The organism is Chryseobacterium sp. 22543 (assembly GCF_052044565.1).
In the GTDB taxonomy this organism is placed as follows: Bacteria; Bacteroidota; Bacteroidia; order Flavobacteriales; family Weeksellaceae; genus Chryseobacterium.
Map to the genome: position 1 here is coordinate 574,868 of NZ_JBQENH010000001.1, position 57,671 is coordinate 632,538.

Below are 57,671 nucleotides of genomic sequence, written 5' to 3' on the forward strand. Positions count from 1 at the left end.
GATGTTGGCAATATTGTAGTTGTTCTTAGCTTCCAATAGCTGAAGTTCGATATTTGAAGTCTGAAGGTTTGCTTTTAATCTGTCATTTCTCGCAATCAAACCATTGTTTTCCATTTTAAGGAATGTTTCATCTCTTTTTTGAGAAGCAGCAAGGTTTTCTTCAAAAACTTTAATAGACTGATTGGCTTTAAATAAGTTGTTGTAAGCCTGGGCAACATTATAAGCAATCGCAATTTTGTCGTTCTCAGTGCTTAATTTCGAAGCTTCTACCAAATATTTCGCTGACTGAATACCATACTTGATTCTTCCTCCGCTGTAAATTGGAACACTAAGATTAGCTGAACCGTAAAGTACTTGATGTACTTCGGGACCTCCTGCTCCTGAAACACCCGGAAGTTTGATATCTACATTCGGTTTTATCGGAAGATACATATAGCTGCCTGATACTTTCAATTCCGGTAACTGTCTGTTTTTAGCTTCCAAAAGATCAGCTGTAGCCTCTTCGATCTTGGCTGCATCGATCTTGAGATTCTTGCTGTTCTGGATTCCCAACTGTACAGCTTCGTCAAGAGAAAGTGTTTTTTTCTCCTGAGCATTTGCATTTGCTATTCCTACGAATAGTGATAATGCAATCACTGAGTTATTTATTCTCTTCATAACCTAAAAGGTCTTTTAGTAAGTATTTAATATGTTTATTAAGTTCTGTATAGTATTTTGCATCAAAATTTTCCTCATCCTCTGTTTCATTCAGAAACTCTTTATACATTTCTTTTGCATTGAATGCATAAAATAAGGTTCCGCTTATAGTGGAATGAAGGAGATAAATAGGTGGATTTTTGGTGAAAATTCCATTTTTAAGACCGCTTTCCAATATTTGTGAATACATAGAAAGGAATCCCATTTTAGTTTGTTTCAAAAATTCTATAATCTGAGGATTCTTACTATACAGCTGTTCTCTCTGCATAATCCTGTAAAAGCATTTTTGAGTACGGATCTTGTTAGAAAACTGATCAATTACTTTTTCAATCTTCTGCCACTCGTTGATATCGGTTCTTCCCAAAAGGTCTTTTGAAAAAAACTGACCTTCATTCATTCTGTATTCTACTAATTTCTCATAAAGTTTTTCCTTAGAGCCAAAATAATACGAAATCATAGAAATATTTACATTAGCATCCTTTGCAATTTCACGGGTGGAAGTTCCTTCGAATCCCTTTTCTGCAAAAAGCTTTTCGGCTGCGAATAATATATTTTCTTCTTTTGAAATCATGTTAGTGTTCATTTTTCAGGGCGCAAATGTACACAAGTTTTAATACAAATCAAACGATTGATTGATTTTTTAATATAGATTTAATTTATTGTAAAGAAAAGACGTTTTCTATAATGGGCACTGAAACTGCTGGAAAGCCTGTTTTCAGACAAAAACAACCTCAGAAAGCTTAATAATAATGGAGTATTTAGAGAAATTTCAATGCAAAATGTGAATCTTTAACACAATGTTAATGTAAAATGTATTAAAAAAAAGGAAAAACAGAAACAAAAAACTCCGGCTGCTACCGGAGTTTTATTTATGTGCTTTTGTGAATATATCTTGATAATTTTATGCCGAGATCGGTCCAGACAATTTTAGGATTTCCGTTTCGGGTAAGGTGCAGATCCGCAGTATTGATTTCTTCCAGAATACTTTCAATATTGGCGCCACTGATAAATTTTGAAAACCCTGCCCAATTGAAGCCGTTCGCATTAATCTTTTTATACACCAGATTTTCGGACTGATAATTCTGAAGTAATGCCAGTCTGAAGATTTCAGAACAGTAGTTCAGCAAGTTTTTCTGTTTTTCCCTATTCCATCCTGCAATTTCCCTTGCCCAGAAAATAATGCTTTTTAAATATTCAGGTTTCTTTTTAACCATAAATGCATCTCTCACCCACTGTACAAAGAGCTTTTCGAATTCATTACTTTTATCTCCAGAATTCAACAGTTTTATGGCATCATTGAGATCTCCCTGCGCTTCATGAACAATCTCTTTCACTTTTTCTTCTGAAACAGAAAAGTTCTTTTTGAGATGGTTTTCAATATCTTCATCATGTATTCTCGGGATTTCTACAATCTGCGTTCTAGAAAGGATGGTAGGAAGAATATCATTGGTACTTTCCGCAGTAAGAAGGATGATTGTTTTAGCCGGTGGTTCTTCTAAAAATTTCAAAAACTTGTTGGAAGCGGCAATATTCATTTTATCAGCTCTCCAGACGATAAGGATTTTAGTTCCTCCTTCAAAACTTTTCAAAGAAAACTTCTGGTTCTGGTCATCAATTTCATCTGCGGAAATAAACAGCTGCTTATTTTCCGACTCTAAAAAAGCAGTCCAGTCATCATAGCTTGCATAAGGAGAAGCCATGATCATTTCTCTGAATTCATCAAATTTATTCTTACTTAAAGAATTTCTATTATCCGTAAAAACAGGAAAGCTGAAATGCAGATCCAGGTGATTGAGATGTTCTACTTTCGCTGCAGCATGTTCATTCTCACGATTTAGAATCTCTTTTGCATAGGCTAAAACCATAGGTAAAGTTCCGTATCCCTCTTTTCCTACAAAAAGTTGAGCATGGCTCACTCTGTTTTCGGCAATGCTTTCTCTAAGAAGTTTTTTCAGATTCGTCTGTCCGGCGATGTTCTCCCAATTCATGTTTCAAAGATAAAAAATCTTATCTCAATTTATAAAATTAAGTCTGCTTAAAATGTATAAAACTATAGATTACAAATTTCAAAAGAGATCACTCCTATCCTATTATAGGAAATATCAATAATAAGATTAGAATAAAACTTAAAATTAAATTTTACACAATTTAATTTTAAGCAATAAATTTACGGAGTGAAATTTTTCGTAAATTCATTATGATTTCACATCATTTTCAACTAGTAAAAATCATACACTAATGGATACAAACCTGGAACAAAAAATCAAAGGTATATTTCAACAGCAGAAAGCCTTTTTCAAAACCAATAAGACTAAAGATATTGAATTCAGAAAAGCGCAATTAAGAAAATTCCGTGAAATTTTTTTGCAGCATACGGATGATCTTTGTGAAGCCCTGTCTATTGATCTGGGAAAAAGCAGAAAGGAAGCAGAGTATGTGGAAATTCAAATTGTCATTAGTGAGCTGAATTATTTTCTGGAGAATATTGATGAATGGGCAAAACCAACTTCCGTCCCTTCAAAGCCACATCCATCAGGAGCTGAAGTGGTAAGCAAAGTAATGTATGAACCTTATGGTGTTACCTATATTATTGGCCCTTTCAACTATCCGGTTCAGCTTACATTCAGTCCGCTTATTGGCGCTTTGGTAGCCGGAAATACAGCGATTCTAAAACCTTCTGAAAATACACCTCATGTTGCCCAGGTTCTTGAAAATATTGTAAAAGAGTCTTTCGATGAATCTTATGTAGCAGTCATTCAGGGAGCTATTGAAGAGAATACTCTATTATTAAGCCTTCCTTTTGATTATATTTTCTTTACAGGAAGTCCGAATGTTGGAAAAATTGTGATGAAAGCAGCCGCAGAGCAATTAATACCTCTGGCATTGGAACTTGGGGGGAAATCGCCAACGATTGTTCACAAAGATGCAGATCTTGATAAGGCGGTAGCAAGAATATCTTACGGAAAGTGGATTAACTGTGGGCAAACGTGTGTTGCTCCGGACTATATTTACATCCATGAATCTATAAAGGGTGCATTTATTGAAAAGTTTAAAGCGCATTTAAATACTACTTATGAAGGTCAGTCATTAGGGAAAATCGGGAAAATTGTGAGCCAAAATCAAATTAAACATCTAGCCGGTTATTTGGAAGCAGCTCCTGAAAAAGTGATCTATGGGGGCAGCTATGATCTGGAAACCCGTCATTTTGAAGCTACTTTAATGGATAATATCACCTGGAATGATCAGGTAATGCAGCAGGAGATCTTCGGCCCTATTCTTCCTATCATGACATATAGTGATATTAATGAGGCTCTGGAAGAAATAAACAGCCGCCCAAAACCACTGGCATTATATGTTTTTACAGAAAACCAGGAATTTGCAGATAACGTTTTGCATCATACCACAAGCGGAGATGCGGAGATCAACAGTACAATTATCCATGTGGGTTCGCATTATTTACCTTTTGGGGGTGTAGGAACTTCAGGAATGGGAAAATATCATGGAAAGTTCAGCTTTGAAAGTTTTAGCCACAGCCGATCCGTGCTTCAGGTAAAATAATAAATAGAGATAATAAGTCCTATAAACTAAGGCTGTTCAATATAGAACAGCCTTTTTTATATAATAGAACTGATATTTTAACTGATGAAAATTTGCATTTTTCTTTGAAAGAAAGGCCCTTAACAAACTTTAACCACATATAATTTTTACAATTCATTAATATTTAAGATATTTGCGCATTGTTTTAAAAATAAAGAATGAAAAAAATCTTTGTAGTATCATTCATATCAGTTGGATATTTTCTAAATGCACAGAGTCTAAGCAACTCGCCTTATGCAACGTATGGAATTGGAGATGTGAAATATGATAATACGATCGAGACTACTTCTATGGGAGGTATATCAACTGCTTTTATAAGTGATTTCACTAGTAGTTTCAATTTTGCCAACCCGGCAAACAACGCCAATTTTGAACTTACGAGTATCAGACTGGAGGCTACCAATGAAAACAATTATTTCAAATCGAACTATAACGATATGAAATCTACAAAGCATTCTACGTATCTTTCCAATATTTCTCTTGCATTTCCACTATCTCCAAAAGTGAAAATGGGGATTTCATACCAGCCATACAGTTCTAAAAGTTACGATATCGTAAATGAACAATTAGCTGCAGACGGAACTCCAATGTATAAAAATAACTTTAAAGGCAGCGGAACATTGAATGCTGCACAGGTTGCTGTTTCTTATAAAATTAATCAGGAACTTTCTGTGGGAGCAAGAGCGAACCTTTATTTTGGAGACCTTAATGACCTTAATGAATTCCGTGCGTACAACCCTGCTACAGGTAGTTATGCTGGTGAATATGTTAACGGTTATCAAACTAAAAACAGAGTCAGAAACTTTAATTTTACGCTTGGTACAAGCTACCAGACTTTAAATACCCGTACTGATAAGAAATTCACAGTAGGAGCAACTGCTACTTTTGGTAACACAAGTAATATGACTACTGAATACGTCAACAGTACTTACAGATACTCTGATGCTCAGGAAACCAATAAGGTATATGAGACAATCATAGATCAGCAGGAAACAAAATCTAAAAACCTTCTTCCATTACAAGCATCCGTAGGGGTTGGATATGGAAGTGAAAACCATTGGTTCCTATCAGGACAGGTGGATTATAAAAAAGGAGAAGATATCTCTTATTTTGGTAAAACTTTCGACTTTCAGGATACGTACAGAGTTTCTGCCGGTGGATGGTACCTTCCTAACTATAATAACTTCAGAAACTACTTTTCAAGGGTAATCTACAGATATGGAGCTTTCTATGAAAGAGGAAACCTTAAACTGGAAGGAACAAGCATCAACAAATTCGGTATTTCTGCCGGGGTAATGCTTCCATTCAAAACAAGTAGTATCACAAGAATGAGTGGTCTGGAAATAGGTCTGGAAGTAGGTAAAAGAGGAACTCTTAAAAACAACCTGATCAATCAAAATTTTGTCAACCTGAAAATCGGCTTTAATTTTGCTGATAAATGGTTCCGAAAGACTCTTTATAACTAGAATGAATTTTTCAAAAAAAATATCATATAAAAATATAGCATGCCTTTTTAGTTGTGCTATATTTTTTATATTGACATCCTGTGAAGAGGATCTTACCAAAAGAAATGGAAGCCAAAGCAAAAATTTCCCTTCACAGATTATCAACAACGCCAATATTATACAGCGTGACTCCGGCTTTATCACTTTAAAAGCCAAAGCACCCATCATTGAAAAGTATGAGCTGATTGACAGCCCTTATGTAGTAGCCAGAAAAGGAATTGACATTGAGTTTTTTGATAAAAAGAAACCTAAAGTTCCGGGAAGGATTACAGCTAAATACGCCCGTATCTTTGAATATAAAAAATTCTACGAAGCCAAAGGTGACGTAAGGATAAAAACCAATGAAGGACAGAGATTTGCAATGCAGAGTATTTATTGGGATCAAAGAAAGAACAGAATCTATACTAAAGATACAGTATATGTTACCATGGAAGACGGCTCTACGCTGGTAGGCGCCAATGGAATGACTGCAAAGGATGACTTTTCAGAATATACTTTCTATAACAACTCAGGAGATTTCAGTTCAAAGAGAATTTCCGAGAATAAAAAATAATCCAAAAAAATAATGAAAGCTCTGGCTATTGGACTGATGTCCGGGACAAGTATGGACGGTTTGGATATCTGTCTTGCTGAATTTGAGAAACAAGACAAATGGACCTTTCAGATCCTGAAAGCCGAGACAATCCCCTATTCTGAGGATTGGGAAAACAAACTTCGAAACTCTATTCATCTTTCTGCTGAAGATTTACTGGAACTGCATTCAGAATATGGTTTTTACCTTGGCCGGCAGGTGAAAAAATTCATTCATAAGCATCAGCTCGAAAACATCAGCCTGATTGCATCTCACGGTCATACGATTTTCCATCAGCCTAAGCGAAAATTTACCCTTCAGATAGGAGACGGCAGAGCGATCAAACTGGAAACAGGATTACCCGTTATCTATGATTTCAGAAGCCAGGATGTGCTGATGAATGGAAACGGAGCTCCGTTGGTTCCTATAGGTGATGAATTACTTTTTTCAGAGTATAACGCCTGCTTAAACCTTGGCGGGTTTTCCAACATATCTTTACATTCAGACGGAAAAAGAATCGCTTTTGATATAGCTCCGGTTAATATTGTATTGAATCATTTAGCACAACAAATCAACAAAAGTTTTGATGAAAACGGAGCGCTTGCTCAAAAAGGAGAAATAAATGAAGCTTTGCTGAACGATCTTAATACTTTAGATTTCTACCAGCATTCACACCCAAAATCTTTGGGAATCGAATGGTGCAATAAACATATATTTCCGGCTCTTAAAAACATTGAAATCTTAGATGCCCTTGCCACTTTTACGGAACACACCGCACAGCAGATCGCCAATGTTATCAATAAAAATAATATAAAGGATATTCTTATCACCGGAGGAGGTGCTTACAACTCATTTTTAATTGAAAAAATAAGATCAAAAACACAAGCTGAAGTGATTATCCCTAAAAAAGAAATCATTGATTATAAGGAAGCCCTGATCTTCGCTTTCATGGGTGTTTTAAAAGTAAATAATGAAGTGAATGTACTGTCTTCTGCTACAGGAAGTTCCTATGACCACTGTTCAGGGGTCATTGCATAACAATTTTCATATCAAAATAAAAAAACCTTCAAAAATGAAGGTTTTTTTGTTATTTATAGGCTTCGATTTTATCGGTAAGCGTATTGATAAAGTTCTGTAAAGGTTTTTCCACCATCATTTTGATGAATGGATTGAATTTTCCCTCGAATAACATCTGAACTTCAGTCTGATTATCACTGATTGGGTTTAAAGTTGCTGTTAATGTGAAATCCAAGCTTGAACTTGCAGATTTTAAAACAGCTTTCTGATCATCTACTTCGTCTATTTTTAACGCGATTTCCGGCATTCCCTGTAATCCGAATTTAAATCCGTTATCTCTTGTTTCAAATTTTTGAAGACCATCCGGCATAAAATCTTTATAGTTTTCAGGTGATTTTAACAACTCGGTAAGTTCTTTAGATGATTTATTGACAATAATCTTTCGTCCTTCTAAATTCATTTTTTATTTTTGTATTTAAATTCTTAACTATTACAAATGTATAAAGTTTTTGTCAACGAAAAAAAATTATTGATATCTAAGCATCCGGAAGCTCTTGAAAAAAAGCTTGAGTATGAAAATTATACAACTTTAGAGATCGCTTTGGATCTTCTGGAGAATACTTCTGTGCAGGAACTTAACGTATATGGAGAGAATTTGGATGAAATATGGCAGGAATTCCAGAAGCTTTTCAGAATTATAGAAGCAGCAGGAGGCTTAGTTAATAATCCAGAAGGTAAAATCCTTTTCATTAAAAGACTTGGCAAATGGGATCTTCCGAAGGGTAAAATGGAAAAAGGAGAATCCAGAGAAGAGTCTGCAGTACGGGAAATAGAAGAAGAAACCGGTCTGAGTGATGTAGAACTTGTAAAATTCATCAATACCACTTACCATATCTATATAGAAAGAAATGGCGAGAAAATCCTTAAATGTACCCATTGGTTTAAAATGAACTTTGACGGAGAAGACACTTCCAAGCCGCAAATAGAAGAAGGCATTACTGAAGTGGCCTGGAAAACAACAGCAGAAATTGAGCATGAAGTTTTCCCAAGTACCTTCAAAAATATTATACTGATTGTACAAGAGTTCTGGGATTTAAAGAAATAAGTAGTAGGTCTGGAAGCTGGAAGAGTTAAGCTGGAAGTTACTATCCGGCAATCCACTTTTTCGGAGATCATTTAACAATGAAGTTTATAAAGTTGAATAAAAAAGAGAACACTCTTCGCTTACCTTCAGGATCTTCCCTCTCCCAGCCTCCAGCTTCCTTACTCTGTTAAATAAATTCGATCAGCTTCTCGAGAGCAATTCCCCTGGAGCCTTTCAGCAATATATTTTCAGAGTGAATTTTGTTCTGTTTTAAATATTCTATCAGGACTGTTGTATTTTCAAAAGCAAGATCTGAAGAATTAACCTCTTTAAAATGCTTTCCTACCGTGATAATTTCATTGAAGTTAAGTTCCTGAGCCAGTTTTAAGATGTTCTGATGTTCTTTCTCACTTTCATCACCCAATTCCAGCATATCCCCAATAATAATGGTTTTACTGCCCTCAAAACTGATGAAATTATTCAAAGAAGCGGTCATAGAGCTCGGGTTGGCATTATACGTATCCAGAACCAAAGTCCTACCCTCTTTTTTCACCACCTGAGATCTCATATTGGTAGGTGTGTACAATTCCAGCGCATGTTTTATTTTTTCAAAACTGATTCCGAAATGAAGCCCCAGGCATGCCGCTGCACAAAGATTGGTGAAATTATATTCTCCAGTCAGTTTTGAAACTGCTTTTACTCCCTGATAAGTCAATCCTACAAAATGTTCTGCAGAAAAAGATTCAAAATTGTAATCTGATGTCTCTTTTCCAAAAGTAATTTTAGGTAAATAATTTTCAGTTTTTTCTACCTGAATAGGATCATTTTCATTAACAAGAACAGTTCTGTTATCATTTTTAAGATAGTCATAAAGCTCAGACTTTCCTTTAATCACCCCTTCAAAACCTCCGAATCCTTCTAAATGGGCTTTTCCGAAATTGGTAATATATCCAAAATCGGGTTGAGCGATGGTACACAGGAATTCAATTTCTTTCTGATGATTAGCTCCCATTTCAATCACAGCCATTTCATGTTCCGGTTTAATGGAAAGAATTGTCAAAGGAACTCCTATATGGTTATTCAGATTTCCAAATGTATACTGTACATTATATTTTTCTGAGAGTACAGCATGAATCAATTCTTTAGTCGTCGTCTTCCCATTACTTCCTGTAAGCCCAATAAAAGGAATGGTAAGCTTGCTTCTATAATAAAGAGACAATTGCTGTAAAAACTCAAGGGTAGATGGAACATAGAAAATATTTTTATCTCTGTTTTCAAACTCCGGAAGTTCAACAATTACGGCCAAAGCTCCATCATCTATGGCTTTTTCCGCTAATGTAGCTGCATTGAAATTCTCACCGGAAAAGGCAAAGAAAATATCATTCTCTGCTATTTTTCTGCTATCGATGGTCACTTTTGCAGCCTGCAGAAATAAAGGATAAAACTGTTCTATATTCATGTGGAAATATATATTTTTTAAAAAGAGGTCATATGCAATCGCCAAATCTATATGAGTATTTTAGACTTTTTAACCAAAGCGATTTCATGGTTCAAAAATAAAAAAACCTTCCGAAAGTTCGGAAGGTTTTTTATAAGTATTTTTTGATAAATATTATCTTCTAGTTCTACCCTTATCGTTAGTTCTGGCATCCTGTGCAACACGGAATCCTACCCAACCATAAGCTCTGTTTTGATTTTTATATCTTCTTTGTCCCGGATCCAGCCAATATGCTGTATCCTGCCAAGAACCACCTTTTACAACTCTAACCTCGTTAGAAATTCCTGAAGTTCTGTCTTTGGTATCTTTTTGTAGTTTCACTCTACCAGCTCCATCTACAACAAAGCTTTGTTTAGGAGCATTGTACATATCGAACCCAGCAGCAGAATCAGAAGCTCTGTAATATTCTAAAGAAGATTGTCTGTCACCATCTCTGTAGTTTCTGTAATCAGCGATAGTTTGTCTTTCGAATTGTCCAGGAAGTCCTTTGTAAACTAATCTTCCGTCAGCCAAAGTATCATATTTGATAGTACCTTCGTCGATCATTTTATAAGTTCCGTCACCGTTTCTTACGATAGCCTGAGGCATGTTTCCTCTATAGTAGTTGAAATCACTGTAATCTTCATCGATGATTGGTCTGTACACATCCGCAGTCCATTCTGAAACGTTCCCGAACATACCGTATACACCAAGATCGTTAGATGGATACTTTCTTACGTCAGAAGTCTGTGCTGAACCGTCATTCTTCCATCCTGAAATCCCTGAATAGTCACCTTTACCCATTTTGAAGTTTTCAAGGAACATTCCTCTGTCTCTTCCTTTGGTACCTCTTAGTCTTTCGATTTCAGGTTTTTTTCCTAGGTATTGGTTATATTCTCTGGTTTTTGCCATACCAAGAGCTGCATATTCCCATTCAACTTCGGTAGGAAGTCTGAACTTCTGTACCATTGCAGAATTTGGAGCTCTGTTAGCTGCAAGCAATCTCTGGTTTGTAGTTTTCATACCAGTTTTTTGCTGCATCCTTTTTTCATTAATATATCCTTGCATTTCAGGATCATTCGATTTGAATTTATCCATGTTGAATGCAGTTCCTCCCTGGTTGTTGGATTCGTTGATATACAAATCTTTGGCAATAATACCAGACTGCATCAAAGCTTTTTCATTCGCTCTATCTGTCAGCCATTCACAGTATCTGTTTGCCTGAGTCCAGGAAACTCCTACCACCGGATAGTAATCAAATTCCGGAGAACGCAGATACGTTTCATTATAATCGTTTCTTGCTAATTTGTTGTCCCACAATAAGGTATCCGGTAATGCACCGTTATAGATTTCCTTAAAACTAGGATCACTTGGTGGGAATACATACTTCAACCATGTCAGGTATTCGCGGTATTCGTAGTTAGTAATTTCTGTTTCTCCGATAAAGAATGAACTTACCTGCATCCTGCGAGGCGTGTTATTCCAATCGTGCATAACATCATCTTTCACTAATCCCATTGTAAAAGTTCCACCTTCTACATATACCATTCCAGGCCACCCCTTCTGCTTTTGTTGCTTTCCTGCAAAAAACCAACCTTGTTTTTCGTTTGGTTTCCAACCCGTTTTACTGACAAATTTTTTGGTACCGCCACCTTTGCTGGTTCCTGATCCGCCACAGCTGGTTAATGCAAGTGTAGAACTTAATGCTATTAATGAAAACAACTTTAGTTTTTTCATAGTCGATATAAATATTTTCAAAGTACAAAGAAAAAATAAATTATTCAATAAATCAAGTAAACATTTGATTTTTTTGAAAAACGTTAACAATTTAATTTTATTGTATCGCAATTTAATTCTAAAATTTTCATTTATTTTGTAATTTAGCAATTTCAATAGTAAACATGAAACGAAAAATTACGCTTTTATCTTTAATCGCTTTTGCATCAACACTTTACGCCCAAAGAAACACCATAGAATGGAATGGATCGAAAATTCAGGATTTTGGCGACACAAAATTAAATCTTCCTAATTTTAAAAATGAGGGTTTTTCTTTCAGCCAAAATAATGTTTTTATAGTAACCAAGCAAAAAATCGGAGAAAAGCAGCTTAAAATTTCAGATCTTGTCTGGGAAAGCGTTCCTACTCAGGATTTATTTGAGTTGGATAAAGGAAGACTCCCTGATTATGATGTAGCAGATGTTTCTTATTATAATTTAGATGGAGACAGCTATGCCAGTATCAGTGTTGCTTTGTTTAAAAATGTAAAAGGCCGTGTTCAGAGATTATCTTCGTTTAATGTTTCAGAAGCCTCTTCATTTGTAAATACTACAGGAACTGTTAATAAGATAGGAACAACCGGCAACCCATTATCAAGTGGTAACTTTTATAAAATAAAAGTTGACAAATCCGGTGTATTCAAAATCACATCCCAGTTTTTAAAAGATAACGGAATCAATCCCGGCTCTGTAAATCCTAAAAATTTCAGAATTTATGGAAACGGAGGGGTACTGCTTCCTGAATATAATCAGGATGCAAGATATGGAGCTTTACAGGAAAATGCCATTCAGGTAGTAGGTGAAGATGACGGGGTATGGAACGATAATGATTATGCTCTTTTCTATGCTCAGGGTCCTGATGGATATAACCTTTACGACACTTCCAATGGAAATGGTTTTAAAAGAAAAGATACCCGGTTCAGCGAAAGAAGTAATAACGTTAAAAATATATATGAAGATTTTTCTTATTACTATATCAACTTTGACAAAGGTTCAGGGAAGAGAGTTCCAACTGTTGATGGAACCCTTCCTGCCCAGCTGATTACAAGATATGACAATTACCAGGTGATCAACAAGGATCAGAAAAACTTGTTGAAAGTAGGAAGAACCTGGGTGGAAGACACTCCTTTCAGCAATGAAAAAACAATAACACTTTCCACCAACTCGCCAATACAGGCCGGTGATGTTATACGATACAGAACTCAGGTGGTAGCTTATAATTCGCAACAGAATACGATTGATTTTAAGATCAATAATTTAAATCCGCATCCACTGCAAACGATTCCTACAGATACTTCATCTTATCAGTATACCTTCTACCCTGTAACCTATTCCGGAACGCTTACCAATCTTACCGGAAATCAGATTACAATGGTTTTGAATCCTGATATTTCTAAAAACCCTAACGGAACTTTCTATTTTGATTATGCAGAAGTTCAGTACAAAGAAAATCTTGCGTTCAATGGTTCACAGATGAACTTCAGGGATTATTCAATTGTAAGTGGAAGTAATACAGATTACGGATTCAGCATTACCAATGCGGCTAATATAGAACAGGTATGGGATGTAACGGATATTACCAATGCCAGCCGAAGAGTGAATAAAGCCGGAGCCGGCGCTTTCAACTTTGCTTATACAGCTGCTGATCAGAATTTCAATAATGAATTTGTGGCATTCCGTGCTGATGCGGCTTTCAGCCCACAGTTTGTAGGAAGAATTTCCAATCAAAATCTTTCTGCCTTACAAAATATAGATTACCTGATTCTGACGGTTCCTGAAATGATGGGCCAGGCACAGAGAATTGCCAACTATCACCAGACTGCTCATAATTATAATGTAGAAATTGTAGACGTTAACAAAATCTATGAAGAATATGGCAGCGGAAGTAAAGATCTTACGGCTATAAGAGATTTCGTCAGCAAACTCAATACTCCTCTTGGCAGACTTCAATACGTATTTATCCTGGGTGATGCTTCATTTGATTATAAAAACAGAGTTCCCAATAATACAAACGTTGTTGCCAGCTACCAGAGTGAACAGTCTTCAGATTACGTATCCTCATTTGTAACGGATGATTATATTGTAATGACCAAACCGCAGACCACATTGTTAATTGAAAATAATTTACCGGATCTGCCTGTGGGAAGAATTCCTGCTGCAAACGCAAGTGAAGCTGGAGATATGATCAATAAAACATTGGCTTATTACAACAAACTTCAGGGGCAGTCAACTCCTTTCGGAGACTGGCGTATGCGACTTGACTTTGTAGTGGATGATAATGATGAGGGAGGAGGTCCGTTTCATAATGTAATGAACAGTTCTCTGGCCGGCATATTTGAACAACCGGGACAGACGGAACTTAAAGAATATAATGTTAAAAAGTTATATATGGATGCCTTTACCGCTCAGAGTACCTCTGGGGGACGAAGATATCCACAGGTAAACCAGGCTATTTCCAATGCTATCGGAAACAGTTTATATCTGTTTTATTTCGGACATGGAGGAATCAATGGCTGGGCACAGGAAAGAGTATTAACAACTACTGAGGTTCAGAATGCCAATAACTTCTCTAATGTATACAGCAGATTCCCGTTCGTTTCTACCATCACATGTGAATTTACATTATGGGATGAGCCTGCAACCAATTCTGTAGGGGAACAGTTTATCAAAATGAAACAGGGAGGTGCATCAACAATGATTACTTCCAGCCGTGCTATTGGTGTAGATTACGGACGTGATTTCACGAATACATTTACCCAGAATATTTTTAAACTAACGAATGACGATTTCAATACGTTAGGAAATGCCCATTTACTGGCTAAAAAACAGAAGGGACCAAACAATAACCATTTAAAGGTAAACTTCCTGGGTGACCCTGCTATGAAATTAAGCAGACCTCAAAGACTTCTTACCATTGACAATATTGAAACTCCGGTTCCGGGACTGATCAGAGGATTGGATTTCGTGAAAATAAAAGGACACATCAATAATCCGAACGGAACATTGAACAATACCTTCAACGGGAAAGTCAGCATCAATATTTTTGATAAGAGATTAAATAAGAAAACATTAAATAATACCGGTGTTTTAACCCCGGTTTTAGATTATACAGAGGAGGGAAGTGCTATTGTAAAAGCTGCCGGAACTGCTGTAAACGGAGTATTCACTGCAGAATTCTATGTTCCTAAAGATATCAACTATGCGGTGGGACAGGGAAGAATTTTAGCCTATGCAGACAACAAGTCAACGGATGTTTTCAACAACCAGGCGGTGCAAGTAGGTGATATCAACCCTAATGGAATCAATGACAGCCAGCCTCCAAAAGTAAAACTGTATATGAATAACACCAACTTTGCAGATGGTGGAATTACCAACCAGAATCCTATGCTTCTTGCCTGTCTTACAGATGACACAGGAATCAACTCTACAGGTTCAGGGGTAGGTCACGATATTACCACGTACCTGGACGGGCAGATTATCAATACCGTTGTTTTAAATGATTTTTACTCTGCAGGAGAAGGAAACGGATGTTTAAATCCAAGTCTTGCTGACTACCAAAAAGGAAATGTAACCTATCCTTTCAGAAATTTAGCGATTGGACAACACCAACTGACATTTAAAGTTTGGGATATAAACAATAATTCTACATCTGCTACGTTAAATTTTGAAGTTAAAGATGAATCTGACCAACACCTGACGATCAACCGTCCGCTGAACTGGCCAAATCCATTTACAAATAAAACCTATATTCAGTTTGAACACAATTGTGATGATATTCTGGATGTGAACGTACAAATTTATACTATAACCGGAAGATTGGTAAGAACTTTATCGCAGCCGGTAGTCGCAGAACCTTTCCTACAGGGCTTTAGAACCCCTCGTCAGGCAATAGAATGGGACGGAAGAGATGATTTTGGGTCAACAGTAGCAAAAGGTACGTATATTTTTAAGATATTTGCAAAAAGTCAAAATCAAGAAAAATGCAAAGGAAGTGCTACAGCTGTAGAAAAAATGGTACTTTTGAAATAATTAAATAATACATAGACAATAATATTAACAAAAAACTGATAATATATAAAAGACAACATATGAATTTAACTACTAAACTGCTTTTAGGATTTGGTTTGAGTGCTGGTTTTTTAGGCTATTCGCAAGATTTAGGTAAAGTAAACCCAGTTCTTACCGGAGCTCCTTTCCTAAGAATTGCGCCTGATGCGAGATCAGGAGGTATGGGAGATCAAGGGGTGGTAACCTCTCCGGATGCATTTTCACAATTCTGGAATGCGGCTAAATATCCTTTCAGCAGAACAAGTTCTTCCGTAGGTCTTAACTATACGCCTTACATGGGGAAACTTACCAATGATGTATTCTTATTATATGCTTCGTTCCATAAGTTTTTGGGGCAGGAAGAGAGATCTACAATCTCTGCAAGTATCTATTATTTCAACATGGGACAGGTAGACCTGACTCAGTTGGTAGGTACAGAAATTGCATCAATGGGTACATCAAAACCAAACGAATTCTCAATTGACGTTGCTTATGCTTTGAAGCTTTCTGATTCATTCTCTGGTGCTGTTACCGGTAGATTTATCCGTTCAGACTTAGCCGGAGGATTCAACACAGACACTACACTTAAAGCAGCAAACAGTTTCGCAGTAGACGTTTCAGCATACTATACCTCACCAAGATTCTCCAGTATCGGAGGATATGATGGTAAAGTGAATGCAGGTTTAGCTATTCAGAATGTAGGTCCGAAACTGGATTATACAGGAAATGAAGAGTCAAGATCTTATCTTCCTACAATGGCAAGATTAGGAGTTGGGTATGACATGTACCTGGATGATATGAACAGAGTTGGAATTTCTGTAGAAGGTTCAAAACTTTTGGTTCCCGGATCTGAATATGCAGGAATTGATCCAAATACAAGACAGCCTATTTATCAAATCCCGAATGTAGGGCCAATGGCTGGTATTGGAAAATCTTTCAAAAATAAAAACAGTATCATGTACAGTGGTGCTTTAGAATATTCTTATGACAATGCATTTTCTGTAAGAGGAGGTTACTTCCATGAAAGTGAAGAGCAGGGAGCAAGACAGTTTGCTACAGCGGGTGTTGGTTTAAGATACCGTTCTTTCGGACTTGATCTTTCTTACCTGATCAACATGTCTAAAATCAACAGTGCATTGGATAACACGCTTCGTTTCGGTCTTACCTGGAACATCGGAGAAGAAACATCCAACAACGATCGTTAAAAAAAGCTACAGCTATATAAAAAAAGCCTCATACATTGTATTGAGGCTTTTTTATATCAATTGTGGAAGGGTCAATCCGCTTCACTTGTCAATTTCTTTTATACTACAATCATTCACCATTCACTTTGCGAAGCAAAATTTCACTATTGACCTTTAAATAATGTAATGGTATACTCAAGAAGTCTCCCATCTCCATAATCTCCATGTCCCGGAACTACAATTTTCACGTCGGGATATTCTTTTTTTACTTTTTCAATGGTATTTGACCACGCAGAGACATTTGCATCTCCTAAATATCCTTTGCCCGCCTCAAGCTCTTTCAACAAACAACCTCCAAACAGAATATGTTCACTTGGGAAATATCCAACAGTATTATCTCTTGTATGACCTTCTCCGAAATACTTAGCAATAACACCCTTATCACCCACTTTCAGAATCACAGAATCATTAAAACTGTTTTCAGGGACAACGAAATTGTTTTCTTTGGCTAGTTCGATTGTTTTAGCATTGGAATAAGAAGGAATATTCTTTTTATGAAAGGCCAGCAATCCTCCTAAACTATCATCATGAAAATGAGTGGGAATCACTGCATTGATTTTCGCATGAAGTTTTTCATTGATCCATTGTATCAGCTCATCTGAACCTGTATCATTAGTAGGTGTATCAAAAACAATAGTTTCATTATGGTCTTTTACAATCAATCCGTTACAGGGAACATTCCCGAAATCATTGGTCTGCTTAAAAGAAGTATGAATAAATGTGTTTTCTGAAATCTGGGTGATGATCAGAGTTTTTGATTCATAAATTTTCTTTGCCTTAAAACTGCTTTTCTTCTGTGAAATACAGCTTAACATGATAAAAGAAAACAAAATGGCTAATATATTTTTACTGATGATCTTCATAAAATGATAATTTAAGCTTGAGATAAGCTAAGGTAAGAATTCGTGGAACAAGATTTGTTAGCTGTTGTGTTAAAAATAACCAATTATGAGTTGTGAATCATTCATATGTTTCTTCTGTCAATTTATTTTTAAATAGTACTACAGCTCAATTAAAAAAATATAATATTTAAGTTTACAAAAGTCTTTCTTTTATGGCGATTTTCTTAAATTCAATAGCTATTTTTGTAGTATGAACTATTCGGCAGAGCTAAAAAAATTTGTAACCAGCCAGTATGTATATTCTGCTATCAGAATTACATTAGCTACTGTTCTGCCTTGTTTAGTCCTCGCCCACTTCGGGCTTTTGAAGGAATATTTTCTTTTCCCTCTAGGAACCAGCTTTGTAGCTCTTACAGATCAGCCCGGGCCTTTCATCAGAAGAAGGAATGCCCTTACTTTTGCAATCCTCTGTTTTGTTTTTGTCGCGCTCATCGCAAGTCTTGTGATGAATATCAAAATATTGGTAATCCTGGAAGTCATCGTATTTGGGATGTTTTTCTCCCTGATCGGAGTTTACGGTCAGAGATTGGCGGCAGTAGGTTCACTATCACTCGTTGTACTTGCCATTTTTATTGACGGTCATCTTACAGGAAGTAATATCTTTAAAAGTCTGCTGATCTTTGCTTCAGGCTGTATTTGGTTTTTGCTCATATTCCTTATTGTAACGACAATCCGTCCATATAAACTGGCAAGCCAGATGATTGGGGAAAATTATCTTCAGCTGGCCGAGTTTTTAAAGATTAAAGCTAATTATTATCAGAAAAATCCGGATTTTAATAAACTGACCACTCAGGTTATTGCAAAACAGATTGCAATAAAAAACTTACAGGAAGACACCAGAGAAACTGTTTTTAAAACAAGAACTATTGTCAATGAATCTACAACAACCAGTCGTTTATTGATGCTGATGTTTTTGAATTCCATGGACCTTCATGAGAAGCTGATGACTTCCGAAAGCGATTATCAGAAGCTTCAGCAGAGTTTTGAGGACAGTATGATCCTTGTTAATATCCATGATTATCTCAATCTTTTGGCAGAGGAGATCACCAATATCGGAATTGCCCTTCAAAGTGGTACCAGAGCAAAGCCGATGGTAAATCTGGAACAGGAATTAAAAAGTCTTAATTACAATTATTTCGAACTCAGAAATAAACAGCTTTCTCCTGATAATCTGGAAAATTTCATGATCCTGCGCCAGATCCTGATGCGTATCTATGAAATTACGAAAGAAATCAACGAGATCTATAAAGTATTTTCTCAGAATATAAAACTGGCAAAAAGTTTATCCACGGGATTAGACTTGAAAAAATTCATGCCTAATGAGCCCAAACTCAATGCTAAGGTTTTAAGAAATAATATTTCGTTATCCTCTTCCCATTTCCGCCATGCGATAAGAATTACAACGGCTTTGCTGCTGGGGTATATTTTCTCGATGTTTGATGTTCTGGGACTGGGACATACGTATTGGATATTAATTACCATTACAGCCATTTTAAAACCAGCTTACTCCATCACGAAACAGAGAAACCTGCTCCGTCTCTATGGCACAATTGCAGGGGCCAGCATTGCTTACGCCATTCTGCATTTTGTACATATTAACGGTGTTTTACTCGCTATTCTGCTTATCAGTATGATTATGTGTTTCAGTTTTCTGAAAGGACGTTATTTCTGGGCGGTATTATTCATGACAATTTATGTTTTCCTGAGTTTTAATTTTTTAAATCCAGGGAAAGTCAATATCATTTTTAAAGACAGAATATTTGATACAGCGATTGCGGGAATCATTGCTTTTGTAGTATCTTATATAGTACTGCCAGTTTGGGAACATACCCAAAACCTGGATCTGATGAAGAAGTCTGCAGCAGACAACCTTATCTATTTTCAGAGTGTGATTTCCAAATTCTTACAGGGAAATTTTGATCTTGAAGATTATAAGGTAAAGCGAAAAAATGCGATCATTTCTTTGGCCAACCTTTCTGACAATTTCCAGAGAATGATTTCGGATCCTAAAAATCAGCAGAAAAAACTGGAAGTTGTTCACCAGTTTGTGGCAACATCACACCTGATCACAGCATATACCGCTTCTCTTTCTCAATATTCCAAGAGTAATGAACAATATCCTGAAATAGATGCTGAAAGCTGGAGCCGGAAGATTGAAGCAGAAATGCAGCAAACTTCTGCCCTCCTCAACGGAAAAGACATCAACGAAACCTTGAAAATGGAAAGCCGCCTTGAGCCGGAAGATTCTTCCATTGAAGATATGCTTCTGAAAAGAAAAACCGAGATTGAGGAAAATGACATTGTAGACAGAAGAGATCCAGATAAAATATCCCATTTAACGGAGCTTAAAAACATCCATGATATTCTGGAACTGATCTATGATGTAGCAAAAGAACAGAGAAAAGTAATCGAGAAGTACAAAAACGAGACAGATCCTACTCCTCCACAATCGTAAAGCAGTAGTCATCGAAAAACTCTACCCTGGCCTTGAATTCATCTGAAAACTGGTCGTCATAGACACGGCAGCTTATTTTATGAAGATGCTTCAGCTCGAAGGGCTTCACCTCATAGTTTTTCTTTAAAGACCAATATTTTGAGTGGTGAATTTTATACATACTTTCTTTTACACTCCATATAATTGTATAAAAAGTATCTGCTTTATCTTCAGGAATAAAACCGCGCTCATTTTCATAGGTAAATTTATCGATCACCCTTAAAATCTTAGGATTGAACTTTTCTACATCAATCCCTATTTTATTTTTAGAAATGGCAATGGCAGCAAAGGGAAAAGAATGCGTAATGGAAATCTCTGCATCGTTGGGAGAAAGAAAAGGCTCTCTTTCTTTATATAAAATCTTAGAATTGGGCTTTAATCCTTTCAGGAGCTTGCGTACCATCAGGACTTCCAATAATTTTTTAGGATGATAATCTTTTACCTTCTCAGCATTTTCCGGTTCCAGAAGCTTATGGATATCCAATTCTTCACTTTCATCATACTTCCAAACAAGGATGGTGGCATTATCATCTGAAAAATCTCTGTAGAGTGGCATTCTTTTTTATATGAGACAAAAATACTAAAAAAAGCTTGAAGCTGGGAGCTGGAGAATGGAAGTTACTATTTGTTATAAAAATAATTTGTAAACCAGATAAAAGAAATTGTCGATAAAAAACAAACTCTTTGTTTCCTTAATATTTATAAACCTCCAGCTTCCCGCTCCCAACATCCAGCTTAATTATTTAGACTGATGATTCACATCATTTCTATGCTCTACAATTTCAAGATTTGCATCTACAAAATAGGCGCTTCCGAATCCGTTTACATAAGATCCCTTTACAGGCTGCAAGGCAATTAAAATAAAATCTCCCATTTCAGAAATGACATCCACTACTTTACCATGAGTCTCTTTAAGTTGGGCAACTACAGTATTCCATACTTCAGAATCTCTTTCAATCTGAGACGCTCCTGCTTCAATAGTCAGCCTTTCACGGGCATAGATCTGCTTCGTTGCTGATTCATCTTCAATAAACATGATGGATGTTTTTCTTCCGTCAGCAAGGTTTTTAGTATGTTTTGCCATGAAAGATACCAGGATATAAAATGTATGCTCTACTTGAGCAAAAGGAGCATAGCTTGAATTGGGATTCCCTTCTGCATCTACAGTAGCCAGAATAATACTTTTTGAAGCATTGATGAGTTCCTGTACTTTTGGAGCAACAGGTTTGATTTTCTTTTCTGTATGAGTATGGTTCATAATATATTTATTTATCAGTTAAAATTAATTATTTATATTAAGACTAAATAATATTAATTCATGTTTAATCTCATAAAACTGAACTTGATCTGCCGTTTTTATATCTTAATTATTAATCGTAATTTTGCCTTTCGTAATCAATTGAATTTAAAATTATTCATTACATATGAGTACTACAACACAATACGTTCCTTATAAAGTTAAGGATATCTCCCTTGCAGAATGGGGTAGAAAAGAAATTACCCTTGCAGAAGCAGAAATGCCTGGTTTGATGTCTATCCGTGAAGAATACGGACCATCTCAGCCACTGAAAGGAGCAAGAATCGCAGGATGTCTTCACATGACAATCCAGACGGCTGTGCTTATCGAGACATTGGTAGCTTTAGGAGCTGAAGTTACCTGGTCATCTTGTAATATTTTCTCTACACAGGATCACGCTGCTGCTGCTATTGCTGCTGCTGGAATTCCGGTGTATGCCTGGAAAGGTTTAAATGAAGAAGAATTTGACTGGTGTATTGAGCAGACTTTATTCTTTGGTGAAGACAGAAAGCCATTAAACATGATTTTGGATGATGGTGGAGATTTAACAAACATGGTTTTTGATAAATACCCTGAATTCACAAAAGATATCAAAGGTCTTTCTGAAGAAACCACTACAGGTGTTCACAGACTGTATGAAAGAATGAAGAACGGAACTTTAGTAATGCCTGCAATCAACGTAAACGATTCAGTAACTAAATCTAAATTCGACAACAAATACGGATGTAAAGAATCTGCTGTAGATGCAGTAAGAAGAGCTACAGACGTAATGTTGGCCGGAAAAAGAGTGGTAGTTTGCGGATACGGAGATGTTGGTAAAGGTACTGCAGCTTCATTCAGAGGAGCTGGTTCTATCGTTACTGTTACTGAAATTGACCCAATCTGTGCGCTTCAGGCTGCTATGGACGGGTATGAAGTAAAAAGATTAGACACTGTAGTAGACAACGCTGATATCATCATCACTACAACAGGTAACTTCAATATCGTAAGAGGAGAACACTTCCTTAAAATGAAAGATAAAGCTATCGTTTGTAACATTGGACACTTCGATAACGAAATCGATATGGCTTGGTTAAACAAAAACTATGGTCAGACTAAATCTGAAGTGAAACCTCAGGTTGATATTTATACTATTGAAGGAAAAGAAGTGATCATCCTTGCAGAAGGTAGATTGGTAAACTTAGGATGTGCTACTGGCCACCCAAGTTTCGTAATGTCTAACTCTTTCTCTAACCAGACTTTGGCTCAGATCGAATTATGGAACAACTCTGCAGCTTATGGTAATGAAGTATATATGCTTCCTAAGCACCTGGATGAAAAAGTAGCAGCTTTACACCTTAAGAAATTAAGCGTAGAACTTGAAACTCTTTCTCCTGAGCAGGCTGAATATATCGGTGTAGATGTAAAAGGGCCATTCAAGCCTGAATACTACAGATACTAAGATTTAAATAAAACATGATATGATCCCACTATTTCTAAGATAGTGGGATTTTTTATGGAGTGCCGCAGGGCAATTCCTTATTTTTGTCAGCTAAAAAAATAACATGAAAAACTACTTATTTCTGGGAATGATGAGCGCTGTTGTATTCCTTAACAGCTGCAGCGGCAATGATGATAATGAGGGAACCAATAATCCTTCCGAACCAAAAATGTTATTAAGTAAAATCACTACAGTTTACTATGATAATCCATCACAGCCTCAAACCAGCGTAGAAACCCTTGAATATAATAGTCAGGGACAGCTTATAAAAACTTCGTCTGCCTATGGAACTTCCACATTTGAATACAATAACGGGAAACCTGTAAAGATAAATCATTATAATACCAACCAGACACTGGAATACTATTCTGCTTTTAATTATAACGGAGATCAGCTGGCAAGCGTTAAAGCAATCTACAACACTCATCCGGATTACAACAGAACGATTACCTATAATTATAATACCAACGGACAGGTGATCTCTACATCTCTTTGCCAGTCGCCAGACTGTTCCAATCCCATCGTTGATACGTATGCTTATAATGGGAACAATATTTCATCAGAGATTTCAGAGGGTGGAGGATCCAGCACTAAAGTTGTGTATTCCTACGATGATAAACTGAACCCATATACCAATCTCAATAAGTATATTAGAATTATGATGGGCAGAGCTATTGTGATGAGCCCCAATAATTATCTGATAGAAAAGGTAAGCTACAAAAGTAACGGGACCTGGATACAAAACCAAACCAGAACCTCTACGATAGAATACAACAGCGCCGGTTTACCTACTCAGGTAGTCTCAAAAGAAGCCAACGGAAACCTTTCAGCTCAGTATAATTACGAATATATCACTCAATAATAACAGACTCTCCAATTTTGGGGAGTTTTTTTATGAGCTGATCCCGCTATCCGCTCATACTCCTCACACCAGCACTGTCACCCTGAGCGAAGCCTAAGGGTCTCAACGCAAGTTCCGGGGTAACCGCTTCTATCGGGGGCTAGGGGAAAATTTTGAATTATAGATTATGAGCTATGAATTTGGAGGTATTCTATACATATTCAATAAGAACGGACTATAATCCTGAGCTTAGACGAAGGGAATCCGTTTTTATAATAAAATCAACCGGCTTTAGCCAAAACTTAAAATCCATGAATATAACAATCCGTATTTTTCCCATATTTCCCCTCTGCTAGAGCTCTATTTATAAAAAATGAATATCTTAGCCCTCTTAAATAAAACATTAAACTATGAAAAAACAAAGAGTATCGAATGCATTCGTCGCTGCATCATGGGTAGCATTGGGAGCAGGAATGATTGGTTTCATCGTCGGTCTTGCAAGAGCTGAAATGCTGCTGAATGAAAAAGGATATTATTTTACTATTCTTCTTTATGGCCTATTTGCCGTTGTTTCTCTACAAAAAGCAGTACGTGACAGGTTAGAAAATATTCAGGTAACAGACATTTATTACGGGATCTGCTGGTTTGCTACATTATCATCTATTGTATTGCTGGCCATTGGACTTTGGAATGCCACTATTCTTCCGAGTGAAAAAGGTTTTTATGCCTTTGCCTTTCTGCTCGCTCTCTTCGGAGCCATCGCGGTCCAGAAAAATACACGTGACAATATGCTTCAGGAATAAAATAAAACTCTCCAAAACGGAGAGTTTTTTATTTGATCAAAATAAAAAATAATTAAAACATTAACGAATAATATTACTAATATTTTAAAATTTCCATATATTTATATCATAAAATAGAGATATAATTAAAAATATTCACTCATTTCTATTTTCACCTTAAAACTAATACCATAAACTATAATCATGATTTTAAAAAAAATCTCATTACTCATTTTCCTATTGTTGATACTCACAATAAAAGCACAAAATGAGTTCATCACCATTTGGAAACCCCAAAATGCACAGCTCATTAAATTTCCCGGCCGAGGAACTAACTTCCAGGTGTCATGGGAAGAGGTAGGATATCCGCAACATACCGGAACAATGCACAATGTAACCTCAACTACTGAATTTACTATCAACTTAGGAACACCATTAAATCCATCTTCTGCCCAGGCCAGCTACAGAATCAAAATTAGTGACGGAACCGGCAGCTTTGATCAGGTGAGGTTTTTTGATAATACAATAATTCCCACTTATAATGCCCCTGACCGAACGAAAATCACACAAATTACTCAATGGGGAAATATAAAATGGAAAAGCTTTGACAATGCTTTTGTATTCTGCGACTATATGGATGTGACAGCTACTGATGTACCAGACCTCAGCATGGTAACCAGTTTGCGTCAGATGTTTTATTTATGTACTTCATTACTCGGCAATCCTTCTTTCAATACATGGAACACCTCTACAATTACAGATATGTATTATATGTTTGGTGATGATTATCTCTTTAACCAACCATTGGGAAACTGGGATACTTCCAATGTTACAGATATGTCATATATGTTTGACAATACAGCATTCAACCAGCCTTTGGGAAAATGGAATACCGCAAAAGTTACCACCATGGAGCATATGTTCCATACTGCTCACAACTTCAATCAGGATATTCAAAACTGGAATACAGGAAATGTCACTAATATGAATGAAATGTTCCATGACACCGCTTTTAACCAAAATATTGGAAGATGGAATCTAAGTTCATTAACAACCGCTACCGGTATGTTTCTCAACTCTGCTATGAGCTGCCTGAATTATGATAAAACCCTTTACGGATGGAGTCAAAGCTCATCAACACCTGCTAATATTAATCTATCAAATGCATCACCATTGGTCTATTCTCATGCTGATGCTGTAGCTGCAAGAAATTATTTAATCAATAATAAAGGCTGGACGATATCCGGTGATGTTTACAATGGACTCTGCAATCAAACACTTTCAACTTCTGAAACGGCAACCATCAATACAGCTTCCATTTATCCCAATCCTGTAAAAGATCATATTTATCTGAAAAACATTCCGAAGCCGGAAAGTTATATTATAACTGATATGAGTGGAAGAACTGTTGCCAAAGACAATCTGAAACATGAAGAAATTACTGTCAGACTTTTGTCTCCGGGAAATTATATTCTGCAGGTCTTGACAGAGAATAAGATTCATTCATTTCCATTCATTAAACAATAACCTAATACCATAAAACGATAATCATGATTTTAAAAAAAATTCCAACACTCATTTTTCTTTTGCTGATATTCCTGGTAAAGGCACAAAATGAATTTATCACGGTATGGAAACCCAGTCTTACCCCGCCTTCCTATCCTTATGCAGGAATTCCTGTTAACTCAAATAATAATCAAATCTGGTTTCCAGGAAGAGGAACAAACTATCAAATCTATTGGGAAGAAATAGGCTATCCTTCACACAATGCGACCTTAACGAATGTAACTTCTGCTTATCAGACCCTGATCGATTTCGGAGTTCCGCACAACCCCAATCCATCAGATGCCACTTACCGGTTAAAAGTAAGTAACGGAAACGGAAATTTTCACCAGATAAGATTTGCTGACTGGGACATATTTAATGACAACGGAATTGTAGGGGATGTTCATAAAATACAATTGATAGAACAATGGGGAAATATTCAGTGGTCTTCTATGGAACAGGCATTTCAGGCATGCAAAATTTTAGATTTTACCGCCACAGACATTCCTGATCTGAAGGAGGTAACTGATTTGTCTTACATGTTTTCAGGTTGTTATGGCTTAGTGGGAAATCCTACTATAAATAACTGGAATACATCCAATGTAACTACATTACTTGGAACATTTACAGGATGTTTCGTTTTTAATCAGCCGGTTGGAAACTGGAACACTTCCAATGTAACCATAATGGCTATCACGTTCAATGTAGCTAAACTTTTCAATCAACCATTAGATAACTGGGATACTTCTAAAGTAACTTCTACTACGGCTATGTTTAATGGAGCCGCTGAATTCAACCGCCCTATTGGAAACTGGGATATGTCTAATAATCTTGATTCAGAGTTTATGTTTTCCGGGGCTACGAAATTTAATTATCCCCTTAAAGACTGGAATACTTCAAAAATCATAGAAATGAATCATATGTTTAATGGTGCAAAAGCTTTCAATCAGGATATATCTATGTGGAATACAAGCAGTGTCACCATTATGAATGGTATGTTTTATAATGCTGAGAATTTTAACAGCAATATTTCCAATTGGGATACCAGAAAAGTAGAATGGATGCAGGACATGTTCAACGGAGCAAAAAGCTTCAATCAGGATATAGGAAAATGGAATGTCAGTTTAGTAAAAAGTATGAACAGCATGTTCAACAATGCCATTGCTTTCAACCAGAACCTGGGAAAGTGGAATCTCAGTTCATTATTGTACGCTTCCAATATGTTCAAAAATTCTGCGTTGAACTGCCAGAATTATGACAGCACGCTGTATGGCTGGAGCCTGAATCCTTCAACACCAAATGACATTAGCCTAACCTCAGTTTCTCCTCTTACTTATTCCCATAATGCAGCAGTAACTGCGAGAAACAATCTGATTAACAATAAAGGCTGGGCAATCAGTGGAGATACATATAACGGAGAATGTCAATCCTTCCTTGGAACTTCTGATGTAAAGATAAAAGGTGAAATCAATATCTACCCAAATCCTGCCACAGACATTATTTATGTAAAAAAATCCAATGCTAAAGACTTTAAAATTATTGACGCGAGCGGAAGAATCGTTTCAAGTGGAGATCTGGCGAGTGAGCAGATCAATATTCAAGCTTTAATTCCAGGGAATTATATTTTACAGCTTTATTCAAAAGAGAATATCCGGAATTTAAAATTCATAAAGAAATAACACTGAACATGCTATTAAAAAAAATTTCAACACTCTTTTTTCTAATACTGATTTTCATGGTGAGAGCTCAGGATGAATTTATCACGATCTGGAAACCTGCTTCTACGGCATTACCTGCAGTAAATGTAGACGCTCCCTATCAGGCTAGTCCTCAGCAAATATGGTTTCCCGGAATTGGTGATAATTATGATATTTACTGGGAGGAAATAGGCTATCCCCAGCACAACGGCTCTCTTACCAATGTCACTTCTACGAAACAGGTCCTGATTGATTTTGGCATATCACTTTCAGACGGAAATGATGCAAAATACAGAGTAAAAGTAAGTAATGGAAATGGGGAATTCAAACAAATAAAATTCGGGTCACCACAGATGATGACACTTCCTGAGCAGTTATTTCCTATCTGGCAGATCAATGGAAGTACAGACAAATTACTGGAAATAGAACAATGGGGAAATATTTCATGGACAACAATGAACAGTGCATTCAGTTTGTGCAGGCTAATGATTCTTACCGCAACAGACAGTCCTGATCTTAATAATGTTGATGATGCTTCTTTTATGTTTTATGGTACAACCAGCTTTATGGGTGCCAGCTCCATGCAAAACTGGGAGACTTCGAAAATCAAAAATTTCAGTTTTATGTTTTCGCTTTTATTTGATGTTTCTCCGGTAACAATTACAGATCAGTTTAATCCACCCTATCTTGACAGTTGGAATATGTCTTCTGCTACAAACCTTAGCTATATGTTTGGAAACAGGACCGTTTTTAACCAAACTCTCAATAGCTGGGACGTTTCAAAAGTGACAGATATGAGCTGGATGTTTGGGCAGTGTTTAAGTTTCAATCAACGTCTGGACAACTGGGATACTTCTAGTCTTGAGGATATGCATTTTATGTTTCATGTGATCCCTGTTTTCAATCAGCAGCTCAATTGGAATACGTCTAAGGTTACCAATATGGCTCATGTTTTTCATGGTTGTTCAACCTTTAATCAACCTTTGGAAAACTGGGACATGACCAAGGTCACCAGAATAGACCAGATTCTCAACGGTGCTTCAAGTTATAATCAGCCCCTAGGGAACTGGAACTTAGCTTCTGTTACAAATGCTAATGCTGCATTAAATTTAGCTGCGCTCAATTGTGAAAATTACAGCAAAACACTTCTGGGATGGGCAGACAACCCCAATACGGCAAACAACGTTGCATTAGGTCCTGTAACAGGATTTAAATACGCTTCAAACGTGGCAGATAAAAGAGATATTCTTATCAATAAAGGCTGGATTATGACCGGTGATACAGTAGGAAACTGTTTACTGTCTTCATCTGATTTAAAACTGAATAAAAAACTTTCACTTTATCCTAATCCAGCAGTGGATGATATTCATATCGAAGGATTAAAGGACATGAAAAGCTATAAAATTTATGATGCAAGCGGAAGGCTTGTGAAAGAAGGAAATCCTAATAATGATATGATTAATGTAAGCTCTTTACCTAAAGGAAATTACATTTTACAGCTCATTCTAAAAGAAAAAACAATTTCTTCAAAATTCATTAAGAAATAAAAACAAAAAAGCCTCGCTGAAAAGTGAGGCTTTTATTTTGAGTTTAAAGATAAGCTATTTGTCAAAATGATTTGGATGCTGGGCTTTGATATCCTCTACCGTTCCTAATACTTTATCTTTTAGGGAATCTTGGTATTTCTGAAGTTTTGCTGCTACTTCTTCATTTCCGCTTCCTAAAATTTTTGCCGCTAAAATTCCTGCATTCAAAGCACCGTTTAAAGCTACAGTAGCTACCGGAATTCCGCCGGGCATCTGAAGAATAGATAAAACAGAATCCCATCCGTCTATTGAATTACTGGACAAGATCGGAACCCCAATTACCGGAAGTGTTGTACAGCTTGCCACCATTCCCGGAAGGTGTGCCGCCCCTCCGGCTCCGGCTACGATTACTTTCAACCCTCTTTCCTGAGCGGTTTTTGCATAATCGAACATTCTTTCCGGTGTTCTGTGTGCTGAAACTACAGTTAGTTCATAAGGGATATCCAGGCTTTTAAGAAAATTTGCAGCCTGCTCCATGATCGGCAGATCACTCTGACTGCCCATAATAATTCCTACCATCTTCAATTTTATTAGATCTTCAAAGATAAAAAAATAAAGCGGGAAGTTGGAAGAAGGAAGCAGGAAGTTCTTTTATCACAATCAAACAAAATCCAATCAATCATCAATTATTTCCCCTTTTCCCATCTGTATCATCAAAAATTAAAATAACTGTACCCATTCTTTTTTCTTCAAAACCTCTACATTTGTGTGTTACACTACTTATTTACATTGAAAGACTATAAACTTATTTTTGCTGTTCTTACCGTTGCAATGGTCTGGGGAACTACATTTTTGGCTATACGTGTAGCTGTGGAAACCATTCCTGCCTGGTTTGTAGCAGGAATCCGTCAGTTTTTGGCTTCTCTCATTATGCTTGTCGTTCTACTTTCGAGAAAGGAATTCAAATGGATTGGCTGGAAAAGCTTAGGATATCAGGTTGTTTTTTCTTCCCTGATGTTGGTTGTTGCTAATGGTATGACTACAGTCGCTGAGGAAACTGTTTCGAGCAGTCTTGCCTCACTGATCAGTGCCTGCTCTCCTATCCTTGTTTTTTTGGGAAGTGTAGCTGTGGGATTACAAAAGTTCAGTTTACGGGCTCTTAGTGGCGTCTTGTTATGTTTCAGCGGAATTCTTTTTATTTTTTGGGATGGACTGCAAGATCTTGCCAACCCTGATTACAGAATGGGGATGATTTTCCTCTTCTGTGCCATTGCAGGCTGGGCTTCCGGAACCATTTTCACCAAAAAATTAAATATCCAGAGCGGAAATATAACGTTGAATCTGTTCTATCAGTTCCTGTTTGCAGGGGTTGTTCAGATTATTTTTGCATTCCTGTTTTCTGAAAATTATAACTTTGGAAACTGGTCTGTAAAGAGTATTTCAGCCATGTTATACCTTTCTGTTTTTGGTTCAGTAGCCGCTTTTTTTGCCTTCCATTATGCACTGACAAAAATTTCGCCGGTACAGGTTTCTATTCTGGCCTATATCAATACCATCATTGCTATATTTTTAGGCTGGCTGATTATGGATGAGAAAGTGACTTTCAAGTTTATTCTTGCAGCTGTTATGATCATCTGTGGCGTTTTTATTATTAATTACAAACCGGAGATGTTCAGGAGGCAGAAAGTATCATAATATGTGAAAAATTTCCTCATTTTTTTATTTGCTGTATTGCATTTCTAACCATTAAATTCGATTAAAATTTATAGGTAAGTATCAGAATTTCTTTACATTTGTCAAAACACAACTTTATAACCATGAAGCAAAAACTATCCATCATTACTGTTTTACTTCTTCCTGCATTTTATCTTTCTCAAAAAGCAGAGCCCAGGGAAGATATCAAACTGAAAAGTTTTGATTACAAAATCTATATTCAAAACAAAAAAGACAAAGAAACGAATCAGGAATTATATCTGATTCCTAATAAAGGGGATACTATCAGAGAAAATGCTCTTGTTAAAAAAATATCAGGGGAAGAAACTCACAGAGGTATTTACAGAATTAACAACGCAGAAATTCATTTTGTAGATATTGATCTTACCACAGAAAAAATCAACCATAAAATCTATAGTCCCAATAAAAAAGGAGTGCTAACATTAGTCAAAGAAAATTCAAATCTGACCTCTTATCCCAAGGATCTTCCTCCAAAATTTAAAGACAATAAACCTCCGCATCCTGAATTCGAAGGTGGTGAAGCAGCATTGTATCAATGGATTGAAAAAAACATATATCCGGCCTTGGAAAAGAAATATAAGAAAAAAGAGAAAGGAAATTCTGTTCTTATTTTAGATATAGAGCCAAACGGAGTTCCAACTTTTGTGGAAATAAAAAATTTGAATATTTCTGATACCATCAAAAAACAACTCACCAATATCGTAAAAACATCTCCTGTCTGGAAGACCAATATACAAGGGTTTGACGTGTCGGGAATTGTCTTTATTCCTTTAGAATACTAAAGAACATCATCAGGGAGTATTTTCATATTCCCTCCATTTTTCCTATATTGTATACTCCAACCTATACAATATGCTGAAAAACACATTTTTTTTATTTCTGGTCGCCTCTTTTTTTCTTGTAAGCTGTGATTACAAAGAGAAGGAGAAAAACCTGACAGACAGGGAAAAACAATTATTAGAAAAAGAAAAAGTATTCGCGAAGAAAGAATCCGAATATCAGTCGCTCCTGAAAATGAGAGATAGTATTTTTGCTAAAAAAGATTCGGTAGTTATTACTTCTTCATGGCCCGCTGAAATTTCCGGTCCATGGAATGGAAAAGTAATCTGTACAGAGTCTAACTGCAGTGAGTATGCTGTGGGTGACCAGCGTACTGACATCTGGGAGTTTGATAACGATTCTACCCAGCCTATTACCAAAATCATCAATAACAATAATCTGGTAAGGCTATATACAGGCAAGTTTGAAAACAATGAGATCAGGTTGTCTTTCAAAACAGATTCTACTGCCAAAAAGAATGTAGAAATGAACGTTCTTCTTAATGATATTTCAGACAACAAGATCAAAGGTACAAGAACTATCACATCTGATGGCTGTACCGCTAAGTTCTCTGTTGAATTAGTCCGTTCCACAAAATAAACACTTATGATTTTACTGAGTATACACAACCTGAGTCTTCCTATAGAAGATCCGGTACTGAAGTTCCTGTTGGTACTGGTCATTATTTTGGCAGCGCCATTGCTTCTTAATAAAATTAAAGTTCCCCACCTTTTGGGGCTTATCATCGCCGGAGCTATCATTGGTCCGAACGGATTCAATGTATTGTCCAGAGACAGCAGTATTGTTGTAACGGGAACCACCGGACTACTCTATATTATGTTCCTGGCGGGTCTAGAAATTGATATGGGAGATTTTAAAAAGAACAAGTGGAAAAGTCTCACCTTTGGTATCTATACCTTCACCGTTCCTTTTGTACTGGGATATCTTGGAGGATATTATATTTTGCACTTTTCAATGCTGACTTCCATTCTGTTTGCCAGTCTTTTTTCATCCCATACTCTTATTGCCTATCCATTAGTAAGTAAATTGGGAATTGCCAAAAACAAGGCTGTTAATATCACCGTTGGAGGTACAATGATCACGGATATCCTGGCCTTATTGGTACTTGCCATAATTGTGGGAATGTCCCAGGGAGATGTAGGGACAGAATTTTGGGTTAAACTATCTGTTTCTTTCATTGTTTTTGCACTGATTGTACTCATTGTCTTTCCGATTATAGGACGTTGGTTTTTCAAAAGAGTAGATGATAAAATCTCACAGTATATTTTCGTATTGGTCATGATTTATCTGGCAGCGATGCTTGCGGAACTTGCGGGTGTGGAAGCCATTATCGGGGCATTCTTTGCAGGATTAGCCTTAAACAGACTTATTCCTCATACTTCTTCTTTGATGAACAGAGTTGAATTTGTAGGAAATGCCATCTTTATTCCGTTTTTCCTGATCAGTGTAGGAATGCTGATTGATTTTAAAGTGTTCTTTAAAAGCTGGGAAACACTGGAAGTTGCCGGAATTATGCTGGTAGCGTCCATAGGAGGAAAATATCTTTCTGCGGTAGCAACTCAAAAAACATTCAGACTGACCAAAGAGGAAGGAAAACTTATCTTTGGGTTAAGTTCTGCCTCTGCAGCTGCAACACTGGCTTCAGTAATGGTAGGATACAACATCATCCTTTCCGAAACCGAAACCGGAGAACCTGTAAGATTACTAAATGAACATGTACTGAACGGAAGTATCCTTCTGATCCTGATTTCATGTACCATCTCCTCTTTTATTTCTATGGCAAGTGCTCAGAAAATTGCTGAAAGTGATAATGAAGATACCGTTTCCGGAAATACGCATGAAGAAGAAAGCATTCTGTTGGCCATCAACCATGAGGCTACTGTTGAGCGAATGGTGAATCTTGGAATTCTGATTAAAGCACATTCCAATACAGAAGATCTGTTTGCCCTGAACGTCATCAATGAAGATAAAAATGAATCTTCAGTAAAAAATGCTGAGAAACTTCTCCATCAGGCAGCAGATGCAGCCGCAGCCGCAGATGTGAAACTGCAAGCCCTAAAAAGATATGACAATGATGTTGTCAATGGAGTAAATAATGTGATTAAAGAACAGAAAATCACAGACCTCATCATCGGATTGGAGGATGAAAAAGGATTCTCACCTTCTTTTGTCTATAATCTTTACAACGGTTACCTGCAGAATGATGATGTGAATGTGCTGGTATATCATGCTGCACAACCGCTTTCCACCATAAAGAAATATGCCGTCATGATTCCTGAGAATGCCGATAAGGATGCAGGATTCTTCCATGCATTGCTTAGGGTCTGGAATATTGCCAGAAATTCCGGAGCTACAGTTGTTTTTTATGCCCCTGAAAATATCATTGATATTCTACAGAAAATTATGAAAAAAGCCAGTATAGAAGCAGAATTTATCATTATGAGCACATGGCAGGATGGCGAAAGAACCGCTGCCCAGCTGAAAGATGATGAAGCGTTGATTATCCTGATGGCAAAACGAGGCATGAAATCCTATATTCCACGAATGAGACTGATCCCGGAACTTCTCAACAGAAATCTGAAAGACAACAATTATCTTTTGATTTTCCCTTTCTCAGAATATGATAAAAACAGTCCCGAAATACGTTCCGTAGGAAATCATGGGGATTTTGTAGAGATTGGAAATGTGATTCAGAAGATTTTTAAATAAAGCTTTTTAAAGCTGGAAGCTAAAAGAGGGATGCTGGAAGTTACCATAATCGAATAATAAGTTCTCTCTTTTAGTTTTCTTTAGTAAAATATCTCGGCCTTGATTGTAGATTCCATCACAACTATTATTTTAACAAAAAAAACATATAAACCATTGAAAGCAAACAAAGTATTCCTGTTAATAGCAATTCTAAGCATACAAATGTCTTTTGCTCAGTTTGCTAAAATTGTAGACAAAGATGGTTATGTAAATGTGAGGGAGAATGCAGATGCTAAAAGTAAGATTGTAGGAAAGGTCAATTCTGATGAAATTGTCTACGCTTATGAACCGGATGAGAAGAACAAAAACTGGCTGAATGTTTATTATAATGACAAAATAATAGGCTACATCCATAGTTCAAGAGTACAATTGATAGAATCTTACGAACCTGTTTCTCCTATAGTAAGGAATGAAAATAAAGCGGTTTTCAAATCTGGGAATATCAAGGTAGATATCATTTCAGGAAAGTTCAATTACAAGGAAAATAAAAAATTCTTTTCTTCATCTGATTATAACGGGCAAAAAATTGAGGATAAATATAAAGGGCAACCCATATGGGGAACAGACGGCACCATTCCTCAAACCTATTACCAATCTATTACGGTACAGATTGGAGATAAAAAAGTTCAGATTCCTAACCGGGAGATTGAAAATCTCTTTAATCCTAACAATGAATTTACGGAATGTCATTTTGACCGTAAAAACGATACGTTATATATCACAACTATTAATTCTGACGGAGCGGGAGGTTATGTTGCTCTTTTTAAAATTGTAAATGGAGAATATAAAGGAAAAATGATAACAATACCTTTTTAGAATCTATCAATTTCGTATTTTGGCTCAAAAAATAACCTATGAGACCAACTATCGGATTATTATTCTTTTTAGTTTCAATGATTATCTCTGCACAAAGCCTTACTCTTTCTGATAAGGAGCTCCGGCAGAAACTAGATTCCATCAAAGCAGAAGGAAACCTACTCTATTCATATGAAAGTGCATCATGGCATGCCGGAGATCTTGTAGGCAATAACAAAAATTTGGCTGAAAATACCGGAAGCTACATCACCTATCAAACCAACGATAATAATATAAAAACAGCTTTTCTTAATAAAAGCAGTAATCTGATCATCGCCGAATTTTCTTTTAAAAATAACCAAACAAAACCAATAGATGAAAGTTATAAGCAAAGAGAACTTAATGAAACTGAAAGCACATTAAAAAATATCCGATCAGCCATTATACCACAGTTATATGATCCAAAATATGAGGTAACGGTACCACAGGGATATAGTCTTAATATGATTATTATTCCGTTTAATGAAAACTATAAGGTATATTTAATACCAGGTACTGCACAGTCCGGAGTCATCCCCTTCGGAAATGATTATCTTTTTATTTCTGATAAAAAGGGTACTATTATTTCCAGTAAAAAATTTCATTCAAGGCTTATTCCGGCTTTTACGTCATTGGAAAACGGAGGTACTGTAACAATGGCTACCCATAGCCATTTAGTCACTAATCCTTTTATTTCTGCAACGGATATCTGTACTTTTAAACTCTATGCTCCGCTTACAAAACTGGAAGAATTTTCAGTTCTGTCAACAGCTTTAGGAAGCTATATCAAATACAATTATAAGAAAGACAGTATCGAGGTGGTTAAAAATCCTTGATAAATCAAAACAATTAAATCATCAATAGCATTAGATTTTAGTTTTTAAGTTTTGGCTAAAGCCAATTGAATTTATAATCATTTTATAAAAGGGCTAAAGCCCGCTCCTATTGAATAACCGTATAACAAAAAAGGGAGCTGTTTAAATTTTTAAACAGCTCCCTTTTAATTATTTTAAACGGATTACTCGGAAATTACTTTCATCATACCTTTTACAATAACAAGCTTTTCCATAAGTTCTTCTCTGGAGTCTGCAAGAACATTGATATGTCCCATTTTTCTTCCTGGCTTGGTTTCTGTTTTCCCATATAAATGGATGTAGGTTTCAGGTAACTTAAGAACGTCTTCCATTCCGTCATAGACTACTTTTCCAGCGTATCCTTCTGCTCCAACAAGATTCAGCATTCCGCTGTAAGTGATAGCATCAGTATCGGCTAAAGGTAAGTTTTTCACCACTCGGTACATCTGCTCAAATTGAGAATTGGTATTTCCTTCCTGGCTCTGATGTCCTGAATTGTGCAGTCTCGGAGCGGTTTCATTCACCCATATTTTTCCTTCTTTGTCAAGAAATAATTCGATAGCAAACAATCCCGGAGAGTTCACCGCATTTAGAAATTTCTCTGTTATGGAATCAATCTGATTCTGAACATCTTCTGTTAAAAGAACCGGACATACATTGAAGTCTAATAGATTTAATTTGGGATCAGCAACCATTTCCGTCACCGGGAAAATATTGGTTTCACCTTTTTCATTTCTTGCCACAATTACGGAAAGCTCTTTTTCAATATCTACCAGACTTTCAATGACAGAAGCTTCCGTCCATAAGTGTTGATAATCTTCTTGCGTTTTGATCACCTGTACTCCTTTTCCGTCATATCCGCCTGTATTCATTTTCTGAACAAACGGCAATGGCATAATGATTTTCTCATCACTATTCCAAACTACCTGAAATTCCGGGCTTGGGATATCATGGCTTTTATAAAATTCTTTCTGAAGGATCTTTTGCTGGATCGTTTTGATGATACTGGCATTAGGAACAACTTTTATTCCCTGCTTTTCAAGTTCTGCCAATGCATCAGCATTTACATGTTCTATTTCAATGGTTACAACATCCTTGTCTTTACCGAAGTTCAGAACTGTATCATAGTCATTAAAATTTCCCTGTGTAAAATACGATATGTTATGACATGGCGCATCAGAAGCCGGATCCAGAGTATAAAACTCATCGTCATACTTCAGTGCACTTTGTATCAGCATTCTTCCCAGCTGTCCGCCTCCCAGAATTCCTATTTTCATTTTTTATTTTTATTAAATTTACTTCTTATTGAATTTTATCGATTTTTAAATACCCAAGTCCCATCGGGTTCTCCTGATTTTCTGCATCAGATTTTTTAAGAATGATAGTGTATTTTTCTTTCATATAGGCAGGAATAATATCACTCACATTGAAAATATCATCAATATCCACTCCATGCTTATCATCAATATGGCTTACAGCTCCTTCAAAGCCCATTGTCTGATAAAACTCGGTAGCTTTTGCCCTTTTTACAATCTCTCCCATAGACTGCCCCACCATTAAATGCTGCTCATGGAATTCTTCAAAAAACCCCGGCTTATACCCTCCCAGATTGAGGAAAAACAATTGGTCTTCTGATGATTTCTCTCCCTTCTCTACAATTTCCACTTCATAGCCGTCAGCAAATTTGACTTCCTGATAACAATCCAGGTGAATTTTACCTTCTGCTTCCTTCCAAAACTCTTTCATATCCGGAATCAAATCTTTAAGATTCTCTGCTATTCCGAAGAAAACATCGTGCTGCTCAATATTTCTTCCTTTAGGAGTTGCCCCAAGGATAACATAAAATAATTTCATTACATTTTTCATGCATGCAAAAATACGTTAAATTTATCTTTTTCAAATGTTTGGCAGACTACTACAATAATTTTATATTTGTAACATTATTTGTAGTATGTCAGAAATCATCATACTCTTCCTTGGCGCAATTTCCGCTGGTCTTTTAGGTTCACTTACGGGTTTAGGAGGAGGAGTTATTATCATTCCTTTATTAACGCTGGGATTCGGCGTTCCAATGCATTATGCTATCGGTGCTTCACTTATTTCAGTGATTGGTACCTCTTCCGGCGCGGCCGTAGCTTTCGTCAAAGAAGGATTTACCAACATGAGAATCGGGATGTTTCTCGAAATTGCCACCACAGCAGGAGCTATTGCGGGTGCTCTGGTTTCCGGAATGCTTAACCCCAATACAATCGGAATTATTTTCGCAAGTATTCTTCTTTTAACGGTTATTTTAAATCTTAAAGGAAAGCCCGATCACCAGGAACCTCTGATCAAAGGAAGTCTTGAAGATAAACTGAAATTGTACGGAACATTCCCTGATAAAGGAATATTGAAAAACTATTCTGCAAGAAATACAGTTCCTGGATTTTTGATGATGATGTTTGCCGGTGCAATGTCTGGGTTATTAGGAATAGGTTCTGGTGCGCTGAAAGTATTGGCAATGGATAATATGATGAAACTGCCTTTCAAAGTATCTACAACGACCAGTAATTTTATGATCGGAGTAACGGCAGTAGCGAGTGCACTGATCTATTTCCAGAGAGGAGAAATTATTCCTGTCATTGTAGCTCCGGTATTGATAGGAGTTGTCATCGGAAGTTTTATTGGTTCAAAAACACTGATGGTATCAAAAACAAAAAAATTAAAGGTATTTTTTGCCATTGTGATTACCATTCTTTCGGTTTATATGATGTATAACGGTATCAACAAAAGCTTCAGATAATGAAAAAGAATTTTACAGATGTAGATCTGAACCGCTCCGTAGGAAACCTTCTGAGATTGGGTGTTATTCTTTCTGTGGCAACATCCCTGATTGGTTTTATCAAGTTATTTTTTGAGGGTTTCAAAATGCCCGAAAAATATACCAGCCTTGTGGTAGGTACTTCTTCAGAGAAAGTATGGGGACATTTCTGGAATTCCCTGTGTAAAGGAGAAGGAATGGCTATTATTCAGCTGGGAATTCTTCTGTTGATCTTCACCCCTTTAATGAGAATTGTTTTCGCTTTAATAGGCTATCTAAAAGAAAAAGACTACGTATATGTAGTCATTTCTTCTATTGTTTTAGCGATTATGGCAGTGAGTTTCTTTGCAGGCTATGCACACTAATTTTTACATTTCATAAAACTCTAACGGCAATTGGTCGGGATCCTGGGTAAAGAAAAATTCTTTTCCGGTGAATTCGTCTATACGGATTTCTTCACAATCCAATCCCATTCCTAGCAGTTCATTCCGTTTTTCCGAGACATTCTCAACAGAAAAAGCAAGATGTCTTAAACCGCATGCTTCAGGACGTGACGGACGTTGTGGAGTATTGGGAAAAGAAAACAGCTCAATCACATAATGATCTCCGATAGCGAGATCAAGTTTATAAGACTGTCTTTCCTCCCGATATACTTCCCGGATGATATTCAGGTTTAAAATTTCCGTATAAAACTTCTTTGAAACGGCATAATCTGAGCAGATGATTGCAATATGATGGATCTTCATTTTCTATTTTAAACTAATTTTCAATTGAACTTTATTATTGTATTTCTTTACAGCTGTCTTTTCTTCTTGTATCAATAATATACTGGATTTTCCATTCGTTATTCTGCTTTACCAGCTGAAAACTATTAGCCCCGCAATGTGATAATTTTCCCTTTAAGTAAAAAGAGTAAGGTGTAAATACACTGGCCAGGTTTCCATCTGTATGAATGGCTTCTATAACAATCCTTTCATCCAGATCTCCTTTTGTAAATTTTGAAACCGAAGCAACAAAATCCGGTATGCTGTCACTTTTTACAGCACCATCCTTCGTGATCGTTTGAAGAACGGCATTTTCAGCAAAGGCCGATTTTACCAGTTCCGGATCTGCATTTTTCATACCAAGGAATAAGTTACGGATAGGTTTTTCAATATCTTTATTCTGCTGACCGAAACCCGAAATACTGATCAGAAGAAGAAATATAATTATTTTATTCATAGTATAGATTTAGATAATTAAAAATAGATAAAATAAAATTTAAATTGATTAACAAATTTTAAAATTCATTTTCCTTAAATTGTGGTCAAAATTATTTCAGAGCTTTTATGTGGATTATTTATCTGACTTTGGCCATACTTCTGCTGGTCATGACAATACTGCCAAAAATTCAGCATTCACACTGGATATTCAGGGTGCCAGAATTTGCTAAAATACAGATCACCTACCTTATATTTCTTACTTTTCTGTTAGGCCTTTTTACTGATTCTAATGGATATTTATGGTATTACCAGGGGCTTCTGCTGGTCTTATTTGTTCATCACAGCCATACCCTCATCAAATACACCCGTTTTTACCCCGTAAAAAAACACAGACAGCGTCACAAATCTTCTGATAAACTGCATTTTATTTCTGCCAATGTTTATCAGTTCAATAAAGAATATGAGAAATTCACCGGACTTATTAAAAAACATAATCCTGATTTTTTCATGACTATGGAAAGCAATGGTGATTGGGAAAATGCTATGAGATCTTTAGAAAAAGAATACGGCTTCCAACATAAAGTGACTCTTGAAAATACTTACGGCATGCATTTCTATTCCAGAATTGAAATCAAAGAAGCAAAGACCCATTATTTTGTAGCTGATGATATTCCGAGTATTGAGATCCATATGAAAACAGCTGCTGGTTTTTCTTTTGTTTTCTTCGGGGTTCATCCGCCGCCGCCGAGTCCTACGGAAGAAGAAACTTCAAAGGAAAGAGACGGCGATCTTCTAAGTACTGCCAAATGTGTAAAAGACATTAAAAAACCTGTTATTGTAGTGGGAGACTTCAATAATGTTGCATGGTCAAGATCATCTGTTCTTTTCAGAAAAACAAGTCATCTGATAGATCCGAGAATCGGACATTCTTTTGTTTCTACCTTCCATGCGAAATACCGTCTTTTAAGATTTCCTATTGATCTGATGTTTCATAGTGAAGATATTTTTATTAAACAGCTGAAGACATTGGAAAATTTTGGTTCAGACCACCTTCCGGTATACTGCGAATTTTTCATAGACCATCACAACGATGAACAGGAAGAATTGATTGAAACAGCGACTTCCGAAGAGAAAGCAGAGGCTGAAATTATGATAGAAGAAGGAAAAAAAGAAGATGGCGAACGTGAAACTGTTGTTACTGAAGATTAATAAAAAAAGTGGGCTTTAACCCACTTTTATTAAATATTCAATGCTATTTTTATATTAAAATCCAAAGTTCCAGCCCCAGTTAATAGTTCTGTTTCTACCCTAGCTGCCTGTTTCCGTCCCTACTTCATATTCAGTAAAAAACATAAGTAATACAGCAATAAAAACAGCAATGAGAATATAAAGTTTTTTCTTTTGCATACTAGAACTTCATAATATCTTTCACTACTCCATTTTTCTGTGTGTGCTGTAATAATTCAGCTTCAATAAAGGCTTTAATCTGTTCTTCAGTCCCATTATTTGGGAACAGAAGGTGAACATTAGCTCCAGCATCCAGCGTAAAGAATAATGATAGGCCAGTTTCTCTTCTGAAATCCCAGATTTTGTTGATAACCGCCAAAGTACCTGTTTTCATGAGTATAAAAGCAGGATCACTCATCATCATCATCGCATGTAGCGTAAGTGCTTCATGTTCTACCAGCTTGATGAAACGTTCCATATCTCCCTTTTTCAGGATCTCTTTCATTGGGACGAAGTTTTCCCTTGCTTCCTGAAATCTTCTTTCCGCATAAGGATTGGTATTCATCAACCCGTGTCCTACAGTTGAGGAAACACTTTTCTGCCCTTCATGAATCAGTAAAACCCAGTCGTTAAAGTTTTTGAATACATCATGAATTTCAGCATCCGGATACTGTACCCCGAAAAGATCTGAGCTTCCTTCTACCTCATCAGTTTTTCCCCATACCACAAGTCCGTTATACAAACTTCGGCATGCACTTCCGCTTCCTAATCTTGCTAAAAATGATGCCTTTCTCAAAGATTCTTCTCCAGAAGTTTTTCCTGTAAATGAAGTGTCCAATGCCATCAGACATTTTGCAATGGCTCCAAATCCTGAAGCTGAACTTGCAATTCCTGAACTGTGGGGAAATGTATTTTCTGTTCTGATGATATATTTTCCTTTTAAAATCCAGGGAAGATATTGTTCTATATTTTTAAAATATTTCTCAATTTTTTCGGCAAACTTCACTTCTTCATTTCCAGCCAGAAAGGTCTGTACCGAAAAAGCTCCATCCGCGATGAATTCCATTGAGGTATTGGTTTTACAATGGTTTAAGGTATAACTGATACTCGGATTGGCAGGAATCTGATCCGCATATTTTCCCCAGTATTTAATCAGGGCAATATTAGATGGGCAGCTTTCTGAAACCGTTTGTGTATGAATGGTGAAATTTTCTTTTCCTATAAAATCTTGTGTCGTCATAGTCTAATTTAACTGTACTTCTTAGTACATTTTCTCTATAATATCCGCGTATTTTTTGATCACTACATTTCTTTTGACTTTCAGTGTAGGAGTAATTTCTCCTGTATTGATATCAAATTCTGCCGGCATCAAAGTAAATTTCTTCACTTTTTCATAGTCCGCCAGGTGATTCTGTAATTCTTTTATTTTCTCTTTATAAAGGTTGATGATCTTTTCATCTTTTACAGCATCTTCCCAATTGGTGAAAGGAATACCATTCTTTTTAATATAATCCTGTAAAAATTCAAAATTTGGAACAATCAACGCTGAAACGAACTGTCTTCCTTCCGCAATCAGCATAATCTGCTGGATAAAATTATTGTTGGTCAGAAGATTTTCAATCTGTTGTGGAGCAATGTATTTTCCATTGGAAGTTTTCATCAGATCTTTGATTCTATCTGTGATAATAAGATTTCCTTTATCATCGAACTTTCCGGCATCACCGGTTTTGAACCATCCATCTTCTGTGAATACTTTCTGGGTTTCTTCAGGTTTATTATAATATCCTTTCATGATTCCATTTCCTCTCGCCTGAATTTCATCGTTTTCCCCGATACGCATTTCAACACCCGGTAAAGGCTTTCCGCTCGTACCATGTTCAAAATGTGTTAAAGGGAAAAGTGTCAATGTTGCAGTAGTCTCTGTCAATCCATAACCTACTGTCACGTGAATTCCCACTGAATCGAAGAAACGGGTAACTTCCGGTGACAATGAAGCTCCTCCACAAGGTAAGAACCAAAGTCTTCCACCCATTTTTTCTTTTATTTTACTGAAAACCAATCTGTCTGCGACAGCTTCTTTGAATTTTAATCCAAAAGGAATTGGTCTTTCATTTCTTCTCAATTCAGCAGTTTCCCATCCGGTTTTAAGAGCCCAGTCGAAGATTTTCTTCTTCAATGATGAACCTTCTTCTGCTTTTTCCAGAACTCCTGCATATACTTTCTGGAAAAACCTCGGTACCGCACACATGGCAGTAGGTTTTACTTCTTCCAGTGCTTTGGCTACATTTTTCGGATCTTCCAGGAAATACACGCGAGCTCCGCCATATAAGCATAATAAACTCCAGCTTCTTTCAAAAACGTGGCTTAATGGTAAGAATGCCAGCGAAAGTTCTTCCTCGAAGTTTTTAAACTTAAAAAATTCAAAATGAGAATCAAATGCTTTGATAAAATTTCCATGAGTAAGCATTACCCCTTTCGGAATTCCGGTAGTTCCGGAAGTATAGATCAATGTAGCAGTATCATCATTTTCCTTTTTGTATATCTCCAGCTCCGGAGAAGCTTTTGCGATAAAATCTTCAAGATAAAAACTATTGAATTCTTTCTTGATCCATACTGCTTTTTTAGAAACAATAATGGTTTCAAGATTGTTTTCTTCATTATGTAAAAACTCAAGACAGGCATCATACTGCATCTGATTTCCTACTAAAACAGCTTTAGCTCCGGAATCGTTAATGATATGTTCTGCCTGCTCCGCATTATTGGTTGAATAAATAGGTACCGTAACGGCGCCAATGGCCATTGAAGCCAGGTCAACGATCATCCATTCTGATGAGTTATCCGAATAAATAGCAACTCTGTCATTCTCCTGAACTCCAGCTTCCTTTAAAGCATTGGCTGTTTTAAAAATAACCTCACTGAATTTTTTCCAGCTCAGCTCTTTCCAGGCTCCATCTTTCTTTTTAAATCCGATGGCTGCTTTTATAGGATGTTTTTCTACATTTTTAAGGATAATTGCCTCTGCAAGATTCATTTCTTCAGCTTTTTGTCGTTAATATAATTATTCAGGTGAAAGTCTATACTTTCTTTTACAGGAATAAACTGATAGTTCAGTTTTTCTTTGACTTTGTGATTGGAAATGGTGTTGAATGAAGAAATGGCTTCAATATTTGATTTGGTAGCCATTTTCAGTTTGGGAATCAGCCATCCGAAAAGGATATTGGCTATTCTTCCGATATTTAATATGGATTGTGAAAGAATTCTGGCATCTTTAAGCCCCAGACGGGTTCTTACCTGTTTTGCCAGGTCGGCATATCTGTTATTTTCAGCAACAATGATAAAACGTTCTCCGAAAAGATTATTTTCCATGAGCCCGATTGCAGTATGGGCTACGTCTCTTACATCAACATAGGCAGAACCTCCTGAAAAAGTAAAACTGTTATCTTCAAAGGTTGAGAAAAGTTCTCCACTGCTTTGATTCCAGTTTCCGCTTCCTACGATCATTCCCGGATTGATAATAACTACATTCAAGCCTTCTGCTGAAGCTCGCCATGCTTCCATCTCAGATAAATGTTTTGAAATAGCATAGGCAGAGTGTTCCAGTTTTGGATTAAAGTCAGAATCTTCGTCCAGTTCTCCTTTTTCATTAAAATTATCAAGAACGGCAACGGAACTCACATGAAGAAATTTTTTAACGTCTGATCCTTCACACGCAAAGAGGAGATTTTCTGTACCTTTAATATTTGTACGGTACATTTCTTTTTCATCTTTGGGATGAAAGCTCACTTTTGCGGCACAATGATACACCTCATCCACACCTCGCAGTGCTGTTGTCAGAGAATTGAGATCATCAAAATCTACGTTTACCCATTCGATCTTGTTGAAAAAATCGTCGGGATTCTCTGTATAAAAGCTGTATGAATGCTTTACTTCGTTTAAATTGCTGCCCGGTCTTTTGGAAGCACGTACATTTTTACCTCTTTTAAGAAGTTCCAGTACAATTATTCTTCCCAGAATTCCGGTAGCACCCGTTACAAAAATCATTAATTATTTTACTTGATTACTGACTAAAATATAACAATATTTTCTATCCGGCAATTCTTCCGGATCCGGCAAAAATTCCTTAGAAAAACTGCTTCTGCAAATTTGCGATTTTTAAAGCATAATTCAACTTTATTTAACCAATATTATCACTCAGAAATCAACATACAGGAAAAATTTAAATCACAACAGGTTATTATATTTAAAAGTCCTGAAAGAATATACAACTTTCAGGACTTCTATGATTAAAAACACTTTATTCTTAAGCCATTACCTCATTATTTCTCCTTGGAGCTTTGTCACATAGAACGTCTGCAATACTCTTGGAAATAAGGTTTCCTTCTGTAAGATTATCCAGCCAGAAGAATTCTCCTGCTGCATTGATCTCGATGAAATAATATTCGTCTTCAGGGGAAACAATCATGTCTATCGCTCCGTAATCTACGTTATAGATATCAAGAAGTTCAAGCAGTTTTGCTTCTACATCTCCAGGAAGTTCTGTTCTGTTCCATTTATCAATCAGATTAATTCCATCTTTTCTCCAGTCTACTTTGGCATCTTCAGATTGCTGGGAGTCTATTTCAAATGCATAAACATCTCTTCCCACAATGGTAATACGAAGTTCTTTTTTCTTTTGAATCATTTGCTGGAATTGCATAGGGCAGTACAATAATGAATCCAGTTCTTCCAGTTTATCTTCGCTGACAACGTTAGTAAACACTACATTTTCCACACCGTCTTCATAGATGGCAAAACCGGTTTGCATTTTCGCCACTACATTCTGATGTTTCAGAATAAATTTTCTGGCTTCATCAGGATTGTTGGTAAGACATGTAGCCGGAATGGTCAGCCCTAGTTTATCTGCAATTTTCAATTGCTCTTCTTTACTGTCGAGTCTTCTGTACACACTTGGTTTTCCTAAAGAATAAGCATCCACAGATTCAAAGAAACCGAAAAGTGTATTTCTGATTTCTCCCATTGCCGCACCGTAAAACTTAGAGTCCATTTCCTCTTTCAGTCCTTTTCCGATATTGTAAGCTCTTCTGTACCAGATGGCTGAAATATCATCCAAACGGTGTTTTGCATCTGGAGTTTCAAGAAAACTTATCCATTCTCCATCCTGAAAAATGGTAGACAGTTTGTTTTGTAAAGGATAGACGTCAACATCAAAACGAATGACTTCACAGTTATTTTTTTCAATGTATTCTGTTACTTTTTCAATAGAAAAATTATCTGCGGTATGGGTTATAATTAAAATTTTATTCATGGAAATTGATTCTGTTGATAAGATTATCGGCAATTCTTTCTGCAATGGGAAATCCCAGTTCTTTTTGCAGCATTCCCCACTCTCCCTGTGGATTAACTTCAAGGAAATAATATTCTCCATCTTTCCCTTTGATCATATCGATGGCTCCTATATAAAGTCCCATTTCATTCATCATGGAAGTGAGATTGGTTTTAATGAAATCCGGAAGTTCGTAAGCTGACCAGAAATAGCCTTCACGAGCTACCCTCCAATCTGCATTTTCACTGTTATTGATCTTTCCTGTAAAGAAATCACCGCCTACATAGACGATTCTCAATTCATATTCTTTGTCGATGTAGGGTTGAAAAATCATTGGACAGTAAGCAATGTCTGCAAGGTTTTCAAGTGATTCCTCTTCAATAATTGTAGTGGACATCATATTTTCTCCTGACATCGTTTTCGCTGTTACTCCATGAAGCTTGGCAATTGCTTTCCCCTGACAGTATTGATGGAAAAATGTTGTTATTTTCTCTTCATCATTGGAAAATACAGTTTTGGGAATGGTTAAGTTATTTCTTTCTGCAATTTTCAGCTGAAATATCTTATTCCCATCTACTTTTTTTTCATTTTCATAAGGGTTTATCCAGGGAATATGCTCTAAGGCAGTGATCAGATTGTAACGCAGGCTTCCGTATTCGTTCAGGAAAACTCGTTCATAGTCCTTATCCAATTCTTCAGGAGCACTGATTCTCCATGCTTTCCTGTGCCATACTCCTTTGATAGCATCAGAATGAATAGTATTTCCATACTCATCAGTCAATTCAAATGAATTTTCATGAATGCTGATTTTCTGAAGGTGATTCAATCGGTCAGAATTCAGTCTGAAATAAGGGACATTTTTGGAGGCCAGGTATTCGAAAAAGATATCGATATTATAAAAGTCCTGTGAATGGGTGATGCAGAGAATCATTTGCCGGTTTTTATTAAAAAGGGAAACTTAATGTTTAAGTTTCCCCTACTATTTATTAAATATTCTACTGATTTTATAGTGGAATAGTGATTACATCATCATCACCGTCAGATGGATATTTCAGCGTGTGCATCATATCATCTTTCGGAGAAGTTACAACGTCTATTGCCGGTTTTGTAATAACGTCTCTTTCAGGAATTGACATATCAGTTCCTCCTTTTACTGTCTCAGGATCTTTAACCTGTTTTTCTAAGAATGATGCGAAAAAAGGCTTCTTCTTTGAGTTTTGGTTTTTCATAATGTTTAGTTTTAGTTTGATATATAATTTAGCTTAAGCTGTATGTATATTCTTACACATCTAAAACATCATCATCCCCGTCAGAAGGATATTTCATCGTTACATTATCATTATCAGGCTTGGTAACATTATCCTTAAGAGGTGTAGTGATCTGGTCCTGAAGGGATGTAGTAATCTGATCTACCAATACAGAAGTAATACCTCCTCCTTTTACTGTTTCAGGATCTTTAACCTGTTTTTCTAAGAATGACGCAAAAAATGGCTTCTTTTTTGAATTTTTGTTTTCCATAAGTTAATATTTTTATTGTTTTGGAAATCCAAAATACAAAAAATTCAAATCATGGAGAAATAATATTGGTTTTTAATAAAAATTTAACATAATATAAAAAATCAAAGAATAAAATTAATTCAATTCAAGAAACTCTTTAACAACGTTTGCGAAATCAACCGGATTCTCTGCCTGTACCCAGTGTCCGGCATTTTTCACTGTAACTACCTTAGCTTTAGGAAATTGCTGTCTGATCCCAAATTCATCCTGAGGCAGGATATAATTGGACTTTTCGCCCGCAATAAAGAGTGAGTCACCTTCAAAAACACCGAATTTAACAGCATTGGAAACAAATTCGTTATATTTTTCAGATAATGTTTTAAGATTGAATCTCCAGCCCAGCTTTTTATTTTCATCCCAATACAGGTTTTTCGTCAAAAACTGTATGGTAGATTTTTCTGGAATATATTGGTTCAGAACTGCTTCTACATCATTTCTTGAACCTACGGTATTGAAATCAACAGTTTCAAGCGCTTTGATAATTCCCTGGTGGTGTGGCGGATATGCTTTAGGTGAAATATCAACAACAATCAGTTTTTCAACACGTTCAGGATATTTTATAGCAAACTGCATCACTGCTTTACCACCTAGAGAATGTCCTAAAACATGAGCTTTCTGAATTCCATAATGATCCATATAGTGCGCAATATCATCTGCCAGATCGTCATGAGACATACTTTCTGAATGAAAGCTTCTTCCGTGGTTTCTAAGGTCAATAAGATGTACGGGTAGATATTCTCCCAGATCTTTTCCGAAACTTCCCCAGTTGTCAAGCATTCCAAATAATCCGTGAAATACAAGAAGCGGCGTATGAGTTGAATTTTCGCCGAATATTTTTGAATTTAAAATTTCCATATTGTATTAGAAGTTAGATGTAAGAAATCAGAAGTCAGATAATAAGTCCCTGTAGCATTGTTTGCATTATAAACCTGCAAAACACATGAGAGCCAAAAACGAAGTTTTACCAACCTCTAATCTCTAACTTCCGGTTTCTTAATTATTACCATTTTGCCAGTCTCTTCAGATAAGCCTGAACTGTATTTTCCAATCCCATATAAAGTGCTTCTGAAACCAAAGCATGTCCGATAGATACTTCCAACAGGTTTGGAATGGTGTCTGCAAAGTATTTCAGGTTTTCTAAGCTTAGATCATGACCTGCATTGATTCCCAATCCAAAATTGGTAGCTTCAACCGCTGTGTCATAATAAGGTTTTATAGCCTGTTCTTTATTGGTCAGATAATTTTTTGCGTAAGCTTCGGTATACAGTTCTATTCTGTCTGCGCCTGTTTTAGCAGCATATTCTACCAACTCCGGCAAAGGATCAAGGAAAACAGAAGTACGGATCCCTGATTTTTTAAATTCTGCAATAATCTCTGTAAGGAAATCAAGATGTTTTTTAGTATCCCAGCCTGCATTAGATGTAATTGCATCATCAGCATCCGGCACTAAAGTTACCTGCTCCGGCTTCACTTCCAATACCATATCAATAAAACTCTGATGTGGATTTCCTTCAATATTAAATTCAGTCGTAACTAACGGTTTCAGATCATAGACATCTTTTTTTGTGATATGCCTTTCATCAGGTCTTGGGTGGATGGTAATTCCCTGCCCTCCGAATTCCTGAATTTTTACAGCAGCTTCTGTAACACTTGGGGTTTCGCCTCCTCTTGCATTTCTTAACGTCGCAATTTTATTAATGTTTACGCTTAGTTTTGTCATTTTTTATTTTAGATGTTAGATATAAGATGTTAGAAGGTGGAAGCATGGGGCTGGAAGTAAATCCAGACTTTGTACTTCTATTGGTCTTCCACATTTATGATCATTTAAAAATTTAATTTAAAATTTGTTTAAAAGGTTCTGAAACTTCCAGCTTCCTTCTTCCGTCTTCCAGCTCTTTTACACTTTTACACTTACCTGCATCACCTGAAGTTCAAATTCTTTTGAAGCGACTAATAAGTGATCAAAAATATCGGCCTGAATCTGTTCAAAACGTTCCCATTGAGAGTCACTGGCAAAACAATACACTTCAAGGGGCAGCCCTTGCGGGGTAATCTCTAGCTGACGTACCATTCGGGTTCCATTTTTGTCTACATCCGGATCATTTTCAATATATTTCTGTGCATAATATCTGAAAACACCGATATTGGTAAGCTGCCTTCCATTCACAATTTTATCTCTATGTTCAAGGCTTTCTTTTTCTTTTTTGATCTCTGAAGTCCTTTCTTCCAGATAATCTGAAATCAGGTTAATCTCCTTTAAGCGCTCAACATCTTCATCAGTCAGAAACTTAAAAGAATTGATGTTGAAGTAAATGGATTTTTTTATTCTTCGGGTATTAGATTCAGACATCACCTGCATATTCTTGATCTCAGTGGTCATCAAATCATAAGTAGGAATAGTGGAAACCGTTTTATCAAAATTGGTGATCTTAGTCGTTAAAAGATTTATTTCCGTAATATTCCCTTCAATAGTATATTTTGGAATGCTTACCCAGTCTCCTACTTTTAAATTTTTAGAAGTGGCAACGTGAAGTCCTGTTACAAATCCTAATATTGTATCTCTGAAAACCAGTACAAGCACTGCTGTAATCGCCCCAAGACTTCCTACGATTGTGGTTCCTTTGATCCCAAAAATCACACAAAACCCTACTACGGTAAATATAAAAAGTCCTAAAATCTTTACAGTTTCTGAAATGGCATTAAGCGCCATAATCTTGTAGAAATCCTGTTTGATGCTGAAATAGTTTCTGAAAGCCGTCAGTGATCTGTAAAGCATTCCTGCTAACATTAATACCAATCCCAGATTGATACATCTTATGATAAAAATGGTTGTCTTCGGCAGCGCATTTTCCGGAAATATGGATCCCTGGATGCCAGCTACAGCAATCAGAGCAGCAAAATGAGCTACAGAGTTGGTGATTTTGGCCTGATAAATAGATTTTAAGATGGGAAATTTCTGTTCATTATGAAATAACCTGAATACAAAATTGATGATGAACTTAAAAACAAAATCAGTAATTAAAAACAGGACAACAAGTAAGCTCAGTTTTACAATAATATGGAAAACCCAGTCCAACCCGGAAGGTGATATCTGGGTAATATAAAGGTAAAGCTGTTCGCTCAGCTCCTGTATAAAGTTTTTAGTTTCTTGTAACTGGTCATTCATTACAGCAAATTTATGAAATTAAGAATCATCATTTTACTATTCATAATCAATTTTCATCCCAAAAGTTATTCATCAGAAGATATTTGATAAAAATATTTTTGAGAAAAACTGAAAAATATCAAATCCTCTACAACCCCTGATTATAAATGAAAATTTAACTATAAAAATCAACATAAAGTAAATAATATTAAAAACAATTACAATTTTAACGTTTTAATATTAAAAAATTATTAAATTTGATTAAAACTAACCCATAAAAATCAATTAAATATGAAACAAAATTACTTGTTCATCATGCTGTGCAGCCTTGTACTGTTAGCAAACTGTAAAGGTGGAGATGAGTCAATCAATCCCGAAGACACCAAACCGATACCCACCGGAACAGTAGAAGGTAAAGTATTTGCTAAAAACGGAACAAAACCTATTGGAGGAGCTATTGTATTTACTATTGATAGTAAAAATCAGGTTTACCACACCTATTCCGATGCAGATGGTACATTCAGTCTAACTGCACCTGAAGGAAACTCTACACTTCACATTCAGACAGGAAATGGTTTAAACTTCAGAACAGAAGTTCCAGTTACCGTTAAAAAAAATGAAACAACCAGTGTAGCAAGCAAAGATTCAAAGCTGAATCAGATTGCAAAAATAGCTTATGTAGAAGGCAGTTATGACGAAATAGAAACTATAATTACAAGTCTTGGTTATACAGCAACAGAAATTAGCTATCAGGATTTAAAAAACTTCAACACCATTTCTCAGTACGATATTATTTTCCTGAACTGTGGTTCACGTAACTTCAATTACTCAGGAACCAATTATCCGAGTAATGACCTTTCTGTTTTCAGTAATCTCTCTACTTTTATCACGAATGGTGGAAGCATTTATACTTCAGACTGGGCTGCAGCCTATCTGGTAGGTGGAGATAAAAATGCACCATACTGCGGTGTTTATGGAGGCTTTCTGGATCTTACAAAGATCTGTTTTAATACCAATGGTAATAGTGCGATGTATAATAACTGTAGCGTTTCCAATGCTGCTATGGCTTCAGCAATAGGATTTAGCACATTAGATATTCAGTATGATCAGCCTTTGTGGCAAAAAATCCAGTATTATGATCCTTTGTTCTGGGAAGTATTGGTACAGAAAGATAATGAACCATTGATGATAAGAACCAATAAGTATGTAAATGCAACAGCTCCTAAAACACCTGTCGGAACATCGTTAAACAATAATCAGATGACAATCTGCCATCATACGGCAAGTGGTAACAATATTACCATTACCATTAATCAGAATGCATGGAACGCCCACCAGGCACATGGTGATTATGTGGGATCATGTTCAGCAACTACAAGCAGTGGAAATATCTACTATACCACATTCCATAACCACGCCAGTGGAAATATCGGTAAAGCAGGACCGATTCTGGAATACGTAATCTTAAATTTGTAATAAAATTTTATAACTCAGTTCTCAAAGTGGTCTTTTATAAGGCCACTTTTTTTATATTGCATCTATATTTTAAAAGAATGGATACGACAATTATTAATATATTCTGCCTTATTCTCCTGTTTGTAGGGATATTGGGAACTTTTCTTCCTGTTTTGCCGGGGCTTTTGCTGAGCATCTGCGGGCTTCTGATCTATAAATTCGGGACGGATGCGGATCTTCCTATGATCTATATCTGGGCATTCGGAATTCTTACAGCAGCATCTGTAGTGTTAAGTTATGTCATTCCTGCAAAAACCAACAGAAAATATGGAGGTACACGCTGGGGAAGCATCGGGTCTGTAATAGGAACTATTGTTGGTATATTTATTCCGATTCCCCTGGGTTTCCTGATAGGAATGTTTGCAGGGGTATTTATTGGTGAATTACTTCATGACAGTAAGGATATGAATAAAGCCTTACAATCTACCAAAGGAGCACTGATTGGATTCATTTACGGAACCGGATTCAGTTTTGTGGTAGGAGTGGCAATGTTTTTGGTAGTACTTCTTAATATGTTTAACGTTATTTAATTAAAATATAAGAAACTATGTTCCATAAAATTATCATACTCAGTCTGGGAATTTTCGCATTAACAGGTTGCGATGCCCAAAAGAAATCTAAGATTAACACAAAAACTACTGAAATGCCTGCAGGTACTAAAACAACAAGCACTAATAGTCAGAAAGATGGTGTTATATACCTGAATGAAGGAGAAAATAAGTTTTTAAAAGAATACCAGATGAATGTGACATTCAAAGGGGTTTCTGAAGACAGCCGTTGTCCTGAAGGAGTCAATTGTATCTGGGCCGGAGCCGCTCTTGCTCAGGTGGAAGTAATGGGAACTTCTACACGACCTATGATTCTGAATCTTGCAAGCATAGATTATCCGGGAAGGAATTACCGCCAGTCGGCAGAATTCAATGGGTATACCATTACCTTACAAGATGTTGCTCCATATCCAAAACAACAGGACGGAACAAAAGCATTAGCCGGAAAATATAAAATCGGAATTACAATAAAAAAGGCAGATCAATCAACAGATTCTACCACGAAATAGGCTTCTTGCCTTTGGAAACAAGATACTCATTAATTTTTGAGAAAGGCTTACTCCCAAAAAAACCTCTGTATACAGAAAATGGTGAAGGGTGCGCCGATTTCAGAATAAAATGCTTAGCCGGATCTATGAGTTCGGCTTTTTTTTGTGCAAAAGCACCCCATAAAACAAATACTACATTCTCTTTTTTAGCTGAAATTTCTTTAATGATAAAATTGGTGAATTTTTCCCAACCCAGATCTTTATGGGAATTGGGTGAATGAGCGCGAACCGTTAACGTAGCATTCAGCAACAAAACACCTTGTCTTCCCCAGTCATCCAATTCTTTGGAAGTTCTCACCACTCCTAAATCATCCTTTAACTCAATAAAAATATTTTTAAGTGATGGCGGTGCAGTAACCTGTTCAGAAACAGAAAAACACAAACCATTGGCCTGAAAATCATTATGGTAAGGGTCCTGACCAATAATAACGACCTCAACATCATCAAAAGCCGTCAGCTCCAGTGCTCTGAAAATCTGATTTTTCGGTGGAAAAACTTTAGTTGTTGCATATTCATTCTTTACTTTCTCCCAAAGGGTTGTAAAGTATTCTGTACTCTTTATAGGGGCTAAAATTTCTGTCCACGTCATACTGCAAAAATAATAATATTAAAATAAGGGCCTGCATTATACTTTAAATATCTTCAGTTTTCTTTCGATCAGCATATAAGAAACATAGGATAATAACAACGAAAAAGATATCAATAACAGATTATTAAGATGATAAGAATGCACAATAACGAAATCCTGCTTCTTCACAATATAATGGATAATATATAGCGAATAAGAAATATTCCCCAGGAAATACACTGCCTTGGTTTCTAAAAATGTTTTTAAATAGTTTTGCTTTCCTTCATACAGATATTTTATCATCAATGCTGATAATAAAGGAATAAATAACAATCCTTTTTCAATAAACAACATAGATACAAACAGTAAGAGAATGATATAAATAACGAGGGTATCCTTCTTCATTTTAAATAGTGGTAAAAGAGCAACCCCAATTCCAAGAAAATAAGAAGATACTGTTCTCAGAAGGGAAACAAGACCATAAGGAAGATCAAGATATCTTGGTGATTCGCCTACTTCCATGGAATGTTCAGAACCTATATACAAATGGCCTGGGAGATAGGGAAGCATAAATCTCAAAACCAAACTTGCAATAATTAAAACTTCGCTTCGTATTTTATAATGCAGGACAAACCATAGTATAAACGGAAAAATCAAATAACAAACCCACTCTGTACTTAGCGACCAATAGACAACATTCAGCAGGTAATCAGGATTAAAAAAGCATTGTAATAAGGTCGCATTAATCAGAAGCCCTGCTATAGAAGTCTTCATTAAAAACAATGCAATAAAAACAACCGATACAATGTATACAGGATAAATTCTATTGATTCTTTTTTTATAAAAAATTTCTATTGTTTTATAATTAAGTTCTTTAAATTTTCCAGAATAAGAAACAGTCAATAAAAAAGCACTCAATACAAAAAAGATATCCACTGCCACATACCCTTTCCCTACTATATCCTGAATGAATTCATTTCTAAAAAAACTAAAATGAAAAAAAGCTACCCATAATGCAACAACCCCTCTAAGCCCCGTTAAAGATTTTATTTCATTTTTCATATATAATTTCAATCGGCGATAAAGATAGAAAAAACCTGTTAGATTTTATATTATTCATTACCGGACGGTCTTTTTAAACTAAAAATAATGTTATCCGGAAAGCCTTCATCTTTCTTTCCCTCTAACAAAATAAAGTCATGTTTTACAAGAAGTCCTTTTGAGTTTTCATTAATTTTATTGGTAATCGCTACAATTTCCTGTAAATGCAATTCGTTAAACCCAAAATCTAAAACTGCTTTCAATGTTTCAGACATTATTCCCTGTCTGTGATATTCCGGCAATAATTCATAACCAACTTCTGCTGTTTTCCGGTTTGCAGAAAAATTCCAAAGACAGATTGTTCCGATAAGATTCAACTGATCTTTTAAAGAAATTCCCCAATACACGGTTTGATTATTCTGAACTCTTTCCTTAATCGTTAAAATAAACTGAAGGGCATCATAATTTGTCTTCGGTGAAACCCTTTTCACAAATTTATTGACCTCCGGATTGCTTCGGATTTTTAAAATATCTTCGGTATGCTGTTCATTGATACCGTTTAAAATCAACCTTGAGGTTTCTAGTTTCATTGTTCAGATAGGATAAGTGGTTGTAAATAAATTTTTATGTTTACTAAAGCTATTTCAGATATCTCTTAATACTAAGGTTTCTGAGAATCCGCTTTCATCAGCGTCCAGATTCATAAATAAATACACCCCGTATTTTACAGTATAGCTTTTTTCGTAAATAACAATTGATTCTGTTTTATCCTGATCACTTTTTTTGTGTTCTTTTTTACGGACATTATTATTTTTATTGCTATGGCCAGCCATTTTTTTACGGTCCTTATTTTTTAAGCTTTTCACCGGAAGTTTTTTACCAGCGGTCTTTTGGGGAGTTCTGCTAATGGATTTCTTTTCATTTTTTTCAATCTCATTTTTCTGAATCTGAATCTGGGCCTGAGCCTGAATACCTGCCAAAAGAAAAAGAAGGGCAAGCAGTAAATTTTTCATAGTTATAGTTATTAGTGCAATAAATATAAGCCTTAACCATTATACATTCAAACTTTTTCTTTTTCAAAAAAAAATTATTCTGTTTTTTCAATCATACGGATCACTTACTTTATGTATCAAGGTATTTAGATCCATCGGTAAACCTTAAAACTTTTATCATTTTAAGGGTTCAAAAAAAACATCAGATTTAAAGTTAATTTATTCTGTAAATCTCTCGGATATACGTAATAATCAAAATTCTCACTAAATTTGCAGTGTGTATATAGATAAAGAAGATTTAGACGAATTAGAGTTTCCGCAATTGCTCGCGGAAATCTCCCCATTTGCGTATTCTCCGAAAACAAGAGAAAAAATTCTTCAACTTCGCCCAATGGAAATAGACGAGGCGGAACTTTCGTTAAAAAAAACGTCAGAATATCTGTCGAGTTTTGAAAGTTCAAATGCGATTCCGTTTGATGAATATGAAGATATTGAAAGTGAGCTGAAACTGATGCTGATTGAGAATTACCGACTGGAAAATGCTGCTTTCATCAAAATAAAAACCATCACGGAACAGATCGGAAAACTGCAGAAGTTCTTCCCTACCATGCCCGAAAC

At 36.2% G+C, this 57,671-nt stretch carries 55 protein-coding genes (2 of these 55 running past the window's edge); 27 read left to right on the forward strand and 28 right to left on the reverse strand.

What is annotated here, in order from left to right:
• The 3 genes from ACTJIP_RS02455 to ACTJIP_RS02465 all read right to left on the reverse strand — a co-directional run.
• On the reverse strand, positions 1-657 hold the 5' end (the start) of the coding sequence (locus ACTJIP_RS02455; RefSeq protein WP_180564220.1) for a TolC family protein. The gene continues 657 nt to the left of window position 1, outside the view; 657 of the gene's 1,314 nt are visible here — the first part of the coding sequence; its start codon is at positions 655-657; the stop codon falls past the left edge of the window.
• On the reverse strand, positions 641-1,267 hold the full coding sequence (locus ACTJIP_RS02460) for a TetR/AcrR family transcriptional regulator (RefSeq protein ID WP_228408885.1): 627 nt from the start codon (positions 1,265-1,267) through the stop codon (positions 641-643). Before ACTJIP_RS02460 ends, ACTJIP_RS02455 begins: the two co-directional genes overlap by 17 nt.
• A gap of 298 nt (positions 1,268-1,565) precedes the next feature.
• Positions 1,566-2,684: a DNA polymerase III subunit gene (locus ACTJIP_RS02465; protein ID WP_440704077.1), complete on the reverse strand. Its 1,119-nt coding sequence runs from the start codon at positions 2,682-2,684 to the stop codon at positions 1,566-1,568.
• Between the two features lie 250 nt (positions 2,685-2,934).
• Between ACTJIP_RS02465 and mdlD the strand changes: the two genes are divergently transcribed.
• From mdlD to ACTJIP_RS02485, 4 genes are all read left to right on the forward strand, one after another.
• The gene (gene mdlD / locus ACTJIP_RS02470) at positions 2,935-4,254 is read left to right on the forward strand and encodes an NAD(P)-dependent benzaldehyde dehydrogenase MdlD (RefSeq protein WP_440704078.1); all 1,320 of its coding nucleotides are present in this window, start codon (positions 2,935-2,937) and stop codon (positions 4,252-4,254) included.
• 197 nt (positions 4,255-4,451) lie between these two features.
• Positions 4,452-5,759 (forward strand): membrane protein, encoded by a 1,308-nt coding sequence (locus tag ACTJIP_RS02475; protein WP_047387668.1) that lies wholly within the window; start codon positions 4,452-4,454, stop codon positions 5,757-5,759.
• Between the two features lies 1 nt (position 5,760).
• A complete protein-coding gene (lptC, locus tag ACTJIP_RS02480; protein ID WP_034699921.1) occupies positions 5,761-6,351 on the forward strand; it encodes an LPS export ABC transporter periplasmic protein LptC in 591 nt (196 codons plus the stop codon).
• A gap of 12 nt (positions 6,352-6,363) precedes the next feature.
• Positions 6,364-7,407: an anhydro-N-acetylmuramic acid kinase gene (locus ACTJIP_RS02485; protein WP_440704079.1), complete on the forward strand. Its 1,044-nt coding sequence runs from the start codon at positions 6,364-6,366 to the stop codon at positions 7,405-7,407.
• 49 nt (positions 7,408-7,456) lie between these two features.
• On the opposite strand, the gene ACTJIP_RS02490 is transcribed toward ACTJIP_RS02485, so the two are convergent.
• Entirely contained in the window at positions 7,457-7,846 is a 390-nt protein-coding gene (locus tag ACTJIP_RS02490; protein ID WP_047387661.1) for a hypothetical protein, read from the reverse strand.
• 36 nt (positions 7,847-7,882) lie between these two features.
• On the opposite strand from ACTJIP_RS02490, the gene ACTJIP_RS02495 reads away from it, so the two are divergent.
• Positions 7,883-8,491 (forward strand): NUDIX hydrolase, encoded by a 609-nt coding sequence (locus ACTJIP_RS02495; RefSeq protein ID WP_440704080.1) that lies wholly within the window; start codon positions 7,883-7,885, stop codon positions 8,489-8,491.
• Between the two features lie 166 nt (positions 8,492-8,657).
• Here ACTJIP_RS02495 and ACTJIP_RS02500 read toward each other — a convergent pair whose 3' ends face one another.
• Together ACTJIP_RS02500 and gldJ are read right to left on the reverse strand one after the other, a co-directional pair.
• Positions 8,658-9,929 carry a UDP-N-acetylmuramoyl-tripeptide--D-alanyl-D-alanine ligase gene (locus ACTJIP_RS02500; protein WP_440704081.1) on the reverse strand — a complete coding sequence of 424 codons (1,272 nt, stop codon included), beginning with the start codon at positions 9,927-9,929 and terminating at the stop codon, positions 8,658-8,660.
• 153 nt (positions 9,930-10,082) lie between these two features.
• A complete protein-coding gene (gene gldJ, locus ACTJIP_RS02505) occupies positions 10,083-11,684 on the reverse strand; it encodes a gliding motility lipoprotein GldJ (RefSeq protein ID WP_077418444.1) in 1,602 nt (533 codons plus the stop codon).
• Between the two features lie 164 nt (positions 11,685-11,848).
• Here gldJ and porU point away from each other — a divergent pair, with 164 nt between their 5' ends.
• Together porU and porV are read left to right on the forward strand one after the other, a co-directional pair.
• On the forward strand, positions 11,849-15,751 hold the full coding sequence (gene porU, locus ACTJIP_RS02510) for a type IX secretion system sortase PorU (protein WP_219073066.1): 3,903 nt from the start codon (positions 11,849-11,851) through the stop codon (positions 15,749-15,751).
• 59 nt (positions 15,752-15,810) lie between these two features.
• A complete protein-coding gene (gene porV / locus ACTJIP_RS02515) occupies positions 15,811-16,974 on the forward strand; it encodes a type IX secretion system outer membrane channel protein PorV (RefSeq protein ID WP_047378455.1) in 1,164 nt (387 codons plus the stop codon).
• A 143-nt stretch (positions 16,975-17,117) separates the two neighbouring features.
• Here porV and blaCHM read toward each other — a convergent pair whose 3' ends face one another.
• Positions 17,118-17,876: a CHM family subclass B1 metallo-beta-lactamase gene (gene blaCHM, locus ACTJIP_RS02520; RefSeq protein WP_180564309.1), complete on the reverse strand. Its 759-nt coding sequence runs from the start codon at positions 17,874-17,876 to the stop codon at positions 17,118-17,120.
• A gap of 229 nt (positions 17,877-18,105) precedes the next feature.
• On the opposite strand from blaCHM, the gene ACTJIP_RS02525 reads away from it, so the two are divergent.
• Complete coding sequence (locus ACTJIP_RS02525) at positions 18,106-20,370, forward strand: FUSC family membrane protein (RefSeq protein ID WP_428168020.1); 2,265 nt, start codon at positions 18,106-18,108, stop codon at positions 20,368-20,370.
• Here the strand turns inward: ACTJIP_RS02525 and ACTJIP_RS02530 are convergent.
• Positions 20,351-20,965 (reverse strand): 4'-phosphopantetheinyl transferase family protein, encoded by a 615-nt coding sequence (locus ACTJIP_RS02530; RefSeq protein ID WP_077418436.1) that lies wholly within the window; start codon positions 20,963-20,965, stop codon positions 20,351-20,353. The genes ACTJIP_RS02525 and ACTJIP_RS02530 overlap by 20 nt on opposite strands.
• 183 nt (positions 20,966-21,148) lie before the next feature.
• Positions 21,149-21,667, reverse strand: coding sequence for a pyridoxamine 5'-phosphate oxidase family protein (locus tag ACTJIP_RS02535; protein WP_219073068.1), 519 nt, complete (start codon positions 21,665-21,667; stop codon positions 21,149-21,151).
• Positions 21,668-21,833: 166 nt separating this feature from the next.
• On the opposite strand from ACTJIP_RS02535, the gene ahcY reads away from it, so the two are divergent.
• The 6 genes from ahcY (at position 21,834) to ACTJIP_RS02565 (ending at position 29,598) form a co-directional block, all read left to right on the forward strand.
• Positions 21,834-23,147: an adenosylhomocysteinase gene (gene ahcY, locus ACTJIP_RS02540; RefSeq protein ID WP_047378461.1), complete on the forward strand. Its 1,314-nt coding sequence runs from the start codon at positions 21,834-21,836 to the stop codon at positions 23,145-23,147.
• A gap of 103 nt (positions 23,148-23,250) precedes the next feature.
• Positions 23,251-24,048, forward strand: coding sequence for a hypothetical protein (locus ACTJIP_RS02545; protein ID WP_219073069.1), 798 nt, complete (start codon positions 23,251-23,253; stop codon positions 24,046-24,048).
• A gap of 389 nt (positions 24,049-24,437) precedes the next feature.
• Positions 24,438-24,830, forward strand: a complete 393-nt coding sequence (gene yiaA, locus ACTJIP_RS02550; RefSeq protein ID WP_034699887.1) for an inner membrane protein YiaA — start codon at positions 24,438-24,440, stop codon at positions 24,828-24,830.
• 183 nt (positions 24,831-25,013) lie between these two features.
• Entirely contained in the window at positions 25,014-26,336 is a 1,323-nt protein-coding gene (locus tag ACTJIP_RS02555; RefSeq protein WP_180564310.1) for a BspA family leucine-rich repeat surface protein, read from the forward strand.
• A 23-nt stretch (positions 26,337-26,359) separates the two neighbouring features.
• Entirely contained in the window at positions 26,360-28,033 is a 1,674-nt protein-coding gene (locus ACTJIP_RS02560) for a BspA family leucine-rich repeat surface protein (RefSeq protein WP_440704082.1), read from the forward strand.
• A gap of 56 nt (positions 28,034-28,089) precedes the next feature.
• Positions 28,090-29,598 (forward strand): BspA family leucine-rich repeat surface protein, encoded by a 1,509-nt coding sequence (locus ACTJIP_RS02565; protein WP_232538981.1) that lies wholly within the window; start codon positions 28,090-28,092, stop codon positions 29,596-29,598.
• Between the two features lie 54 nt (positions 29,599-29,652).
• Here the strand turns inward: ACTJIP_RS02565 and purE are convergent, their stop codons facing one another.
• Complete coding sequence (gene purE / locus ACTJIP_RS02570) at positions 29,653-30,156, reverse strand: 5-(carboxyamino)imidazole ribonucleotide mutase (RefSeq protein WP_077418424.1); 504 nt, start codon at positions 30,154-30,156, stop codon at positions 29,653-29,655.
• A gap of 210 nt (positions 30,157-30,366) precedes the next feature.
• Between purE and ACTJIP_RS02575 the strand changes: the two genes are divergently transcribed.
• The 6 genes from ACTJIP_RS02575 (at position 30,367) to ACTJIP_RS02600 (ending at position 36,569) form a co-directional block, all read left to right on the forward strand.
• Positions 30,367-31,272 (forward strand): DMT family transporter, encoded by a 906-nt coding sequence (locus ACTJIP_RS02575; protein ID WP_077418422.1) that lies wholly within the window; start codon positions 30,367-30,369, stop codon positions 31,270-31,272.
• A 122-nt stretch (positions 31,273-31,394) separates the two neighbouring features.
• Entirely contained in the window at positions 31,395-32,093 is a 699-nt protein-coding gene (locus ACTJIP_RS02580) for a hypothetical protein (protein ID WP_440704083.1), read from the forward strand.
• A 70-nt stretch (positions 32,094-32,163) separates the two neighbouring features.
• Positions 32,164-32,730: a hypothetical protein gene (locus ACTJIP_RS02585; RefSeq protein WP_077418418.1), complete on the forward strand. Its 567-nt coding sequence runs from the start codon at positions 32,164-32,166 to the stop codon at positions 32,728-32,730.
• Between the two features lie 6 nt (positions 32,731-32,736).
• Positions 32,737-34,860, forward strand: coding sequence for a cation:proton antiporter (locus ACTJIP_RS02590; RefSeq protein ID WP_077418416.1), 2,124 nt, complete (start codon positions 32,737-32,739; stop codon positions 34,858-34,860).
• 153 nt (positions 34,861-35,013) lie between these two features.
• The gene (locus ACTJIP_RS02595; protein WP_139348568.1) at positions 35,014-35,715 is read left to right on the forward strand and encodes an SH3 domain-containing protein; all 702 of its coding nucleotides are present in this window, start codon (positions 35,014-35,016) and stop codon (positions 35,713-35,715) included.
• 38 nt (positions 35,716-35,753) lie between these two features.
• Positions 35,754-36,569 carry a hypothetical protein gene (locus tag ACTJIP_RS02600; protein ID WP_180564314.1) on the forward strand — a complete coding sequence of 272 codons (816 nt, stop codon included), beginning with the start codon at positions 35,754-35,756 and terminating at the stop codon, positions 36,567-36,569.
• Positions 36,570-36,751: 182 nt separating this feature from the next.
• On the opposite strand, the gene ACTJIP_RS02605 is transcribed toward ACTJIP_RS02600, so the two are convergent.
• Both ACTJIP_RS02605 and ACTJIP_RS02610 read right to left on the reverse strand, forming a co-directional pair.
• Positions 36,752-37,864, reverse strand: coding sequence for a 5-(carboxyamino)imidazole ribonucleotide synthase (locus ACTJIP_RS02605; RefSeq protein WP_180564315.1), 1,113 nt, complete (start codon positions 37,862-37,864; stop codon positions 36,752-36,754).
• Between the two features lie 25 nt (positions 37,865-37,889).
• Positions 37,890-38,441 (reverse strand): DUF1543 domain-containing protein, encoded by a 552-nt coding sequence (locus tag ACTJIP_RS02610; protein ID WP_440704084.1) that lies wholly within the window; start codon positions 38,439-38,441, stop codon positions 37,890-37,892.
• A 97-nt stretch (positions 38,442-38,538) separates the two neighbouring features.
• On the opposite strand from ACTJIP_RS02610, the gene ACTJIP_RS02615 reads away from it, so the two are divergent.
• Positions 38,539-39,369, forward strand: coding sequence for a sulfite exporter TauE/SafE family protein (locus ACTJIP_RS02615; RefSeq protein WP_077418408.1), 831 nt, complete (start codon positions 38,539-38,541; stop codon positions 39,367-39,369).
• Entirely contained in the window at positions 39,369-39,752 is a 384-nt protein-coding gene (locus tag ACTJIP_RS02620; protein WP_047378474.1) for a DUF1634 domain-containing protein, read from the forward strand. Before ACTJIP_RS02615 ends, ACTJIP_RS02620 begins: the two co-directional genes overlap by 1 nt.
• A gap of 3 nt (positions 39,753-39,755) precedes the next feature.
• Here the strand turns inward: ACTJIP_RS02620 and gloA2 are convergent, their stop codons facing one another.
• Positions 39,756-40,133 (reverse strand): SMU1112c/YaeR family gloxylase I-like metalloprotein, encoded by a 378-nt coding sequence (gene gloA2, locus ACTJIP_RS02625; RefSeq protein ID WP_077418406.1) that lies wholly within the window; start codon positions 40,131-40,133, stop codon positions 39,756-39,758.
• A gap of 34 nt (positions 40,134-40,167) precedes the next feature.
• Positions 40,168-40,608: a nuclear transport factor 2 family protein gene (locus ACTJIP_RS02630; RefSeq protein WP_077418404.1), complete on the reverse strand. Its 441-nt coding sequence runs from the start codon at positions 40,606-40,608 to the stop codon at positions 40,168-40,170.
• A gap of 107 nt (positions 40,609-40,715) precedes the next feature.
• Between ACTJIP_RS02630 and ACTJIP_RS02635 the strand changes: the two genes are divergently transcribed.
• On the forward strand, positions 40,716-41,798 hold the full coding sequence (locus ACTJIP_RS02635) for an endonuclease/exonuclease/phosphatase family protein (RefSeq protein ID WP_180564317.1): 1,083 nt from the start codon (positions 40,716-40,718) through the stop codon (positions 41,796-41,798).
• A gap of 199 nt (positions 41,799-41,997) precedes the next feature.
• Here ACTJIP_RS02635 and ACTJIP_RS02640 read toward each other — a convergent pair whose 3' ends face one another.
• The 10 genes from ACTJIP_RS02640 to ACTJIP_RS02685 form a co-directional block, all read right to left on the reverse strand.
• The gene (locus ACTJIP_RS02640; protein ID WP_077418400.1) at positions 41,998-43,056 is read right to left on the reverse strand and encodes a diphosphomevalonate/mevalonate 3,5-bisphosphate decarboxylase family protein; all 1,059 of its coding nucleotides are present in this window, start codon (positions 43,054-43,056) and stop codon (positions 41,998-42,000) included.
• Positions 43,057-43,077: 21 nt separating this feature from the next.
• A complete protein-coding gene (locus tag ACTJIP_RS02645) occupies positions 43,078-44,847 on the reverse strand; it encodes an AMP-dependent synthetase/ligase (RefSeq protein ID WP_180564320.1) in 1,770 nt (589 codons plus the stop codon).
• Positions 44,844-45,857: an NAD-dependent epimerase/dehydratase family protein gene (locus ACTJIP_RS02650; RefSeq protein ID WP_077418396.1), complete on the reverse strand. Its 1,014-nt coding sequence runs from the start codon at positions 45,855-45,857 to the stop codon at positions 44,844-44,846. Before ACTJIP_RS02650 ends, ACTJIP_RS02645 begins: the two co-directional genes overlap by 4 nt.
• Before the next feature lie 259 nt (positions 45,858-46,116).
• Positions 46,117-47,121, reverse strand: a complete 1,005-nt coding sequence (locus tag ACTJIP_RS02655; RefSeq protein ID WP_426482042.1) for an MvdD family ATP-grasp ribosomal peptide maturase — start codon at positions 47,119-47,121, stop codon at positions 46,117-46,119.
• On the reverse strand, positions 47,114-48,070 hold the full coding sequence (locus tag ACTJIP_RS02660; protein ID WP_440704085.1) for an MvdC family ATP-grasp ribosomal peptide maturase: 957 nt from the start codon (positions 48,068-48,070) through the stop codon (positions 47,114-47,116). Before ACTJIP_RS02660 ends, ACTJIP_RS02655 begins: the two co-directional genes overlap by 8 nt.
• A gap of 73 nt (positions 48,071-48,143) precedes the next feature.
• Positions 48,144-48,368, reverse strand: a complete 225-nt coding sequence (locus ACTJIP_RS02665; protein ID WP_047387582.1) for a microviridin/marinostatin family tricyclic proteinase inhibitor — start codon at positions 48,366-48,368, stop codon at positions 48,144-48,146.
• 52 nt (positions 48,369-48,420) lie between these two features.
• The gene (locus ACTJIP_RS02670; RefSeq protein WP_077418390.1) at positions 48,421-48,657 is read right to left on the reverse strand and encodes a microviridin/marinostatin family tricyclic proteinase inhibitor; all 237 of its coding nucleotides are present in this window, start codon (positions 48,655-48,657) and stop codon (positions 48,421-48,423) included.
• Positions 48,658-48,771: 114 nt separating this feature from the next.
• Positions 48,772-49,551 (reverse strand): alpha/beta fold hydrolase, encoded by a 780-nt coding sequence (locus ACTJIP_RS02675; RefSeq protein ID WP_077418388.1) that lies wholly within the window; start codon positions 49,549-49,551, stop codon positions 48,772-48,774.
• 145 nt (positions 49,552-49,696) lie between these two features.
• Positions 49,697-50,416 carry a pyridoxine 5'-phosphate synthase gene (locus ACTJIP_RS02680; protein WP_077418386.1) on the reverse strand — a complete coding sequence of 240 codons (720 nt, stop codon included), beginning with the start codon at positions 50,414-50,416 and terminating at the stop codon, positions 49,697-49,699.
• Between the two features lie 177 nt (positions 50,417-50,593).
• Positions 50,594-51,862: a mechanosensitive ion channel family protein gene (locus tag ACTJIP_RS02685; protein WP_077418384.1), complete on the reverse strand. Its 1,269-nt coding sequence runs from the start codon at positions 51,860-51,862 to the stop codon at positions 50,594-50,596.
• A 270-nt stretch (positions 51,863-52,132) separates the two neighbouring features.
• On the opposite strand from ACTJIP_RS02685, the gene ACTJIP_RS02690 reads away from it, so the two are divergent.
• From ACTJIP_RS02690 to ACTJIP_RS02700, 3 genes are all read left to right on the forward strand, one after another.
• The gene (locus tag ACTJIP_RS02690; protein WP_440704086.1) at positions 52,133-53,317 is read left to right on the forward strand and encodes a carboxypeptidase-like regulatory domain-containing protein; all 1,185 of its coding nucleotides are present in this window, start codon (positions 52,133-52,135) and stop codon (positions 53,315-53,317) included.
• A gap of 77 nt (positions 53,318-53,394) precedes the next feature.
• A complete protein-coding gene (locus ACTJIP_RS02695; RefSeq protein ID WP_077418382.1) occupies positions 53,395-53,886 on the forward strand; it encodes a DUF456 domain-containing protein in 492 nt (163 codons plus the stop codon).
• 17 nt (positions 53,887-53,903) lie between these two features.
• Positions 53,904-54,413 (forward strand): hypothetical protein, encoded by a 510-nt coding sequence (locus ACTJIP_RS02700; RefSeq protein WP_077418380.1) that lies wholly within the window; start codon positions 53,904-53,906, stop codon positions 54,411-54,413.
• On the opposite strand, the gene ACTJIP_RS02705 is transcribed toward ACTJIP_RS02700, so the two are convergent.
• From ACTJIP_RS02705 to ACTJIP_RS02720, 4 genes are read right to left on the reverse strand one after another with little or no spacing between them, the layout of a single operon-like run.
• Complete coding sequence (locus tag ACTJIP_RS02705; RefSeq protein WP_440704087.1) at positions 54,400-55,041, reverse strand: uracil-DNA glycosylase; 642 nt, start codon at positions 55,039-55,041, stop codon at positions 54,400-54,402. The two genes, ACTJIP_RS02700 and ACTJIP_RS02705, sit on opposite strands and share 14 nt — an antisense overlap.
• A 36-nt stretch (positions 55,042-55,077) precedes the next feature.
• The gene (locus tag ACTJIP_RS02710) at positions 55,078-56,082 is read right to left on the reverse strand and encodes an acyltransferase family protein (protein ID WP_077418378.1); all 1,005 of its coding nucleotides are present in this window, start codon (positions 56,080-56,082) and stop codon (positions 55,078-55,080) included.
• A 50-nt stretch (positions 56,083-56,132) separates the two neighbouring features.
• On the reverse strand, positions 56,133-56,651 hold the full coding sequence (locus ACTJIP_RS02715) for a GNAT family N-acetyltransferase (protein WP_077418376.1): 519 nt from the start codon (positions 56,649-56,651) through the stop codon (positions 56,133-56,135).
• Positions 56,652-56,705: 54 nt separating this feature from the next.
• Complete coding sequence (locus ACTJIP_RS02720) at positions 56,706-57,074, reverse strand: hypothetical protein (RefSeq protein ID WP_077418374.1); 369 nt, start codon at positions 57,072-57,074, stop codon at positions 56,706-56,708.
• Positions 57,075-57,330: 256 nt separating this feature from the next.
• Here ACTJIP_RS02720 and ACTJIP_RS02725 point away from each other — a divergent pair, with 256 nt between their 5' ends.
• On the forward strand, positions 57,331-57,671 hold the 5' portion of the coding sequence (locus ACTJIP_RS02725; protein ID WP_180564324.1) for an endonuclease MutS2. 1,807 nt of this gene lie beyond the right edge of the window; only the first 341 of its 2,148 coding nucleotides appear in the window; it begins with the start codon at positions 57,331-57,333; its stop codon lies off the right edge, out of view.

Bases quoted from the DNA above. Each gene is read 5' to 3' on its own strand.
- ACTJIP_RS02715 (WP_077418376.1), bottom strand. From the start codon at position 56,651: ATGAAACTAGAAACCTCAAGGTTGATTTTAAACGGTATCAATGAACAG.
- ACTJIP_RS02635 (WP_180564317.1), top strand. From the start codon at position 40,716: ATGTGGATTATTTATCTGACTTTGGCCATACTTCTGCTGGTCATGACA.
- ACTJIP_RS02640 (WP_077418400.1), bottom strand. From the start codon at position 43,056: ATGACGACACAAGATTTTATAGGAAAAGAAAATTTCACCATTCATACA.
- yiaA (WP_034699887.1), top strand. From the start codon at position 24,438: ATGAAAAAACAAAGAGTATCGAATGCATTCGTCGCTGCATCATGGGTA.
- ACTJIP_RS02690 (WP_440704086.1), top strand. From the start codon at position 52,133: ATGAAACAAAATTACTTGTTCATCATGCTGTGCAGCCTTGTACTGTTA.
- ACTJIP_RS02620 (WP_047378474.1), top strand. From the start codon at position 39,369: ATGAAAAAGAATTTTACAGATGTAGATCTGAACCGCTCCGTAGGAAAC.
- ACTJIP_RS02535 (WP_219073068.1), bottom strand. From the start codon at position 21,667: ATGAACCATACTCATACAGAAAAGAAAATCAAACCTGTTGCTCCAAAA.
- ACTJIP_RS02695 (WP_077418382.1), top strand. From the start codon at position 53,395: ATGGATACGACAATTATTAATATATTCTGCCTTATTCTCCTGTTTGTA.
- ACTJIP_RS02670 (WP_077418390.1), bottom strand. From the start codon at position 48,657: ATGGAAAACAAAAATTCAAAAAAGAAGCCATTTTTTGCGTCATTCTTA.
- ACTJIP_RS02685 (WP_077418384.1), bottom strand. From the start codon at position 51,862: ATGAATGACCAGTTACAAGAAACTAAAAACTTTATACAGGAGCTGAGC.
- lptC (WP_034699921.1), top strand. From the start codon at position 5,761: ATGAATTTTTCAAAAAAAATATCATATAAAAATATAGCATGCCTTTTT.
- ACTJIP_RS02660 (WP_440704085.1), bottom strand. From the start codon at position 48,070: ATGATTCTCTGCATCACCCATTCACAGGACTTTTATAATATCGATATC.
- ACTJIP_RS02665 (WP_047387582.1), bottom strand. From the start codon at position 48,368: ATGAAAAACCAAAACTCAAAGAAGAAGCCTTTTTTCGCATCATTCTTA.
- purE (WP_077418424.1), bottom strand. From the start codon at position 30,156: ATGGTAGGAATTATTATGGGCAGTCAGAGTGATCTGCCGATCATGGAG.
- ACTJIP_RS02485 (WP_440704079.1), top strand. From the start codon at position 6,364: ATGAAAGCTCTGGCTATTGGACTGATGTCCGGGACAAGTATGGACGGT.
- ACTJIP_RS02645 (WP_180564320.1), bottom strand. From the start codon at position 44,847: ATGAATCTTGCAGAGGCAATTATCCTTAAAAATGTAGAAAAACATCCT.
- ACTJIP_RS02650 (WP_077418396.1), bottom strand. From the start codon at position 45,857: ATGATTTTTGTAACGGGTGCTACCGGAATTCTGGGAAGAATAATTGTA.
- ACTJIP_RS02600 (WP_180564314.1), top strand. From the start codon at position 35,754: ATGAGACCAACTATCGGATTATTATTCTTTTTAGTTTCAATGATTATC.
- ahcY (WP_047378461.1), top strand. From the start codon at position 21,834: ATGAGTACTACAACACAATACGTTCCTTATAAAGTTAAGGATATCTCC.
- ACTJIP_RS02585 (WP_077418418.1), top strand. From the start codon at position 32,164: ATGCTGAAAAACACATTTTTTTTATTTCTGGTCGCCTCTTTTTTTCTT.
- gloA2 (WP_077418406.1), bottom strand. From the start codon at position 40,133: ATGAAGATCCATCATATTGCAATCATCTGCTCAGATTATGCCGTTTCA.
- ACTJIP_RS02525 (WP_428168020.1), top strand. From the start codon at position 18,106: ATGAACTATTCGGCAGAGCTAAAAAAATTTGTAACCAGCCAGTATGTA.
- ACTJIP_RS02565 (WP_232538981.1), top strand. From the start codon at position 28,090: ATGGTGAGAGCTCAGGATGAATTTATCACGATCTGGAAACCTGCTTCT.
- ACTJIP_RS02490 (WP_047387661.1), bottom strand. From the start codon at position 7,846: ATGAATTTAGAAGGACGAAAGATTATTGTCAATAAATCATCTAAAGAA.
- gldJ (WP_077418444.1), bottom strand. From the start codon at position 11,684: ATGAAAAAACTAAAGTTGTTTTCATTAATAGCATTAAGTTCTACACTT.
- porV (WP_047378455.1), top strand. From the start codon at position 15,811: ATGAATTTAACTACTAAACTGCTTTTAGGATTTGGTTTGAGTGCTGGT.
- ACTJIP_RS02495 (WP_440704080.1), top strand. From the start codon at position 7,883: ATGTATAAAGTTTTTGTCAACGAAAAAAAATTATTGATATCTAAGCAT.
- ACTJIP_RS02615 (WP_077418408.1), top strand. From the start codon at position 38,539: ATGTCAGAAATCATCATACTCTTCCTTGGCGCAATTTCCGCTGGTCTT.
- ACTJIP_RS02580 (WP_440704083.1), top strand. From the start codon at position 31,395: ATGAAGCAAAAACTATCCATCATTACTGTTTTACTTCTTCCTGCATTT.
- ACTJIP_RS02630 (WP_077418404.1), bottom strand. From the start codon at position 40,608: ATGAATAAAATAATTATATTTCTTCTTCTGATCAGTATTTCGGGTTTC.
- ACTJIP_RS02460 (WP_228408885.1), bottom strand. From the start codon at position 1,267: ATGATTTCAAAAGAAGAAAATATATTATTCGCAGCCGAAAAGCTTTTT.
- ACTJIP_RS02555 (WP_180564310.1), top strand. From the start codon at position 25,014: ATGATTTTAAAAAAAATCTCATTACTCATTTTCCTATTGTTGATACTC.
- ACTJIP_RS02700 (WP_077418380.1), top strand. From the start codon at position 53,904: ATGTTCCATAAAATTATCATACTCAGTCTGGGAATTTTCGCATTAACA.
- ACTJIP_RS02610 (WP_440704084.1), bottom strand. From the start codon at position 38,441: ATGAAATTATTTTATGTTATCCTTGGGGCAACTCCTAAAGGAAGAAAT.
- porU (WP_219073066.1), top strand. From the start codon at position 11,849: ATGAAACGAAAAATTACGCTTTTATCTTTAATCGCTTTTGCATCAACA.
- ACTJIP_RS02705 (WP_440704087.1), bottom strand. From the start codon at position 55,041: ATGACGTGGACAGAAATTTTAGCCCCTATAAAGAGTACAGAATACTTT.
- blaCHM (WP_180564309.1), bottom strand. From the start codon at position 17,876: ATGAAGATCATCAGTAAAAATATATTAGCCATTTTGTTTTCTTTTATC.
- mdlD (WP_440704078.1), top strand. From the start codon at position 2,935: ATGGATACAAACCTGGAACAAAAAATCAAAGGTATATTTCAACAGCAG.
- ACTJIP_RS02590 (WP_077418416.1), top strand. From the start codon at position 32,737: ATGATTTTACTGAGTATACACAACCTGAGTCTTCCTATAGAAGATCCG.
- ACTJIP_RS02655 (WP_426482042.1), bottom strand. From the start codon at position 47,121: ATGAATAAAATTTTAATTATAACCCATACCGCAGATAATTTTTCTATT.
- ACTJIP_RS02545 (WP_219073069.1), top strand. From the start codon at position 23,251: ATGAAAAACTACTTATTTCTGGGAATGATGAGCGCTGTTGTATTCCTT.
- ACTJIP_RS02680 (WP_077418386.1), bottom strand. From the start codon at position 50,416: ATGACAAAACTAAGCGTAAACATTAATAAAATTGCGACGTTAAGAAAT.
- ACTJIP_RS02605 (WP_180564315.1), bottom strand. From the start codon at position 37,864: ATGAAAATAGGAATTCTGGGAGGCGGACAGCTGGGAAGAATGCTGATA.
- ACTJIP_RS02465 (WP_440704077.1), bottom strand. From the start codon at position 2,684: ATGAATTGGGAGAACATCGCCGGACAGACGAATCTGAAAAAACTTCTT.
- ACTJIP_RS02475 (WP_047387668.1), top strand. From the start codon at position 4,452: ATGAAAAAAATCTTTGTAGTATCATTCATATCAGTTGGATATTTTCTA.
- ACTJIP_RS02500 (WP_440704081.1), bottom strand. From the start codon at position 9,929: ATGAATATAGAACAGTTTTATCCTTTATTTCTGCAGGCTGCAAAAGTG.
- ACTJIP_RS02560 (WP_440704082.1), top strand. From the start codon at position 26,360: ATGATTTTAAAAAAAATTCCAACACTCATTTTTCTTTTGCTGATATTC.
- ACTJIP_RS02675 (WP_077418388.1), bottom strand. From the start codon at position 49,551: ATGGAAATTTTAAATTCAAAAATATTCGGCGAAAATTCAACTCATACG.
- ACTJIP_RS02720 (WP_077418374.1), bottom strand. From the start codon at position 57,074: ATGAAAAATTTACTGCTTGCCCTTCTTTTTCTTTTGGCAGGTATTCAG.
- ACTJIP_RS02530 (WP_077418436.1), bottom strand. From the start codon at position 20,965: ATGCCACTCTACAGAGATTTTTCAGATGATAATGCCACCATCCTTGTT.
- ACTJIP_RS02710 (WP_077418378.1), bottom strand. From the start codon at position 56,082: ATGAAAAATGAAATAAAATCTTTAACGGGGCTTAGAGGGGTTGTTGCA.